Origin of the sequence: Pseudoduganella sp. R-31 (assembly GCF_049913235.1) — a bacterium.
In the GTDB taxonomy this organism is placed as follows: Bacteria; Pseudomonadota; Gammaproteobacteria; order Burkholderiales; family Burkholderiaceae_D; genus Rugamonas.
Genome location: NZ_CP183986.1, coordinates 4,936,291 through 4,991,304 on the forward strand (window position 1 = coordinate 4,936,291; position 55,014 = coordinate 4,991,304).

Genomic DNA, 55,014 nt, shown 5'->3' on the forward strand with positions numbered 1-55,014 from the left:
TGCCGGTGCCGATTGCCCAGACAGGCTCGTACGCCAGCACAATCTTTGCCAGCTGTTCAGCGCCCAGCACCTCCAGCACCGCATCCAGTTGCTCGCCCACCACGTCGGCGGTCTTGCCGGCCTCGCGCTCTTCCAGCGTCTCGCCTACGCAAACCACCGGCACCAGGCCGGCATTCACGGCAGCCAACGCCTTCTGGGCCACCAGGGCACTGCTCTCCTGATGGTAGGAGCGGCGCTCGGAGTGGCCGACGATGGCGAATTTGCTGCCGAAATCCAGCAACATGGCTGCCGAGATTTCACCTGTGTAGGCGCCCGAAGCGTGGGCGGACACATCCTGGGAACCCCAGGCAATCGCGCTGCCCGTGAGTTCAGCCTGACATTGTGCCAGATACGGGGCTGGGACGCAGACCGCGGTATCGGCCTTTGCATCACCCAGGCCAGCCTTGATGCCTGCCAACAGGGTAGTGTTGGCGGCACGGCTGCCGTTCATTTTCCAGTTACCGATGACGAGTTTGCGGCGCATAGTAGCTTAATTTTTAATAACCCGTTATTGTAGCGTGCGCCCCAAAGTCGGGTCAAACGCTAGACTTCGCGCCCCATGAAAAATAATATTCTTGACATCTTTTTCGGGTTCGCGTTGGCGTTACCCACCGCTCTCATCATCGGCAGCGTGCCAACGTTATTCAACAATCAACCTCATGGCGGTTTGACGGCGATGACGTTCTGGATCTTTGTCATCGGCTTTCCTTCCTTGTCCTGGCGCTGCGTCGAGATCCGCAGGCTGCGCAAGCGCGAGCTCGACAACATGTTAATCACCCTCATGTCCCTGCTGCCGCTGGCGGCGATTGCCGCGATCCACGGCCTGGCCGCAGATCGCGGCGGGCTTGTCGGCACTTTTGATGCCATGTTCAGGCAGGTGCTTGGGGCCATGACTGTTGCCTGCGGCTGGCTTGGCGCTACGCTTGCCTTCGCGACCAGAAGCAAGGCGGTCGCGCCATGAAAAAGCTCCTGACTATTATCTGGGGCATCGTGCTGGGCTTCATCCAGGTCACGCTCCTGCTCATCCTGTTCAGGCTCGTATCCAGCAACGACGAGATCAGCGCGCTGATCTTCCTGCTCGGGTGGCCAGCCCTGGCCTGGCGCAACTTGCGTAAGCCACCGGCAGAGACGAAATCGCGCCCTTCCCTGCTGAAACGCTCGGTGTGGGCCCTGGTCGCGCTGCCGATCATCGTCGCGGTCCCACTGTTTGCCTTTCTCGGAAGCCTCAAGGGCCAGGGCTCGGAGATTGTGGTCCTCGTGTTCATCGCCCTACTGCTCGTCGTCACTGCGGTGAGCTGGGGCGCTGCAATGATCACCTATATTGTCGGCCACTACCGCAAGAAACCTTAAAGCACCTGCAGCATGATCTTGCCCACATGGCTGCTGCTCTCCATCAGCGCGTGGGCCTTGGCTGCCTGCTCCAGCGGGAAGCTCTCGTAGATCACGGGCTTGATGTCTCCCGCCTCGATCAGCGGCCATACCTTTTCGCGCAGTTGGCGCGCGATGGCCCCCTTGAACGCGACCGAGCGCGGACGCAGGGTCGAACCCGTGATGGTCAGGCGGCGCTTCAGCACCTGCCCCATGTCCAGCGTACCCTTGGCGCCGCCCAGCAGCGCGATGATGGCGATGCGGCCATCGTCGGCCAGGCAACTGATTTCGCGTGGCAGGTAATCGCCGCCCACCATGTCGAGGATCACGTCGACGCCGGTATCGCCGGTCAGTTCCCGCACCACGGCTGCGAAGTCTTCGGTGCGGTAGTTGATGCCGCGCGCCGCGCCCAAGGCCTCGCAGGCCCGCGCTTTCTCGTCGCTGCCCGCCGTGGCAAACACGCGATGGCCGAGTGCGCGGGCGAGCTGGATCGCCGTCACGCCGATGCCCGAGGTGCCGCCCTGCACCAGCAAGGTCTCGCCCTTGCCCAGCCCTGCGCGGTCGAATACATTGCTCCAGACGGTGAAGAAAGTCTCCGGCAACGAGGCCGCCTCCAGCGGAGACAGGCCGTGCGGCACGGGCAGCACCTGCTGCACCGGCGCCGTCACGTACTCGGCATAGCCGCCCCCCTGCACCAGCGCACATACCATGTCGCCGATCTTGAAGCCGCTGGCTGCCAGGTCGCCATCGACGATCTCGCCTGCCACCTCCAGGCCCGGGATATCGGTGGCGCCCGGCGGCGGCGCGTAGCTGCCCATGCGCTGAAACACGTCCGGCCGGTTGATGCCGGCCGCGTGCACGCGGATGCGCAACTCGCCCTCCTTCGCCACCGGCAGCGGACGCTCGCACAGGCGCAGCACATCGGCGCCACCCGGTTTCTGGATTTCAATCGCACGCATCATGGCATCACCTCTCCTGGAAAGAGGCGATTGTAGCGCTTACAGCCCGAAGCGAGCGCCCATGCCGAGCAAGGTGGCCAGGCCCAGTCCCGCGAACATGGCGGCGGCAATGCCGTGCACCAGCTTGAGCGGGATTTTCGCGACCAGCTTGTCGCCCGCAAAGACGGCAGGCACGTCGGCGATCAGCATGCCGAGGGTGGTGCCGGCCACCACCATCAGCGGGGCCGGATAGTGGGCGGCCATCGCCACGGTGGCGACCTGGGTCTTGTCGCCCATCTCGGCCAGGAAGAAGGTCACCAGGGTGGCGCCGAAGACGCCGAAGCGGCTGGCGATCGTGGTTTCGTCGTCCTCGATCCTGTCCGGCACCAGGGTCCAGGCAGCCATGCCGAGGAAGGACAGGCCCAGCACCCAGCGCAACACTTCCGGCGTGAGCAAGGAGGTGATCCAGGCGCCCAGTGCACCGGCCAGGCCGTGGTTGAAGATGGTGGCGATGAGGATGCCGGCGACGATCGGCAGCGGTTTCTTGAAGCGGGCGGCAAGCAGGAAGGCCAGCAGCTGGGTCTTGTCGCCGATTTCGGCCAGGGCGACGACGCCGGTTGAGACGAGGAGCGATTCCATATTGTGTTTCCAGGCCGGGCACGGACGAATGACCACAGCTCGCCCCCGGCCTACATCGGCGGCGCTGTGGTCAAAGGTCTTGCCAAGTATGGGACCGCATATGCCATGGCCTGTGGGCCAAGTGTGTTGACATATGCCTCCTCCGGGGGCGGAGGAGAGGCTACTCCCCGATGACGGGCGGGATTTTACCTCAAAACCGGTAAACCAGGGTCAGACCCAAGGGTCTGACCCTGAACAGTCTTCGGGCCTGGGGTTGCGGTTGTGCGATGCCCGAACCAACACCGTTGGCCGCGCCGCAGGCGGCTTTTCAGCCGCCGCCAGTCCGCGACGACCTTGGCAACGGCGTATTCCGTTTCCACGCCGACGACAACGCCTGCCCTTCCTCAATCTGCTCCTGCGTCATGCCCCTCGCCACGGCCGCCCGCTGCTCCGCCGCATTGGCCGAACCGCCCGCCGCTGCCAGGTTCCACAGCATATAAGCAATCACATTATCCTGCGGCATCCCGCCAATGTGATACCGGTACATCAGCCCAAGAACCTGCTGCGCATCCGCATGCCCCTGCTCCGCCGCCTTGCGGAACCAGGTCACCGCTTCCTTATGGTCCTGCAACACCGCATTGCCCGTGTAATACATGGCCCCCACCACATACTGCGCATCGGCCTTGCCCTTGAGCGCGGCCTTGCGGTGCCAGGTCAGCGCCAGCTTGTAGTCCTGCGGCACGCCACGGCCCATGTAGTACATCAAGCCAAGCAAATGCTCGGCTTCCGTATTGCCCGCCTTGGCCAACGGCAGGATCTCCTTGTAGGCCAGCGCATAATTCTTGTTGTTATACGCCGTGGCCCCTTCCGCGAACCCGGCATGCGCACTGGCCTGCAGCCCTAGTGCGATGCCGAGCGCGATTAACACGCCTCGTAGTTTTTTCATGGTGCTTTAGATTTATCTCTTTTTATGCACTGCAGAATGTCTCTTACTTCCAGCTCACCTTGCCCAGCCCATCCACGCTGACGTTGCGGGTGGTGGGCTTGCCGTACACGGTCACGGAACCCAGTCCGCTCAGATTCAGGTTGGCGTTGTTGGACGCATTGATGGTTGCATTACCCAGGCCGCTCAAATCCAGGCTCACGTCTTCCGCCTTGAACTGCTGCGCATTCAAGCCGCCCAGGCCGCCCAGCGTCGCCTTCAGGTTCTTGCTGCGGCCACCGATGGTGATGTAGCCCGCGCCCTGCAGGTCGAGATCGACATTCTCGTTCTCCGTCACCCACACATGCATGCTGCCCACGCCGCCCAGGTTGGCCTTCAGCTTCTTGTAGTCGCAAACCACCTTCATGCTGCCCGCCCCATCCAGGGTCAGGTCGATATTGTCGCCACTGAAGCCGCTGACTTCCGTGCTGCCCACGCCCTCCGATACCAGTTCACGCAACTGCGGCAGCACCAGCTCCACCTTCACCGCCGAGGACTTCAGCTTGACGCCGCGGCTCTCGGTATCGAGATAAAGCGTATCGCCGGTCTGCACTGCCGTTACCTTGTTGACGTAACGCTTGTCGGTGGTGATGTTGAGCGCCGGGGTGTCGCCGCGCCGCAGTTTGAGGTCGATTACGCCGTCGAGCTTGACGCGCACCACGCGCGCATCGATGGCCCGCGTTTCCGTCGTCGTATCGTCGGCCCGGGCCAGCCCCAGGAACAGACACAGCGCGGTAAACAGCAAGCCAAACTGGAATGGTTTCTTCATTTTCTATCCTTGGTAAGTCATCAGCGCGCTATCACAGGTTGGCTGCCGCGAGGACAAAAGGCAGTTCGGGGATCGCACTGGTGGCAACGATGGTTGCCATATTAATACCACCAAGGACCAAAAGGGCGGCCAGGAAGATGGCTTCCATGTTTTTAGCGATTTTCATTTTGCGCTCCCCATCATGACTGTTTTTCGATGGTTTCATCATATCGGCGGGCTCGCCCAGCGTCCCGCCATATGCGACGAAATGCAAAAAACAGGGAACAGGCGGATAATCCGGCTGCCATTTCGACATTCCAGAGGGAAATAAGATGATGAAAAAAATCCTGGTCCTGGCCGCCCCTGCCCTGGCCGCTACCCTGCTCTCCTCCCTTGCATCGGCAGCGCCCGACCTGGCCGCCGCCCACAAGCTCTACCAGGCAAACTGCGCCCAATGCCACGGCAAGGACCTGGAAGGCGCCGCCGGCCCCAACCTGGCCGACGCTACCTGGCTGCACGGCCAGCCGACCAGGGCCAACCTGCTGCGCGTGATCGGCAAAGGCGTCGTCGACAAAGGCATGCCGGCCTGGGACAAGCAACTGAACAACGTCCAGCTCAATCAGCTGGCCGAATACCTGCTGCCGGCCAACGCTGCGGCCCGCAAGGCCGCCGCCGGAAAAGGCGCCGCTCCCGCCGCAGCCCCGGCTGCCGTGGCAAACACGAGCCTGGCCGCGCTCAGACTGCCCAAAGGCTTCCAGATCGCGGTCTATGCCGACAATGTGCAGGGCGCACGCGAACTGGCCGTGACCGACAGCGGCCTGGTCTTCGTTGGTTCGAACAAGGCCGGCAAGGTCTACGCCCTGGTCGATGCCAACAGGGATGGAGTGGCCGAGAAAGTGGTCACCGTTGCCGAAGGGCTGGACCATCCCAACGGCGTCGCGCTGCTGAACGGTGCGCTGTATGTCGGTGAGATCTCGCGCATCATCAAATTCGACGACATTGAGAAAAACTACGCCAGCAAGCCGGCCTACAAGGTCATCAAGAATGACCTGCCGAAGGAGACCTGGCACGGCGCCAAATACATCAAGGCTGGACCGGACGGCAAGCTGTACGTCCCGATCGGCGCACCCTGCAATATCTGCGACAAGGAAGACGAGGCCTATTCGAAGATCTGGCGCATGAACCCGGACGGCAGCAACTGGGAGTTGTACGCGCGCGGCGTGCGCAACACGGTCGGCTTCACCTGGCACCCGGTCACGAAGGAATTGTGGTTTACCGATAACGGCCGCGACGAAATGGGCGAGAACATGCCGTCCTGCGAATTGAATGTGGCCCCGAAAGCCGGCATGCATTTCGGCTTCCCTTACTGCCACGGCGGCGTGCTGCCCGATCCGCAGTTCGGCAAAGGCAAAAGCTGCGACGCCTACGTGCCGCCAGTGGCGGCACTGGGCCCGCACGTGGCGCCGCTTGGCCTGGCCTTCTATACCGGCACCCAGTTCCCCGAGCAGTACCGCAACCAGTTGCTGATTGCGGAGCACGGCTCATGGAACCGCGCCAACAAGATCGGCTACCAGGTGCGCCTGGTCACCCTGCATGGCAACAAGCTGGTCAGCGATACCGCCTTCATCGACGGCTTCCTGCAAGACGAAGCAGTGAGCGGCCGTCCGGTCGACATTGCGGTAATGCCGGATGGTTCGATACTGGTTTCCGACGACCATGCGCACAAGGTGTATCGCGTTACCTACCAACGCTGATGGGGCATATGCACAAGGTATCGCCACAGATGGTTTCATCAAAATATTGAACTTCCGTCGGCCACTGCCAAGGCTATAGTGAAAAGTGCCAGACAACAATTGAGACCTGGCACCCTTGGTCCACGAATGGAGGCAGTCATGAAGCGATACTTCGCTGCCGCCGGGCTACTTGTCCTCGCTGCAAGCGCAGCAGCACAAAGCAGCACCGGCGCTGACCAATCGGTGGTTGTGCCCGCGCAGAAGCAAATGCATTTGGAACGCAAGCTCATCTCACCGCAAGAGTTCTACCAATACCAGGGCGCCTACGCCCTGTCCAACGGCCAGACCCTGACCTTGTCGCGTACTGCAATGCATATCTACGCGCAAGTTGGCCAACAGCCGCGGCGGCAAATCCTGTGGCAAGGCGACGGCAAGTTCACTGCCGCCGACGGCAGCATGGATATGAACATCGTCTGGATCAACGACGATACCGCCACCGGTGAACTGAACTTCTCTCCCAGCATGGCCGACCGAAAGCCGGCCCACGCCACCCTCGCTATAGCCTCGCGTTAAACGCGAGCGAAAGCCTGCGCGCCGCGGCCACGAACCAAGACGACGCAGGGATAGCAATCCGCCCAACCGGGCACTATATTGAAAGAGCCAGGCAATTTTAGAGTCCTGGCCACACCAAAAAGATGGAGGCAATCATGAAGCGGTTAGTGGCTACCGGCTGCCTGTTCGCGCTCGCCCTTTCGGCGTACGCACAGAGCACCGAACAAAAAGTTTTGATCCCCGCCTCGAAAGAGGTTAATCGTACCTACATGTCGCCCGACGAATTCGGCAAATACAAGGGCGCATACGATCTTTCCAACGGCAAGACGCTCTACCTGATTCGCAAGGCTAACCGCATGTATGCGCGCGTCGACGAACAGGGCGAACACGAAATCACCCGCTCCGGCAACGGGCAATTCCTGGCGCTCGATGGCAAGATGTGGATGGAGCTGGTGTGGGACAACGGCAATTCCGTCAGCGGCAGCTTGAACTATGTCGACGAATCGCCTTCGGTGGCAGGCATTGAACCCAAGATCATCAGCATCCGGTTTGCATCGCGCTGACGCCATGGGAGGCTATCGTGAAACGCCTATTGCTCGCGTGCGGCCTGGGCTTCTTCGCATTTAGCATTCCAGCCCAGAGCCAGACTTCGGTCGAAACAGTTGTGGTGCCTGCCCAGAAGGACGTGAAGCCGCTTACTTTGTGGCCCGACGAAATCCTTGAATATATTGGCGACTACCAGCTCGCCAACGGCAAGACCTTGTACCTCACCAGGCAAGGCGCCAGGTTGTACGGCCAGATTGGCTCGCTACCGAAGCACGAAATGATCGCCACGGGCTTGCGCAAGTTCAGCGCAGTGGACGGCCAGCTTTCCGTCCACATCAAATACACCTGGGACGGCCAGATCACCGGCAATGTCGCTTATGTCGATAGCAGCCGCGGCGCCGGCCTCTTGCCGGTGCTGGTGGAATTCGCCTCGCGGTAAAAAAGGAGGCGCCATGAAAAGAACGATTGCAATGCTGGGGCTTGCCATGTGCTGTACACAAGTCCCCGCGCAGCAACAAGCCGATGCCGGCCGAGTCATCATCCCGGCCGCCAAACCCCAGCCATATTTTGTATGGCCGGACGACCTGCATGCATACAAGGGCGAATACTATCTGTCAAACGGCAAGAAGATGTATATCAACCGCATAGGCAAGCACTTGTACGCCCAGGTGGGCAAGCAAGCCGAAAGGGAAATCATAGCGACGGGCGAGAACATGTTCGAATCGGTCGACAATTCCATGACCCTCAACATCGTCATCTCGCGCCAGGGCTATGTCAGTGGCAGCATCGCTTATCAAGATGAGGACCTGCCAGATAAACCGCTGGCCTATGCCTCCCTCATGACGCGCTAGCCGCGGGCACGTCCGGGCCGCCAGCAGGAACTGCGCTGGCGGCCTCTTTTTACTGGCGCAATGCGGTCTCGTCTGCGCCGGGCTGGCGCACCAGCAGGCTGTGGACCGTGCCGTCCGCACCACGCTGGAATTCCAGGCTCGCCAGCGATCCCTCCATGAAGAAGCTGTCCGGCGCGTGTGCGAAGATCGGCGCCGCATCGCGCCCTTCCCTCTGCATGACCAGCTTGTCGCCATCGCGGCGTACCACACGCTTGACCCTGTCGGGGCTGACGTAAGTGCCGACGAAGGCGTCCAGCGCGTGCGGCGCCAGCGTGATTGCCTTGAAATCGGTGAAGGGCCGGCCAATCGCGATGCCTGCCGCCTTGTAGGCAATCACTGGCGTGTTCACCGCGCCACCGTTGCCGTTGGTAAGCACCGCCACGAACACCTTGTCGTCAGGCAGCCGCAGCGCCTGCGCGGTAAAGCCCGGGATCGAGCCGCCATGGTGGATCATCCTGTGGCCCGCAAGCGCGCCGATATTCCAGCCGTAGCCATAGTTGCAGGGCGCCTCCTTCGGCAAGCGGCAGGAAGTGAAGGCCTGGCGCCAGGTGGCCGGCTTGAGCAGCTTGCCGCTGCTGACAGCGGCATCCCAGCGCGCCATGTCGTCCACGGTGCTCACCAATGCCCCCGCCGAATAGGCCAGGGTCACGTCGATATCCTTCACCGGCACGATCTGCGTTCCGTTGAGGCGGTGGCCCTTGATGTGGCGCTTGCCGCTGCGCTCGAACCCTTCATGCGCCGTATCTTGCATTCCAAGCGGATCAAAAATGTTTTTCGCAACGAAGTCGTGATACTTCATGCCGGACAGCTTTTCGATAATGAGGCCCAGCAGGAAATAGCCTGAATTGCTGTAGCTGTAGCGATCTCCCGGCGCAAAGTCGAGCGGCTCCCTGGCGAACACATCGAACACCTGCCTGAGAGTCACGCCTTCATCGGGCAAATCGCGGAAGCCTTTCAGCGCGGTGTAGTTCGGAATGCCGGACGTGTGCTGCAGCAGGTGTTCAATCGTGATGGTACTGCCCTTGTCCGGGAAGTCCGGCAGGTACTTGCGCACGTCATCCTTTACTGACAGCTTGCCCTGCTCCTCCAGCATCAGGATGCCGACTGCCGTGAACTGCTTGGTGATGGAGCCGATGCGCAGTTGCATGTCCGGCTGCATCGGCGTGTCTTCAGCCACATTGGCCAGGCCGTAAGCCTTGCGGAAAACCGGCTTGCCGTCGCGCGTGACGATGACCGTGGCGCCCGGCCAGCCAGGCTTGAACATTGGCGCCAGCGCGGCATCAAGACGCTGCTCGAGCGGCGTTGCGGCCATCGCGCAAGTGGCTTGCAGAAGGGAGAGTGATGCAAAGAGAATTGCGGGTAGTTTCGTCACGGCCTGGCCTCCTCAAAAAACTGGATGCTAATGCCGGCCTGTCCCGCACAGTTGGCCGAGCCGACGAATGGTCGATTCCGGGGGATGAACGGTCGCTTCCTGAGCGCGAATCTCAGGCACCCTTGCGTTTCAGCGCCTTATGCTCCCAAGCCTGCTTCACCAGGCGCTTGACTACCGCTGCATCGGCCTTCGCCAGTTCGACCCGCACGCCCAGCACCTTGCTTCCCCACAGCAGCTTCTCGGCGAAAGAGGAATACAGCTCCAGCACCTCATCACGCTTCTCATCGGGAATGAAAATATGGACAAAATCCTCCCCCGGTGGAACGGTGACGAAGATCTTACCTTTCACGCGGAACGAGCCAAAGTTGTGGTGCGGCTCGTCGCTGACATCAGGCAGCGACATGGCGAAAGTACGAACCGTTGAAAATTTCACTTCGCCGCCGGCTTCATGATTTGCGAGTGGACCTGGTTCACCATCATCAGGCCCGCCGAACCGAAGTGCAAGTGATATTCCGCCACCATCTCGCCTTTGATGATTACAGGATCGGTGGCCACCAGCGCCCTGGCCTCGTCGATGCTCTCAACCGCGAAAATAAAGATGCCCCGGGCGCCGTCGACGCCATCCAGCGGGCCGGCATAAGCCAGCTTGCGCTCATTGGCCAGGCGCTGGATATTTGCCATATGGCCGGCGAACATCTCAGTTCGCTCCTGCCCCGCCGGCACCTTGTTTGGGCCCGAGCGCAGCACCACGAACACATACTTGCGCATGCCGTTCTCATTCCCGCCCAATGACTTCGCCAGCTCGGCATCGTATGCAGGCGTCGCCTGCGGATGCGCCTGCGCCGAACTCGCGAACACGGCCAGCAGGATCGTCGCGAGATTCACTTTAATTGCCCTGCCTATACTTCCAGCGTATCCCATCATATCCCTCCATCCGATTTCCGCAAATAATACTCCAGCCGCCAAGCCCGCAGCCGCATGCCCAGCCAGGTCAGCGATTTACTCTTCGATCGCCTCAATGCCTTGCTCCTTGAGTTTCTCAAGGTGGTCGAGCATTTCACGAAGACGCTCTGGTGGATGGCCCGTCCACTCCGCCACTTCACCGACGATGCGCAGCGGTTCTCGAGAACGATATGACTTGGTAGGGTTGCCGGGGAAGCGCTTGTTTGTCAGGTTTGGGTCATCTTCTATCGGACCTGTCGGCTCCACGATGTAGATCCTGCCCCGCCCCTCGCCGACGGCCAATTCCGCGCCCCAGGTTGCCGCTTCCAGGGTCGCAGTGAGATAGACGAAATTGGCCTGCCGCCTGGTTCCATAATTGGAGGAAAAGCCGCGCTCAATGAGGTCGCCAACCTTCAGGTCGGCCTTGGTACCATGATAAAAAGGTCCCTCGATCACAATAACACCTTCAGTTTCCGGCCACCGCTGATTGCAAAGCCCTCGCGCTCATAAAATGCGAGCGTCCTGTCGAACTGGGGCAACGGTGGCGTCGTCACCTCCAGCCGCTTCCAACCGCGCGAACGGCCGAAAGCCTTTGCCTTGGAAAGCAATTGCAAACCCAATGCCTTGGAGCGAAAGGCCGGGCGAACATAGAACTCGGGGATCGTGCCAAAGGCCCCCTCAGCATACAGCGCGTAGCTTTCGTAAAGCGCCACGAATCCGGCTGGGCGATCGCCATCAAAGGCGACGAAGACAAAGTACTTCTCTTGTGAGAGGAAGGCCCCCAGCCGCTCGATCGTAACCGCCAGATCGAAATTGAACGCCTGCTCGCCAATGGCCGCCATGATTTCAGCAAGCAGCTCACCGACCATTTCGGCAATCTGAGGAACGTCTTGAACGGTAGCGGTACGGGTAATCATCATATGGCTCCAGTTATCGACATATTAGTCTTCAAGGCGAGATGCGAGCTGCCTGATTGGTATCCCCCAAAGCGCGCTGGATCGAAAGCTGCGGTAACTTTGGAACGGGGGCCCACGCGCCTGACTAACATTAGCGATCCTCCTCTGATCACAGCTCGTATCGTTCCATGAGCGCTTCGTGGTGGTTGACATCCGAGCCAGCGGCTTCGGCAAGGCCTGTCCAGCACATGGGATGTTCGAAGCCGGCGGTCAGTTCGCGCAGCGTTTCGTCGATGACGGCAGCAGCGGTATTAACGGGAGCGGCAACGAGGAAATACACGCCAGGATGCTCGATTTCGGCTTCAGTGTCGAAGACCGTGTAGTCCTTCTCGCTATGCACGACCCATTTCCAGCCCCGCGCCGAAAACGCCTCGGTGAGGGCATTCAATGCGGACTCGCCTGGATGCACGCCATCGACCAGGTAGCTGGTACCGAAGCTACTTTGCTCAATGACTTTAACGACCTTGTAGAGTTGCACGAACTGGCTGTCCTCTTCTTCGCCTTCCGGCCGCTCCTCCAATGGCTGCGGATGGAATACTACCAGCTGGCCAAAGGTCTGCCGCCGCCTGGAACCCGATAGCGAGACAATGCGCGCCGTGACGGGCCCGGTCCGGTGAGCGTAACGTTCAATCACTTCGCCGTCGTCTTCGTACTGCACCCGCACGACGCCCCACTTCTCCTCGATCAGGCCCTCGCCGGCCTCGAACTCCATGCCAAGTGCCGCGCCCAACGCACGCACCCTATCCCATCGACCCAATACGCTGGCGGCGACGATCGCTTCCCAATATGTGTTGCCGGTGGCGCCATCTGCCTCGATCGATTGTTCGAACAGCGCAAGCGCCTGCTCGTAGTCCCCCATGTGCATGCAAGCATATGACCACAAGGCTCGCGCCCGACCGTTGCCAGGCTCCAGCTCCAGCACCAGCCTGGCGTTGCTGCCGACCTCACTCCAGCGCTCGCCCTTGAACGCAAAACGGGCAAGGCACAAATGGGCCCGGATCGGATCGGATTCGCGCAACATGCCGGCCAGGGCCTGCACGCCGGCTTCGTCGCGAACCTCGACCAGCACCGATTCCAGTTCTTCCACAACGGCATCAGAGCGAGGATTCGCTCGCAGGAAGGACCACAGGTACGCGCGGGCAGCCTCCATTCCGCCGCAGGCACGCATGGCGCACGATGTGAGCACGGCCAGGCCGGCGTCCGACGGCAGGCTGGCGGCACCCGCCAGCAGCAGCTCGATGTCCTGCTCCGCATCCCGGGATTCACTCTGCCGGATGTAATCAGCCAACTCGCTCGCCGGGACTGGCAACTCGCGTACAGCAGGCATGGCGGCCACCATTGACTCCAGTTCAGCAAATGCCTCTGGAGCGCCCAATGGCTGCTTCAGTTTCCCAAGATGGGGGCGCGCCAGCTCGAGCATTTGCATTGCCGGCCAGCGCGCACCGCGGGCGACCGCCAGCCGCACGTGCGGTGCCAGTGCATCCAGCGTGAGGCGATGCGAGCCGGATGCGCTGTAGCGTCGCACGGCGGCCGCAGTACGCCGGCCAACCAGGTAGTCATTGCGCTCCGGGGCTTTCTGCAGCAGGACTTCGAGGCCAACCGACAGGTCCAGGCATTCGCCAAACTCCCGCCCCTTTTCTTCCGGCGGCAGCATCGCCCATGCATCTTCGGATCGCCCGAGCAGCGCAAGCAGCCGGAAACGCATGCAGGAACGGGCGTAGTGCTTGGGCGGGTTATCGCTGTCAAACCCTTGCTCCTCGATGTAGTCCAGGGTCGCCAGCGCCGTTTCGTACTGGCCGGCGGCGAACTGCGCCTGCGCCAGCGGCTCGAACCAGTCGACGCTTTGATCGGCGCCGGTCTCCTGCAGCTGAGGCAACTGCCGTTCTGCAAACGCCAAGGCCTCCTCCGGCTTTGCGGCATCCACCAGCGCATTCATCATCTCGCTGCTGATGCAACGGAAACACCCCCAGCTGCTGTCGATGCGGGCCAGGGTATCCTTGCACACCGCGATGCGGTCATTTGCATAGCCGGCGCCGTCCACATTCGCATAGCAGCAGGCGATGTCCTGCGTGGTGCAGACGCTTTGCGGGCAGTCGGCGGTTTCCGGCCGGTGCGCGAATTCGAATAGCGACACCGTGTCTTTCAGGGCTGCCTCGCCTTCCCTTCGCGTGCAGACGCGTGGATTGATCGTCCAGTGGCGAAAGTACACTTCGAGCCATGGCAGGCGCGCTGCCCGTGCGGCCGCCAGCGCTTCCGGCAGCGCAGCTTGCGCGAGTTCGAGCCTTCCCTCGCTCGCGTTGCTCGGGATCTCGTTAATGAGCTCCGCCAGACGGTAGTTGCCGGCCTCCTCGAGGTCGCGCTGCGTGTCGAAAACCCACTTCCAGATATCCATTTGATTCCTTGCTATTCAGTTGTTGCTTGAGACCGGGTCAATACCTGTACAAGCTGGCTGATGTCATGCAAGGCGCCGGTCAGGCCTTCCGTTGCAGGGAGCTTGCTCGTATCGCCGGCCATCATGACGATCTTCATCGAGCGCAGCAGCTTCAGCGCATGCAGGCAGCCGGCCGTTTCACCCTGTTCGCGATACGCGTTCAGCAGGCTGGTAATGGCCGGGTTTTCGAGGTTGATGTACAGCCGGGCCTTGATCTCGCCGTCAATATTGCTGGTGAACTGGCGCACCAGTTGCAGCGCCGATTGGGCGATGCGCTGGTCTAACTCGTCCGACTCCAGCCTTTCCTTCAATTCGGCATCCCGGTCCGGGACAACAACCAGCGGCAGGTGCGCGGGCATGAAGCGTGCAGGCACCAGCAGTTCGCCGTTGCCCAGGTGCCGTTTCAGCCACTCGGTGTGGTGGTCCGGCAGCTCGGCCTCGGCAAACAGCTGCCGGTTGCCTTTTTCGGTGCCGATTTCAACCAGCTTCCCGCCACACTGCTGCGCCCAGCGGCGCAGGAAGCTGTGTACGGCGTAGCGATCGCCTTTCACCACCGGGATATGCATGGCCCGGCACACCATGTCTTCGAAACCGCCGCTGTCGCCGAGGCTGACGTGGATCGGGCCATGCCCCTGCAGCTCCGACAAGGACAGGTCGCCACGCGACGTTGGAATACGCACTGCGTCCAACAGCAAGGTGAACAGATCATCATTGCACAGTGCCGCCGCCATCAGTGCCTCATTGTGACGGGTCAGTATGCGGCGCCATGCCGCCGGCTGTCCGGCCGCGATTTCGGCCAGCCCCTTCACCAGCGAATCGAGAAGGTCTGCCTGGGCGAATCCGTAATGGGCGTCGCGCTGCAGGTCTTCGCGGCTCGCAGTTGGCGTAAGGTCCTGTGACTCGATGACACCGCCAACAAAGCCCGCCCAGCGCGGCAGCAGGTCGCGGGCATCATCGTCAAGCAGCATGCCGCGCACGAATACCTTCAGGTTGCGGTTGTCGCTGCTGCTGTAAGTCGCGCCGTCCTGGATCCAGAGAATGCCGCGCACATCGCTGGCGGAGGTCTTCACCGGAATCGTGCAAATGGGTTCGAATTGCTGCTCGAACCGGGCCGCAAAGGCCAGGCTGCGCTTGCGCTGCTGCAGCGGGTGCTCCACTACATTGCCCTCCGCCTGGCGCCATGGCGGTGTAATTTCGTTGATGCGGACATCGCCGCAATAGACTGGCTCCGGGAGCAAGGCGCAGTAATGCCCCAGCAAGCGTTCCAGGCTGGACGCGCTGGCCAGGTAACGGTGCGCCGGGCGCAGCTTCAGCTCAATGCAGGTTCCGACAAGGCCGTCGTTCGGTACCGGTTCGACCGTGTAGGATTCTCCATTCTGCGACTGGTAGCGCCAGGCCTGGCCGGGCTCCTGGTAAGAAGTGGTCGTGACCGTGACCTGCTCAGCCACGACGAAAGCAGACAGGAATCCGAGGCCGAACATGCCGATCAGGGCATCGCTTTGCGTGCGCAAGGTGCGCGTGTAGCCCGCGCCGACGGTGGCGAGAAATGCGTGGATTTCATGTTCCGACAAGCCGGAACCGTTGTCGGTGATTCGCAGCACCCCATTGAGCTTGTCGCCGTCGAGCTTCAGCTTCCCGGTCTCCTGCCAATCCGGGCATTCGATGCGTCGGCGCGTGATGGAGTCGTGGGCATTCTGGATCAACTCCCGCACCGCCACCAGGGGCGTGGAATAGAGATGCTTGCCGAGGACCGACAGCAAGCCGCCAAGGTCAACGTTAGTTGCGTGTTGTTCTTTGATCATAGAAGAAAAAAAGGGCCGCCTATGCCAGCCCTTCAATCGTTGAAGCGTTGGCGCCTCGCAGAGGCCAGATCGTGAACATCATAGCTTGCGCAATGCAAGTAAAAACTCTCCAAATATCACGTAAGTATTGCCGTTCAACGCTGCGATTGCGGAATCGGACGTTTCAGCCATTTATTGAAAGCATCCAGGCCGGCCTCGAGTTCGGCCGAATACCGTTCCACCGAAGGCCGCCAGTTGAGTTTTGCTGCGGCGTCCAACATCATTGCGTGACTCTCGTCATGCAGCCATACACTGAGAATGACTCTTTCACGCACTTGGCCTGTGCCAAAGATGCCTTCGTCGTCAAGCTCCTTGATGGCAGCGAAGGCAGCCGCGAAGAAACGCTCACGCGACGCCTCGATCTCGCTTTCGTCACCGTCTGAGTATGGATCGGGCTCCAGAGCGCGAAGTTCATTCGTGAGCGGCATCATGTCGAGGCCCTCATCGAAGAATGGCGAGTCGCCGATGCTCCAACGCAGTGACTCGCGGTGCAGCTCAAAATTCGAGCCATAGTGTTCAGCGTAGTTGTCCGCGGCCGACTCGAGCCCCTGCTCAGAGCAAGCAACCGCGCCACAATAGGAAGCCGTGTCGGTGGTGTACAGCCCGAACGCATAGAAGTCGTCGTCGGGATAGCGGTCGCTTATGTGAGCTGCTCGTGTAATACTTGAACCGCCTTCATACATTCCTTCAATTCCCCTCCTATGCATTTTTTCCAGAGCAAAGCTGCGGCCGAAAGCTTCCGCTCCTGCAGCAAATCCAGGATGTTTTCTTGTTCATCCTCACCGAGTTTCTGGAATTGACGGACCTCAATCGCTCGCGGCTCGCCATGCCGGCCGGAAGGGTCACGACTCATGAGGCAGGAGTGCAGGTCATGGATCGGAAGCGCATTTTCGCCGGATTCCTGAAGACCGACGAACATCGTCAATCCAGACGGCTCTTCAAGCTCGAGTTCGTATGTCGGCCAGTCGATCAGGTTGGCTACACTGTAGATCATGTCTACCTGGGTCTCGCGGACGACATCCATCAAGTCGTCCATGTCGACGCCCTTGTCCAGGAGTCGCCTGACGGCATCGCCGCCAAGCACTGGCAACTTCGAGGGACTTGATTCGTCAATGACCAGGCTCCAGAGCCCGCGTTGCAGCAATTCAGATAGCAAGGTACGGGCGTCGTTCCCGGAGAGATCGTCGGCGATGGATTCAGCCTGCGCTTGTGAGACCCCGATGCGTTGAAGTTCTTCCGAAACTGCTCGATTCATTGTTCAAATGCCTGAATTGTGGGGAGCTTCGCAGCGTGGAGCATTGCGCAGCCCAACTTGAATCGCCGGTCGAGTTGACGATCTTGCAAATTCTATCACGATGCTGCGCACTCCATTTCCGGGCGTGACAGGCAATGGTTTAGCACGTTCGTTCTCGTTTTGATCCAGATCAAGGAAAGATCGCACTTCACTCCCTAAAGTGAAGCGCAATATCCGATCCCGGCCCAAAACGATGGAACCGCCCATGCCAGTTAGCTCCCACGCCCCACGCACAGCCTATGAACAGCTGGACCAGCAGGTGCATGCCAGCCTGGCCAGCGCCAGCTCCTCCTTGTCGATCGCATCCGCCTTGCTGGCGGCAACGGATTGGGCACTGCACCTTGCCGTCTCGCCCGGCAAGTGCGCCGAACTGGGACAGCTTGCCCTGCGCCAGTCCTGCGCCTTGGCGCGCTACACACTGGAAAGCGCGCGCGGTCACGCGCCAGCGCCGTTGGCAAGCGAACGGCGCTTCGCTGCGCCCGAGTGGCAGCAATGGCCGTTCAATACCTGGCACCAGGCCTTCCTGCAAACCGAACAATGGTGGAAGGCTGCCAGCAGCGATGTCTGGGGCGTATCGGAGCATCATCAGTCGCAAGTCGGCTTTGCAGCCCGCAACCTGCTCGATGTGTATTCGCCCGCCAACCAGTTCTGGACCAATCCGGAAGTACTGCGCGCCACCATCGAACAGGGCGGCTGCAACCTGGCGCGTGAGCAAGACCACCGGCTGGCTTCCCTGACCTTGCTGACCGCCCAGACCGACTTCACGGAGCCGGGCGAACTGGGCCTGTTCATCGACGACAGCCAGCTTGGCGTGCTGGAGGCGCAAATGCAGCAGCGCGGCGTGCTGCGTGCGGAACAAATGGCGGGCGCTTTCCAGCTGCTGCGCGCCAACGACTTGCTGTGGTCGCGCATGGTGCGCCGCTACCTGCTCGGCGAGGAAGAATTCCCCAACGACCTGATGGCCTGGAACGCGGACGCCACCCGCATGCCGGCGCGCATGCATTCGCAATACCTGCGCCGCCTGTTCCTCGACAACGACCTGGCCGCCGGCCGCTATTCCGTACAGGGCAAGCCGGTTGCGCTGGGCGACGTCGCGCTGCCGGCATTCATGGTGGCCACCCAGTCCGACCACGTGGCGCCCTGGCGTTCGGTCTACAAATTCCACGCGCTGAGCCGCGGTGAAATCACCTTCGTGCTGTGCAGTGGCGGGCATAACACCGGCATCGTGAGCCCACCCGGTTCGCCGCATCGCCAATACCAGATCCATACCCACGCGGCCAGTGCACACCACCTGTCGCCGGACGAATGGCTGGCCGTGGCGCGCCAGGAGCAAGGCTCGTGGTGGCCCGCCTGGCAAAGCTGGCTGGCCGCGCGTTCGGGGCCGCGCGTGGCGCCGCCGGCGCTGGCTCCGGCTGGAGCCGATGCGCCCGGCAACTACGTGATGGAGAAGTAAGATGCGCCTTTCACTGGACGGAAAAAAAGGACTGGTAGTCGGCATCGCCAACCGCGACAGCATTGCCTGGGGCTGCGCACGCGCATTGCGCGAGGCCGGGGCCACGCTGGCGATCACCTGGCTTAACGACAAGGCACGGCCGCACGTCGAACCGCTGGCGCAGGAACTGGATGCGCCGCTCCGCCTGCCGCTCGACGTGGAACAGCCGCAGCAGATGGAAGCCCTGTTCGATGCCATCGATTCCCAATGGGGCAAGCTCGACTTCGTCCTGCATTCAATCGCCTATGCGCCAGGCGCCGACCTGCAGGGACGCGTGGTGGACAGCTCGGCAGCCGGCTTTGCGCGCGCCATGGACATCTCCTGCCATTCATTCCTGCGCCTGGCGCGCCTGGCCGAACCGCTGATGAAGGACGGCGGCAGCCTGCTGACCATGAGCTACCTGGGGGCGGAGGAAGTGGTCGCCAGCTATGGCGTGATGGGCCCCGTCAAGGCTGCGCTGGAGTCGAGCGTACGCTACCTCGCCTCAGAGCTGGGCCCGCACGGCATCCGCGTCAACGCCGTCTCGCCCGGCCCGTTGGCTACACGTGCCGCTTCCGGCATCCCGGGCTTTGACGCCTTGCTGGCGAACGCGGAGCGCCGCGCGCCGCTACATCACAAGGTCACGGTGGACGACGTCGGTGCGCTATGCGCCTTCCTGGTCAGCGACGCCGCGCGCGCCATCACCGGCGACACGCTGTACGTCGACGCCGGCTACCACATCCTGGACTGAAGCTGCGATGCCACGACTTCCCTTCCGCTCCCTGCCGCTACTGCTGGCAGCCTCGCTCGGCGCCTGCACCAGCCTGGCGCCCGGCTACCAGCAGCCGGCGCTGCCAGTTCCTGCACAGTATCCACCGTTCGCACCAGCCGGCGGCGCGGCGCTGGAAAGCGACTGGCGCAACTTCTTCCGCGACCCGCAACTGCAGGCGCTGATCGCGCAAGCGCTGCAGGACAACCGCGACTTGCGCATCGCCGTCAGCCGCGTGGCGCAGGCGCGTGCCGCCTATGGCATTGAAGCGTCCGCCCAACTGCCGGCAGTGGCGGCCCAAGCCGGCGCCGATCGTTCGCGCGTGCCGGCCGACTTGAACCTCACACGCCGGCCGCTGCATGCCAGCCAATACCAGGCCGGAGTTGGCCTGGCGAGCTGGGAGTTCGATTTCTGGGGCCGCGTGCGCAACCTCAGCGAAGCAGCGCTGCAAGCCTACCTGGCGACCGACGCTGCGCGCAACGCCGCGCGCGCCAGCCTGGTCGGTCAGGTCGCCCTGGCCTACCTGGACCTGTGCGACACCGCGCAGCGCATAGCGCTGGCCGAGCGCACGCTGGCCAGCCGCCAGCAGACCTTCGACATGGTGGCACGCCGCGCGACATTGGGTTCTTCCTCGCAGCTGCAGCTGGCCCAGGTCGAAACCCTGCTGATCCAGGCACGCTCCCTGCTCTTGCAACTGCAACAGGAACGCGACACGCAGCAGCATGCGCTGGACCTGCTGGTCGGCGCCCCGGTCAAGCTGCCTGACGGCGGCGCCGAAATCTCCCTGGCCGCACCGGCCGCCGGCCTGCCATCCGACCTGCTGGCGCAGCGGCCCGACATCATCGCTGCCGAACACCGGCTGCGCGGCGCCAATGCCAGCATCGGCGCCGCCCGCGCCGCCTACTTTCCGCGCATTGCGCTGACCGGATCGCTGGGCAGCGCCAGCGCCGAACTCGACGGCCTGTTCGAGGGCGGCAGCCGCGCCTGGAATTTCGCTCCCGGCATCACCCTGCCCCTGTTCGACGGCAACCGCCGGCGCGACCAACTGAACCTGGCCGAAGCGCGCCGCGACGAAGCACTGGCCGCGTACGACAAGGCCGTGCAAGGCGCCTTCCGCGACGTGGCCGATGCGCTGTCGGCGCTGCACTGGCTGGCCGGCCAGCTGGAAGTGGCCGATGCCGCGGTGCTGGTGCAGCAGCGGCGCGCGCGCCTGTCCCAGCTGCGCTACGACAGCGGCGCCAGCTCCTACCTCGACGTGCTTGACGCGCAGCGCGACCTGCTGACGGTCGAACAGCAGCAGGTGCGCACCCACCATGCGCTGCAGGCGGCCCGCGTCGCCCTTTACCTTGCCCTGGGCGGCGCTGCCGGCGAATCTTCCGCACCGTCATCCGAACATCCAGGTCTTTCATCATGATCAAGTTCAAGAAAAAACAACTGCTGCTGGCTGCGCTGCTGGCCGCCCTGTCCATTGGCGGCGCCTATGCCTGGGTCCAGGCCCGCCAGCGCGGCTACGGCGACCAGGTCCTGAGCGGCAACGGCCGCATCGAAGCCACCGAGATCGACGTCGCCGCCAAGCTGCCGGGCCGCCTGCAGGACATCCTGGTCGACGAGGGCGACTTCGTGCGCACCGGCCAGGTGCTGGCCCATATGCAGGTCAATTCGCTGGAGGCCCAGCGCGACGAGGTGCTGGCGCAGCAACAGCATGCGCGTGCCAACGTCGCCAGCGCCGAGGCTGCCGTCGCCATGCGTCTTGGCGACCAGGCTGCCGCCCAGGCGGTGGTGGCACAGCGCGAAAGCGAGCTGCAGGCCGCGCGCCGCCGCCTGGCCCGCTCCGAGACGCTGGCCGGCGAAGGCGCCGCCTCGGAGCAGGAGCTGGACGACGACCGCGCCCGCGTCGGCACCATCAGCGCCGGCCTGCGCGCAGCCCAGGCGCAGGCGGCAGCAGGTGGCAGTGCGGTGGAAGCGGCCCGCATGCAGCTGCAAGGCGCGCATGCCGCGGTCACGGCGCTGCAGGCGACCCTGGCCCGCATCCAGGTCGATATCGACGACGGCGCCCTGCTGGCAGCGCGCGACGGCCGCGTGCAATACCGCATCGCCCAGCCGGGCGAAGTACTGCCCGGCGGCGGCAAGGTCCTCAGCCTGGTCGACCTGGGCGACGTCTACATGACCTTCTTCGTGCCGGAAGTGGCGGCTGGCCGCCTGGCGCTTGGCAGCGAGGTGCATGTGGTGCTGGACGCCGCGCCGCAATACGTTATCCCGGCACGGGTCTCCTACGTTTCCAGCACCGCCCAGTTCACGCCAAAAACCGTGGAAACCGCCAACGAGCGGCAAAAGCTGATGTTCCGCGTCAAGGCGCGCATTGACCCCGCCCTCCTGCAAAAGCATTTGCCGCTGGTGAAGACCGGCCTGCCCGGCACGGCGTGGATCAAGCTTGACCGCCAGGCGGAGTGGCCGGCGGCGCTGGCCCTGCGGGTGCCACAGTGAACGGTCCGGCGCCGGTCGCCGAACTATCCGGCGTCAGCCTGCGCTATGGCGAGGTCACCGCACTGAGCGACATCACGCTGGCCTTGCCGGCAGCTTGCATGGTGGGCCTGATCGGTCCGGACGGCGTCGGCAAATCGAGCCTGCTCTCGTTGGTGGCCGGCGCGCGCGCAGTGCAGCTGGGTGGCGTGCGGGTGCTTGGCAGCGATATGCGCGACAAGACGCAGCGCGGCCTTTTATGTCCGCGCATCGCCTACATGCCGCAAGGCCTGGGAAAAAACCTGTACCCGACGCTGTCGGTGGAAGAAAACCTGCAGTTCTTTGGCGGCCTGTTCGGCCATGGCGCCGCCGAGCAGCGGCGCCGCATCGCCCACCTGACCGCCAGCACCGGACTGGCGCCCTTCCTCGACCGCCCGGCAGGCAAGCTGTCGGGCGGCATGAAGCAGAAGCTGGGCCTTTGCTGTGCGCTGATCCACGATCCCGACCTGCTGATCCTCGATGAACCGACCACCGGCGTCGATCCGCTGTCGCGCGCCCAGTTCTGGGACCTGATCGCGGGCATCCGTGCGCAACGGCCGCAAATGAGCGTGATCGTGGCCACCGCCTACATGGATGAAGCCAATCGCTTCGACTGGCTGGTGGCGATGGACGGCGGCCAGGTCCTGGCGACTGGCGCGCCGCAGGAACTGCAGCAACGCACCGGCAGCGCTTCGCTGGAGGAAGCGTTTATCGCCCTGCTGCCGGAAGCCCGGCGCAGCCAGCACCGGCCGGTGCGGATTCCGCCGCTGGAACAAGGCGGCAGCCAGGCCGTCGCCATCGAGGCCAGCGGCCTGACCATGCGCTTTGGCGACTTCGTGGCGGTGGACAATGTGGACTTCCGCATTTGCCGCGGCGAGATCTTCGGCTTCCTCGGCTCCAACGGCTGCGGCAAATCGACCACCATGAAGATGCTGACCGGCCTGCTGCCCGCCAGCGCCGGCAGCGCAAAGCTGTTCGGCCAGGTGGTCGACCCGCGCGACCTGGCCACCCGGCGCCGGGTCGGCTATATGTCGCAGGCATTTTCGCTGTATGGCGAACTGACGGTGCTGCAAAACCTGGTGCTGCATGCACGCCTGTTCAGCGTGCCGGAGCCGGAGATTGCCGGCCGAGTGCAGGAATTGGCGCAGCGCTTCGGCTTGGGGGATGTGCTGGACACCCTGCCCGAGCAACTGCCGCTTGGCATCCGCCAGCGCCTGTCGCTGGCCGTGGCCATGGTGCACCGCCCGGAATTGCTGATCCTCGACGAGCCCACTTCAGGCGTCGATCCGGTGGCGCGCGATATGTTCTGGCAGTTGATGATCGACCTGGCGCGCCGCGACCAGGTCACGATCTTCATCTCCACCCACTTCATGAATGAAGCCGAGCGCTGCGACCGCATCTCGCTGATGCATGCCGGGCGCGTTCTGGTCAGCGCGGCGCCTGCCGAACTGGTTCGCCAACGCCGCGCCGCCACGCTGGAACAGGCCTTCATCGCCTACCTGGAAGATGCCGCCGGGGCCAGGAACGCAGCCGACGCCGACGATCCCGGCGCCGGCGTGCCGGGCTCGGTGCCTGCGGCGACGCCGCCCGTTGCAGCCCGTCCCTGGCAACAAAGCCTGCGCCGCGCCCTCAGCTACACGCGCCGCGAGACGCTGGAGCTGCGGCGCGACCCGGTGCGCGCCACGCTCGCCCTGCTGGGCACGCTGATCCTGATGTGCATCATCGGCTACGGCATCAACCTCGATGTCGACCACCTGAACTTCGCCGTGCTGGACCGCGACCAGAGCGCCCTGAGCCAGAGCTACGCGCAAAACCTGGCCGGCTCACGCTACTTCATTGAACGTCCGGCGCTGGCCGACTATGCTGAACTGGACCGCCGCATGCGCAGCGGCGAACTGGCGCTGGCAATCGAACTTCCACCCGGCTTTGGCCGCTCCCTGCAGCGCGGCGCCCCGGTCGCGGTCGGGGCGTGGGTCGACGGCGCCATGCCGCTGCGGGCGGAAACCACGCGCGGCTACGTGCAGGCCGCCCACCTGGGCTGGCTGCAGGACATGGCCACGCGGCGGCTGGGCGCCCGCTTCGCCGCTCCCGGCGCCATCGAAACGCGCTACCGCTACAACCCCGACGTACGCAGCCTGCCCGCCATGATCCCCGCCGTGATCCCGCTGCTGCTGCTGATGATCCCGGCCATGCTGGCGGCGCTGTCCGTGGTGCGCGAGAAAGAGCTGGGGTCCATCCTCAACCTGTACGTCACGCCGGTCAGCCGCGCCGAATTCCTGATCGGGAAACAGCTGCCCTATATCGCGCTCGGCATGCTCAACTTCGTGCTGCTCACGCTGGTGGCCCAGTCCGTGTTCGGCGTGCCGCTTAAAGGCAGTTTCGCCGCCCTGAGCCTGGCCGCGCTGTTCTACGTCGTCTGCGCCACCGGTTTTGGCCTGCTGGTCTCGACCTTCACGCGCAGCCAGATCGCAGCCCTGTTCTTCACCATGATCGGCACCCTGATCCCTTGCGTGCAGTTTGCAGGCCTGATCAACCCCGTGTCGGCGCTGGAAGGCATCGGCGCGCTGATCGGCCGCGTGTATCCGGCCACGCATTTCCTGGCCATCAGCCGCGGCGTGTTCAACAAGGCACTGGGCCTGGGCGACCTGCAGCAAGCCTTTGCCATGCTGGCACTGGCGCTGCCGCTGATCCTGCTGTCGGCGATTGCCCTGCTCAGGAAACAGGAGGCCTGAGCATGCGCGCCCGTCTTTCAAACATCTACCGGCTCGGCATCAAGGAACTCTGGAGCCTGGTGCGCGACCCGATCATGCTGGTGCTGATCGCCTACACCTTCTCGGTATCGATCTACGTCGCCGCCACCGCCATGCCGGAAAGCCTGCACCATGTGGCACTGGCCGTGGTGGACCAGGATGCCTCGCCGCTGTCGGCCCGCATCGTCTCGGCCTTCTACCCGCCGCAGTTCGTCACGCCGGTGCTGCTCACGCCACAGCAGGCCGACGCCGGCATGGACCGCGGCGACTACACCTTCGTGCTCACCATTCCGCCCGGCTACCAGCGCGACCTGCTGGCAGGCCAGTCGCCGCCGCTGCAGCTGAACGTCGACGCCACCCGCATGAGCCAGGCCTTCACCGGCAACGCCAGCATCAGCCGCATGGTATCGGCCGAGGTGAGCGACTTCCTGCGCCGCGGCCGCCCCGACCCCGGCCTGCCTGTCGGGCTGGACCTGCGCCTGCGCTTCAACCCCAACCTGGAACAAGCCTGGTTCGGCGCACTGATGGAGATCATCAACAACGTCACCATGCTGTCGATCATCCTGAGCGGCGCGGCGCTGATCCGCGAACGCGAACACGGCACCGTCGAACATTTGCTGGTGATGCCGGTATCGCCGGCCCAGATCATGCTGGCCAAGGTGTGGTCCATGGGGCTGGTGGTGCTGCTCGCGGCGCTGGGCGCCCTGCTGTTCGTGGTGCAGGGCGCACTGCGCGTGCCGGTGCAGGGTTCGATCGCTCTGTTCACGCTGGTGGCCGCGCTGCACCTGTTCGCCACCACGGCGATGGGCATCTTCATGGCCACGCTGGCGCGCAGCATGCCGCAGTTCGGCATGCTGCTGGTACTGGTGCTGCTGCCCCTGCAGCTGTTGTCGGGCGGCGTGACGCCGCGCGAAAGCATGCCGGCGCTGGTGCAGCACCTGATGCTGGCGGCGCCCACCACCCATTTCGTGGCTGCCGGCCAAGCCATCCTGTACCGCAACGCCGGCATCGACGTGGTCTGGCCGCAACTGCTGGCCATCGCCGCCATCGGCGCCACGCTGTTTGCCATCTCCTTGCGGCGCTTCCGCGCTACCATTGCGCAGATGGCCTGAACCTTTTCGAAGACCTGGGAATCCACCATGCTACAAGACGATTTAAGCACCATCCGCAACCGCGTTTTCGACGACATTGCCGTGGGCGACACCGAAACGCTGGTGCGCACGCTCACGAGCGCCGACATCCAGCTCTTTGCCGTGCTGTCGGGCGACGCCAACCCGCAGCACCTGGACGAGGATTTCGCCGCCAACACGCGCTTTCACAGCGTGATCGCACACGGCATGTTCGGCGGCGCCCTGATCTCGGCCGTGCTGGGCACCCGCCTGCCGGGCCCTGGCACCATCTACCTCGGGCAGACCCTGAAATTTACCGCTCCGGTGCGCGTTGGCGACACGCTAACCACCAGCGTCACCGTCACCGCCCGCGACGAAGCGCGCAAGCGCCTCAAGCTGGCCTGCCAGTGCATCAACCAGGATGGCGTGGCCGTAATCACGGGGGAAGCCGATGTGATCGCGCCCACTGAAGCAATCGCCCGTCCCCGCGCCACGCTGCCGGAGGTGCGCCTCATGCCCGGCGGCGGCGAAATCCAGGCCCTGCTGGCGCATGCACGCGGCTTCGGCCCGCTGGCTACCGCGGTGGTCCATCCCTGCGACGAGTCCAGCCTGGGCGCTGCGCTCGACGCGAAGGCCGCCGGCCTGATCACGCCGATCCTGGTGGCGCCGCAAGCAAAACTGCAGGCCGTGGCCAGGCAGGCCGGCCTGGACCTGGGCGGCTGCCGCATCGAGGATGTGCCGCACAGCCATGCGGCCGCTGCACGCGCAGTCGAACTTGCCGTGCAGGGAGATGCGGCGCTGCTGATGAAAGGCAGCCTGCACACCGATGAACTGATGGGCGCCGTGGTCGGCTGCCCGGCCCTGCGCACCAAGCGCCGTATCAGCCACTGCTTCCTGATGCAGACCCCGGCCTATCCTCGTCCCTTTATCGTGACCGACGCCGCCATCAATATCGCGCCGACGCTGGAAGAAAAAGCCGACATCATCCGCAATGCCATCGACCTGGCGCACGCCATCGGCGTCGCCACGCCGCGCGTGGCCATCCTGGCCGCAGTGGAGACCGTCAACCCCCATATGCCGGCCACCCTCGACGCCGCGATCCTGTGCAAGATGGCCGACCGCGGCCAGATCAGCGGCGCCCTGCTGGACGGGCCCCTGGCCTTCGACAATGCCGTATCGCCGGCAGCGGCGCGCATCAAGGGCATCGTGTCGAAAGTAGCCGGGCAAGCCGACGTGCTGGTCGCTCCCGACCTGGAAAGCGGCAATATGCTGGCCAAGCAGCTGGAATACCTGGGCGGTGCCAACAGCGCCGGCGTGGTGCTCGGCGCGCGCCTGCCGATCGTGCTGACCAGCCGCGCCGACAGCTGCGAAAGCCGGCTCGCTTCCTGTGCCGTGGCCCTGCTGCTGGCCCGCCAGTATGAGGCGACCCCGCCATGACACCACGCATCCTGGTACTGAACTGCGGATCGTCGAGCATCAAGTTCGCCCTCTTTGACGCCGGGGAAACCGGATTGGACGCGAAGGCACTATGGCATGGCAAAGTCGACGGCGTGACCGGTCCCCGGCCAACGCTGGACCTGCCGGGCGCCACGTCCCGTGCGCTGCCGGCCGGCGGCGAACAACCCTACCACGCAGCACTGGACGCCATCCTGGCGCAGCTGGCGCAACGCCTGCAGGGCGCTGGTGAAACGCTGACAGCCATTGCACACCGGGTGGTGCACGGAGGCCTCAAGTACAGTGCGCCGGTGTTGCTGGACGCGCAGGTGCTGGCCGACCTGCGCAGCTACATCCCGCTGGCGCCGCTGCACCAGCCCTTTGCGCTGGAAGCGATCGAGACCCTGCTCGCCAGCCACCCCAGCCTGCCGCAAGTCGCCTGCTTCGATACCGCCTTCCACCATACCCTGCCGGTGGTCGAACAAATGCTGCCCCTGCCCTACGCGGCGTGGGAGCGCGGCTTGCGGCGCTACGGCTTCCATGGCCTGTCCTACGAATACCTGTCGCTCGCGCTGGCAGCGCGGCACGGCGGCGCAGCGCAGGGCCGCACCATCGCCGCCCACCTGGGCAGCGGCGCCAGCCTGTGCGCGATGCAGGGCCTGGCCAGCGTCGCCACCACCATGGGCTTTTCCGCCCTGGACGGCTTGATGATGGGCACGCGCTGCGGCGCACTGGACCCCGGCGCCTTGCTCTACCTGATGGATATCGAAGGCCTGAGCACGCACGAAGTCGGCCATTTGCTGTACCACGAGTCAGGCCTGCTGGGCGTATCGGGCATCGCCGCCGATCCACGCCTGCTGCTGGAGCAAGAGGCGGAGTCTCCGCGTGCACGCGACGCGCTGGCCTTGTACGTGCGCCGCATCGTGCGCGAAATCGGCGCCCTGTGCGCGGTACTGGGTGGCCTGGACATGCTGGTCTTCACAGCGGGCATTGGCGAGCACAATGCCGAGATCCGCCGCCGCATTTGCGCCGCGCTGGGCTTCCTCGGCGTGCAGATCGATGACGCGGCCAACCGCAGCAACGCCCCGCTGATCAGCTGCGGCGCCGGACCACTGGTGGCAGTCGAACCTACCGATGAAGAATGGATCGCCGCGCGCCACGGCCGCGCCATCCTCGGGCTTAATCGCGCTGGTACAGGGCCTCGATAGTGCTCGCTCCGAGCGAGTGCGCCCTGACCATATAACCGGTCAGTGCGCCCGATGCGTCCTCGGGAAGGTCGAGTTTTTGCGACAGCGCATGCACCGTGAACCGATAGTGATGCACGCCGTGCCCCGATGGCGGGCATGCGCCGCCGAACCCCTTCGCGCCGTAGTCGTTGCGCATCTGCTGGCTGCCCGCAGGAGCCAGCGCGCCCGCCGGCAGCGAAGTCACATCCTTCGGAATATTGACAAGCTGCCAGTGCCACCAGCCGCTGCCAGTCGGCGCATCGGCATCATGGACCAGGATGGCGAAAGCCGCCGTGCCTTGCGGCGCTCCGGACCAGGATAGTTGCGGGGACTGGTTTCCACCGCTACAGCCGAAGCCCTGGAATTCCTGGGCCTTGGCCATGAACTTGCCGTCGGCGATGTCGGTGCTGGCCAGGGTCAGCGATCCCGCCAGCGCGGAGTTGGATACCAGCAGTGCTGCAAAAATAAGGTGTCGCATATGTGCTCCCGTGTTGAAGAACGCACATGGTAAGCAGCAACCGAAAAGCGGTTTAGTCCGAAACCAGCCAGAGTTTCGCCTTAATCAGTCATTCGTGGGAAGACGACGCAGTAACGCTCGGTCTTCGTCGCGCATCCTTGTTTTGCGTAGTTCGGACGGCGTGATGCCGAAGAATTGCTTGAACTTGTCGGTAAAGCGCGACTGGGACTGGTAACCGCACCTTTCCGCAACCCGTCCGATTGGCTCAAATGTTGTTTGCACCAGGTGCAGGCCATGGCCCAGCCTTGCCCGATCCTTGATCGCCTGCAAAGTAGTGCCTTCCGCTGCCAGCTTGCGACGCAGGGTGGACTCGCTGAGCGCGAGACGGGATGCAAGAACGTCGGCACCCATCTCAATGCCGAATTCCACGCAAATCATGCTGTGCAGGCGATGGCTAAGGCTGGGCGGTTCCATGACAGCGCTGACCTGGACATGGCCCAGGTGGTAAATCAGCTGAAGAATCTCACGCCGGCGCGCAGCCCATATCGCCTGCGGCGCGAAGGCGGCCCATTCAACGAACTGCTGCAAGGTCTTTTCAAATACCGGGCCTATCTCGCCCTGCACAAACGGCACGGTCCTGGCGGCCTTCGGCGGCAGGCAATCGAAATCATCGTGTTCGAACTCCACGATCAGCGCCAGGTATTCCCCATCCCCGGGGATATTGCGCATATTGATGCTGGGGTGGTTCGACAGCACGATAAAGCTGCCGCGCGGACAAACAATCTCGCCCTTGCTGCCCAAGCGCTTGCTGCCGTCGAGCACGCAGATCAGCATCGGCCTGATGATCGGCACATTGACGATCTTCTGCTCCTTGACCGACGAATACACCGAGAACGGCAGAACCCGCCCTGCCCCTTGCAGCGTCCTCGCTGCATGGATTAGCGCTTGCTGGTTCCATTCATGGCTGAGGCGCTGACGGCCTTTCATTCGCACCGTTGATCCTGTTCTCGCTGCGCCAGAAGATAGCTTCTTTGGACTGGCGTCTTCAGCGCAAGTTGATGCTCGTCCAGGAATGCAGCGAGGCGCTGCTCGTTTGCCACACTCCCAATGAACCTTGAGCGCGCACTGTCAACGGCGACAGGTTCCCGGCATGCCGAACATACAAGGTAGGACTTGGACAGGAATGGAATCGTCTTGATCGTAAAGAACGACACCCACTCCGTCTCTTTCCAATGCTCCCACATACGCGTGCGCTGGCAGCGATAGCAATGACAGGTAAGCGCCTGGCCGACCTCTTTTCGTTCCTTGACCCAGCCAAACATGATGAACACTACTTCTTCCTTTGTAATTCTGCGAAGGCGGAAGAATGCCATTGCCGATGACGGCCAAATCTATTCAATAGTCACCATCCAACAAATTACCCAACGAAACCAAGACCTGGCCTACTTGATCAGGTACCTGGTCTGGCTGGCAATCAGCGTGGCGCCGCAGGCAGTGGTATCGCCGTCGCGGGCAGTTGGCTTGCCGTCGGTGATGTAGGTTTCGCTGCCGCTGTTGATGGTGGTTTCGCTTGGATGCAACGGGCAACTCACCGTATCGCCCAGCCGCGCCACCCCCTTGCCGTCGACGACAAAGTTGGAGCTGCCGGTCTTGACCTCCCCGCCATGCGACGTCTTATCTCCAATGCGAATCACTGGACGACTCATCCTGCTACCCTTCCTGATAATCTATTTTTTTCCAACGAGCTTGACGCAGTATTGCGCAGCCTTGCGCGCCTCCGCTGAAGGCAACGCAGCGATGGCCTCATCGAATTGCTGACGGACGGGCACCTTGGTGCCCACGCTCATGAAAATGGCCAGCTCCCCGCCAAACTCCGGGTCAAAGTAAGTCGAGCAGGACGATTGGTCCATCAAGGCCCCGCAGGCCGAAACTGCCGCAATCTCCTCTATGGCCTTGGGGTCGATGCGCTTGGAGGAAATCGGCTTGCCGATCCATTTATCCTTGCCCCAGACAGTGTCGAAGCGCTGACGCAGGATTTCCCCGACCTTGTTGACATCCTCTTCCGCAGGCACGCCGTTCGGCCCGGCCACGCAACGCAGCCCACCATTGGAATACCCCTCGCCCGCGAATGCCTGTGCAACCCCGCAGCCGAGCAAAATCGCCAGGCCAGCCTGTGTCAATACCGTCTTGTGCACTATTTTTTTCCGACAAGCTTGACGCAGTACTGGGCGGCTTTTCGTGCTTCGACCGATGGCAATGCCGCGATAGCTTCATCAAACTGTTTGCGGATCGGTGCTTTGCTGCCCAAAGCGGTAAACACCGTAAGGTTGCCACCGAATTCGGGATCAAAGAAGTTCGAGCATGCAGAACGGTCCAACATGGCAGCGCAACCTGCGATGCTTGCAATCTCTTCCATCGCCTTCGGGTCAATACGCTTGGTTGGAAGCGTCTGATACACCCAATCCTTGCCCCAGATGGCGCTGAAACGCTGGTCCAGGCTTGCGCTGACCTTTTTCACCTCTTCGCCAGGCTCGCCGCCGCGTGTACAGCTCAAGCCAAACGGCGAATAGTTCTCTCCTGCAAATGCTGGCGCAAACTGGAACGCGGCCAACAGCGTCAAGCCGGCCTTCAGAACTATTTTCATATTTCGCATCTCTTACTCCAAATACCAAATTCCCGTTACCTTGAACCGGACCTTGTAACTGCCGCTCACAGGCGAAACCATCGTGATGTAATCCGTACGATAGCATGGGTCAATTTCATTAAAGTCGCTGACGAAACCTCCCGCATGCTTGATCTCGATATGCCCGGAGATTACTTTGCCAGCGCTGGTAACCTGCTTCTCAATTGGGGCGTATATGACGATCGAGCCGTACGGCGCGGTTTTAAGATTGATTCCCGGCGTCGTTTCCAACAGATTCTTGAAGCCATTCTTTGCTAGAACCGGCCCAAAGTCCTTGGCATGCTCGCAACTTGGGTACTTGAAGTACCCTGCGGCCACCAGAGCTCTTTTTACATACATCAAGCAGTAGTGGATGGATTTAGGATGCTTATGTTTCATTGCATGAGCAATTGCAATCTCAATCCTGCTCGATGCTGCCGGTTTGATGACGGTCGCTTCCGGATGCTTTGATTCAGCGCTACGATCTTCTTTCACGACCGGCTTGGTTGCAGCCGGCGACGCCGCGGCCGGAGGGGTAGCGGGCTTATTGGAAGCCGCTGCTTGCGCACCGCCCGTTGCACCGGCAGAGCCGGCCGGCTTCGTCGGTGCAGATGCCGCCGCTGCTGGCGCTGCCGGTTGTGCTGGCTTGGCATGCTGCTGCGCCGGCTTGCCTTTAGTATCAGGTACTTTCAGCATCTGGTGAGGATGCAGCAGGTATGGCTTGTCGATGTTGTTCATCTTGGCCAGGACCTGGTAGGTCGTGCCGTAAAGGCGCGCGATGGACGAAAGCGTCTGGCCCTTTTTCACCTCGTGCATGCCTGGGGTCTTGGGCGCTGCAGCCTTGTCCTCGTGCAGGTGAGTCTTCACCGGTACGCGCTCTTTCGGCGCGACGATCGTCCAGCTGGAGTTCAGTTTGTCGATCGCAAGCTGGCCGAGTTCCTTGAACTCATCGGTCGTTTTCTGGATGAAGACGGTCAGCGGCCCGAAGTCAGGCGACGCAAGGAAGGTCGGCAGCAAGCCATGCTCGTTGGACTTCATGATCTTCGACTTGCCGTTCTGCTCCACCCGAATGGTCGCATCGGCAATCGGACTGCCGGCTGCGTCGACAATGCTCAGCGCATGGCCGACGTCGAGCGCCTTTTCGTAGAGATCGGCCAGCTTGGCAAATTTTCCGGTAGCCAGGCCCTCTCCGCCATAATTGCCGCTCGGGCCATCATGGTGGTATTTGTAGCACCAGACATCAGGCTTCTTCCGCTTCTTGGCCAGCGCCTCGTTGTCAAGGAAATGCTCCAACAAGGCCTTGACGTTGGCATTCGTGTCAAATCGATTGCTATTGTCCAGGCCATAGAAGTTGCCGGTTTTGTTGACGAACTGGCCCAGGCTGCTGGCCGAGGTGGTGCCGGCAGCGGCATCGGGATTGAAGCCCGATTCGATTTTAGCCGTCGCCAGCAGCAAAGCCGTGCGGCGCACGTTCAGGCCTTTGGCCTTGGCAGCGGCGATCAGCTTGTCAATCACCTGCTTTTGCACGGCAAGCGATGCATCGCCCCAGATGCGGGAATTACCGGCCAGCCTGCCCGGGCTGTGGTCGACCGGCTCCTTGTAATGCGAGTACGACTTCACTTGCTCGTCTTTGTACGCCGCGCCCTTCTTCTGGGTGTAAAAGACGTTGTAATCAATGGCCATTCAACGCACTCTCGATATAAACGTCGAACAGGCTGCCCTGCCCTATCTTCTTCACTTTCTTGTCGAAGGCGGTTTTCACCGCTTCGCCCACCGCGGGGTTCTTTTTCTTGTCGCGATTGGAGCCGATCAGGTTGCCGTCCCAGCTATACACGTCGGCCCATTCGCATTGCGCGCAATTGCCGCCGTTCGACATCGAAACCACGATGACTTTCTCTTTGGCGGGCGTTTCGGCACAGACGACATCACCGACCTTGTCAGCGATGATTGGATAGGAATCGCCAGTCTGCAACGGCTCCGCCTTGAATGACTGGCCGCCGAGCTCACGCCCGCTGGCGCCGTCGCTAATGCTCAGGCGCTGGCTGGTGCAGGACAAGCCAGGATAGCCCACTTCCTTGTAGCAGCTTGCTTTCAGCTCGATCTTGCGGTCAACGCACTGCAGCGCCGCGACGCGCTGGCGCAACGCCGGCTTGGATTCGGCCAGCGCGGCCTGTACCAGGCAGGCGGACAACAACAAACCCAGGATCAAATTGTTTTTCATTATGAGGCCTCACGAACAGGTGGAATTGAATTTGGTGCGTCTTCTTCCGGACGCAAATCGGCTGGCGGCGCGTCCAGCTCAATCAGGTCAAGGTCGGACAGCGACAACGCATCGAGGTCGTCGTCAATGCCGAAGCAGCCGGACGTGGCGCGCTCCATCACTTTGGCCATGTCGCGCACGCGCTTGGCGGCGGCTTCTTCGAAGATCGACGACACGTCGCGCGGCAGTTCGCCATCGCCGCGCCAGTCGCGCGTGACCATGGCCACCAGCCTCGCGGCTGAATGGTTGACCTTGCGTTCGACCAGGTCGACCAAGCCTTCCTGCGCCGCCTGCACCATGCGCTCCGTGCCGAGTCCAATAACCGCATCCTTCATATTGTCGCTGCGCTTCAGGATGTGCACGATGGTCGAAGGCGGCATGCCGATCTTCTGGCCCAGCAGCGCCAGCGCTTCGGCGCGGATATCGATTTCGCCGTCAGGCATGAACAGCTTTTTCGCATGTTCCACCGAAATCTGCGTCTTCGACGCCAGCACGCCAACACCAACCGGCGTCTTTACCTTCTCGGTCAACGCATCATCTACTTCCTCGTCCATCTCAGGGTCGTGCTTGACGTCTTCCAGGAATTCCCACTTACCGTTATTGCGGTCGATCTCGACCTGCAGTTCCTCCATGTCCTCGGTGAACACGCGCGCCGTCTTGCCTTCCTCATCCAGCTTGCCGGACTGCAGCACGGAGCCATCCTTCGCCAGGATCTTGTAGGCGTAGCCGGCCGCCGCCCCCGCCGCCAGGTACAGCGCATCGCGCAGCACCACCTGCTGGCTGAACTTGCCGACGTTCATCTTGCCCCAGAATTCGGTCACCGGCGCCGACTTCACCGAGCCCTGGTTCACCACCTTGGCTGCGCCCAGTTCAAGAGTGCCGGCGATTTCGTGGGTTTCCTTGGCGCCCTTGATCAGGATCTCGCCGCTTTCGGTCAGGACGATGCTGCCGCCCTTGGTCTTCAGCACGATATCGCCGGTCTTGGCCTCGAAGACCATGCCTTTTTGCGACACGGTTTCGACCTTCCCGTCCTGCACGTGCAGGTAATGGTTGCCGTGGCTGATGGCGGTCACCATGCTGCCGCGCTCGACGTGCTGCTGGATGCCCTTGGCCGAGCTGAACGACATCTGTTCGCCGGACGTCATGTCGACATTGCCCGCGGCGTAGCAGCCCAGGTCTTCACCGGCTGCATGCACGATGCTCTTCGGCGTACTGGCGGCCACGCCGTCCGGCGCGGAAATGAAGACCAGCGGCTTGGTCAGCGACCAGGCGTTTTCGTTCAGCGCCTTCTGGTTCTTCAGGCCACGGTGCGAGTTTTTCTGCTCGCCGCGCTGCTCGGTCGCCATCTCGGCCGCCTGGCTGCGCATGGTTGCGCTGTCCAGCACGGCGCGCAAGGTGTCGGCGCCCTCGGTATTGTCCTGCTGGGTAGTACCGCTATCCTGCACCGGCTGGCCCCAGGCCGTGACCAGCACGCCCTTGGCGGCGCGCACTGCGCCCCAGCCATCGGTACGCAGCTCGAAGCCTTCACCGCGGTGGTCCTTGCGGCCGGAGGTGTCGAGCACGCGCGTCAGGTAGCCCAGGTTAAGCTGGCTGCGGTGATGGTCGGAGGACAGCACGGCCTGGATCTGGCCAGCCGTATCGTCCATCAGCAGGTGGTTGTTGCGGCCGCCGGCGCCGCCGGCGCCCTTCAGCTCCCGGCTGCGGATGCCGGACAGCGCATGCTGGTGCGGCAGTTCCCAGGGCGACATGTTCTCGCCGTTATAGACGCGGCCCGTGATGATGGGACGGTCCGGATTCGAGTCCAGCCACTGTACGATGACTTCCTGTCCGATGCGCGGCAAGGAAATGCCGCCAAAATTGCCGCCCGCCCAGCTCGAGGCAACCCGCACCCAGGCCGAACTCTGCTCGTCATGCGTGCCAACGCGGTCCCAATGGAACTGCACGCGCACGCGGCCATGTTCGTCGGTATGGACTTCCTGCCCGGAAGGGCCGACCACGATGGCGGTCTGCGGGCCATGGATCCTGGCCTGTTCGCTGTTAAAACCGCGCCCCGGACGCCAGTGCACCGTCTTGCGTATGCAGGTCAGCTGGTTGCTGTATTCGGAAATCCCTTCGGACTGCTGAAGATAGTTGTTAGTGGCGGAATGGTGCACGCTGATCACCACGAATTCGAGCTTGTCGTCCGAAGCGCCGTGCGCATCCGCGGAAAAATGCTCGGAAAGGCGGAACCAGCGGCCCGGCATCAGGTAGCGGCTGTTGCCCTTGGCCTCGATATGCTTGCCGCGGCTTTCAATTTCCTCCATCCGCAGCAAGGCCAGCGCTTCCGCATCCTTGCGGTTCCGCACGCCGTACGCGCCGGCATACTCATAGCTCTCCATCGACAGCACATCGCCCTGCTGGTTCAGCGTGGGCAGGTCGACATGGCTTGGTACCGGCTGTTTGAAGTCGAACGCCGACAGCGCCACCTTGCTGGAAACGATGCTGCGCACCGGCGACCAGTCGCCGATGCCGTCTTCTTCGGCCGCGCCTCCGTGGCGCTGGAAACGCACGCCAGGATTGCCGCCGTCAATCGGTGCGGCCTGGCTGGAATCGTCCGACAGCACCAGCGTGTGGCCGCGTTCACTATGTTCGTACCAATAATGCCAGCCCGCCGCTTCCCAGCGCCGGTGCAGGTAGTTGTAATCGGTCTCATCGAACTGGCAGGCCATGGTCATGGCCTCGTCAGCGCCCTGCACGCGGCAGCTCCAATCGGGATGCGTGCCGTAGTCGGCAAACACCTCTTCCGACTGCTGGCGCAGGGTCTTGCCGTGGAAAAGGTAATTGTCGCGCCGCAGCTTCAGGTAGGCCAGCCAGGGCCGCAGGACCATCGAATAGAAGGCGATGGCGCCATCGGTCTTCACCAGGCGGAATTCGAATACGTAGCCGTTGAAGTAGCGCATGCTGCCATCGCCGCGCACCAGCGAAATGGTGACGAGCTTGCCTTGCACGTCCTTCAGCGCAATGCTGGCATCTTCGGCCAGCACCTCCACGGTATATTCGAAATCGCGCGACAGGCCCTCGTCCGCTTCCAGCCGGTTTGCCAGCAGCAGGGAATGCGGGCCGTCGTTATTGGGGAACGACAGGCGCAGGATACGATTGTTTTGCCGTCCAAACGGCAGCTCGGATAAGATTTGCGACAGGCTACGCATGCGGAATTTCCTCGGACTGCTCTCGGCAATCCCTCACTAGTTACAAATAATGCAAGTTTCCGCGTGGAATTATAGCAGCGCTCGACCTGCGCACGATTGAATCTTTGTAATATTTTTTGACAACTTCCAAGTTTCCACAGCGGACTAGCCCAGCCGAAAGTCGGCAGGTGATGCTTGATAGAGGCTGTCAACCTTCGCCATCCATCTGCGGGCAAGCTCCGGCGGAGCATAAGCATCATAGGCATCGGCGATCGCATAAAGTTCAGCCGGATCGTCGCCCAGCATACGCACCAATACCAGGATCAGCGCGAGCCTCCATCGAGATACGTAGACGTACCTGTACGCCGGTTGCTTCCGGCGCAAGGCATCGAACACAAAATCAGCGCCTCAAGCTTGGTGAAGTGGACGAAAGAGCCTGCAGTAACTGTCAGCAATCCAGCTCGGGCATCAAAGTCGAGAGGGAATTCAATTATGCCATGCGCGAAAGGCCTTCGGAACCGGTGCCCCGTTTTCGCGTATTTGTAGCCGAGCTCCGTCATACGTGGCACAAGCAGGTCCAGCACGCGCTTTGAAGGTGGTGTCGATGCGATCATAATATTTGCCCTGTCAGACCGCTGGATCATAACTTGCCAGATGCAAGCAAAGTCTCACCAAAGGTAACAAAAAAGCCGCCGGGCTTTCGCACCGGCGGCTTTTCTTGTCAGCTTGGCTGATTACTGTGCAGCGGCAGCAGCTTCTTCAGCGGCAGCTTTCATCGACAGTTTCAGGCGGCCACGCTCGTCGGTCTCGAGGACCTTCACGCGCACTTGCTGGCCTTCTTTCAGGTAGTCGGCCACGGCGTTCACACGCTCGTTGGCGATCTGCGAGATGTGCAGCAGGCCGTCCTTGCCAGGCATGACCTGGACGATGGCGCCGAAGTCCAGCAGCTTCAGCACGGTACCGTCGTAGCACTTGCCCACTTCCACGGAAGCGGTCAGTTCTTCGATACGGCGCTTGGCTTCCTGGCCGGCAGCTGCGTCGACCGAAGCGATGGTGACGATGCCGTCGTCGCTGATGTCGATCTGGGTGCCGGTTTCTTCGGTCAGCGCGCGGATCACGGCGCCGCCCTTGCCGATCACGTCACGGATCTTCTCAGGGTTGATCTTGATGGTGATCAGGCGCGGAGCGAAGTCGGACAGTTCGGTCTTCACAGTCGGCATGGCCTTCTGCATTTCGCCCAGGATGTGCTGGCGGCCTTCTTTGGCCTGTGCCAGTGCAACCTGCATGATTTCCTTGGTGATGCCCTGGATCTTGATGTCCATCTGCAGCGCGGTAATGCCGTTGGCAGTACCAGCTACCTTGAAGTCCATGTCGCCCAGGTGGTCTTCATCGCCCAGGATGTCGGACAGCACGGCAAAGCGGCCGCCTTCCTTGATCAGGCCCATGGCGATACCGGCCACGTGCGCTTTCATCGGCACGCCGGCGTCCATCAGTGCCAGGCAGCCGCCGCAGACGGAAGCCATCGAAGAGGAACCATTGGATTCGGTGATTTCCGACACCAGGCGCACGGAGTACGAGAAGTCTTCCGGTGCCGGCAAAGCAGCAACCAGTGCACGCTTGGCCAAGCGGCCGTGGCCGATTTCGCGGCGCTTAGGCGTACCAACACGGCCGGTTTCGCCGGTGGCGAACGGAGGCATGTTGTAGTGCAGCATGAAGTCGTCCGTGTACTCGCCCATCAGCGCATCGATCTTCTGCGAATCGCGGGCGGTGCCCAGGGTCGCTACGACCAGTGCCTGGGTTTCGCCGCGGGTGAACAGGGCGGAACCGTGAGTGCGCGGCAGGACCGAGGTGCGGATCGAGATCGGACGCACGGTCTTGGTGTCGCGGCCGTCGATACGTGGCTCGCCTTGCAGGATCTGGGAACGAACAACCTTCGCTTCCATTTCGAACAGGATGTTGCCGACTTCGACCGAGTCAGGAGCGTCAGCACCGTGTGCGGCAGCTTCGGCAGCCAGGTCGGCCATCACTTCGGCCGACATGGCGCGCAGCTTGTCGGTACGGGCTTGCTTGTCCTTGGTCTGGTAAGCGGCGTTGATCTTCGCTTCGGCGAAGTGGGCAACGCGGCCGATCAGGGCTTCGTTCTTGGCAGGTGGAGTCCACACTTGCTCAGGCTTGCCGCCGTCGCGCACCAGTTCATGGATTGCGTCGATCACGGCCTTCATCTGCTCGTGGCCGTAGACGACGGCGCCCAGCATGATTTCTTCGGACAGCTGCTGCGCTTCCGATTCCACCATCAGCACGGCGGATTCGGTACCGGCGACCACCAGGTCCATCTGGGAGTCTTTGAGCTGGGAAGCGGTCGGGTTCAGGATGTACTGGCCGTTTTTGTAGCCGACGCGCGCAGCGCCGATCGGGCCGTTGAATGGCACACCGGAGACGCACAGGGCGGCGGACGCGCCAATCATGGAAGCGATGTCCGGATCGATCTCAGGATTCACGGACAGCACGTGTACGATCACCTGGACTTCGTTCATGTAGCCCTCTGGGAACAGAGGACGGATCGGACGGTCGATCAGGCGGGAAGTCAGGGTTTCTTTTTCAGAAGGACGGCCTTCGCGCTTGAAGAAGCCACCAGGGATCTTGCCCGCTGCGTAGGTCTTTTCCAGGTAGTCGACGGTCAGTGGGAAGAAGTCCTGGCCTGGTTTTGCGTCTTTACGCGCCACCACGGTTGCCAGTACGACGGTGTCATCCATCGATACCATTACCGCGCCGGATGCCTGGCGAGCGATTTCGCCGGTTTCCAGCGTCACGGTGTGTTGGCCGTACTGGAAGGTCTTCGTTACTTTGTTAAACATGGGTTTATCCCTCTTTCTCTTTAGCCGACAGATTTTCAGGAGCTGTCGTAGCACCTCACCACGGACGGCCAGGAGGCCGCCATACTGCTTTACTGCAATAAAACTAAGGGTTTAAAAAACCAAAATGCCTGCGGCAGCGAACTGGCGCAGGCATTTCTCGTTTAAACCTGGTAACGCAAGAATTACTTACGCAGGCCGAGTTTAGCGATCAGGTCGCGGTAACGGTTTGCGTCTTTGTTCTTCAGGTAGGACAGCAGGGACTTACGACGGTTAACCATCTTGATCAGGCCACGACGGGAGTGGTGATCCTTGGTGTGCTCTTTGAAGTGGGTGTTCAGTTCGTTGATGCGAGCGGTCAGCAGAGCAACTTGCACTTCTGGGGAGCCGGTGTCGTTTTGGCCACGAGCGTTGTCGGCGATGATGGCCGACTTGTTGATGTTTTCAACGGTCATTTTCTTACCTTTCACATGCGATGCACGGAGTCTTGGGAACCCTGCACATCGTGAATTACGTTTAATATAAAAATCCGGCCGGATGGCCAGACACGGGAGTATAACCGGAATAAGGGTCGAAAGCTACCGCCACACACGATCAGCCATGAAAACACCTCTTCGCGTTGCATTTTTGTCATTATTATTAAGCGCCTGCGCCGTCGCCCCACCCACTTGGCAACGCGGCAACGACAGCTTCAAGCCGATACAGCTCGGCGTGACCACCCAGGCCGACCTGCTGCGCCTGTACGGCCCGCCAGACGAGCGTACCTACCTGCAGCTGCGCGACCTGAATGTATGGAGCTACCGCTACAAGGAATCGGGCGTATGGGATTCGATGATGCACATCATGATGGACCGCCAGGGCGTGGTGCGCGAAACCATGAGCGGCCCCGACCTCGAAAAAGAAGAGCGCGGCTTCTTCCGTTAATCAGAACAAAAGCTGTTCGGGGAAGATGCCAAGTGCAGCCGCGACGCGTTCACGGGTAGCTTTGCGTGGCCGCGCAGAGGATTCCTGCTGTGCGAATGCAGGCTGTGAAATGCCGAGCCGTTCAGCCATCTCCTGCTGCGTCACCCCGAGATGCTCGCGCCAGGCGCGAATTGGACTCCAGCCATTCAGGACAATCATGCCGACGACTTCGTGCGGCATTGCCACCTCTTCTTCGTCCTTGCGCGAACGCAAGTAAGCTTCGTAAGGGATCACTGCGAACGCAGGGCGACCATCCGGGCCGTTTATGATCTGCACGTTAGTAGGCTTGTTCATCGCGCTTCTTCACTTCTTCAATGCTGACCACTCGCAGCCTGCCGTCAAAATCGAACAATATGCGGTAGCGCCCTGCCCGCAATCGAAATCCATACTGATGCGTTTTCAGGACAATCACATTCGCGCCCCACGGCAACGTCGCCAAAGCCCCGACTTCGCGCCAAATAAACACCTGGTCAGTCTTACCCAACTTTGAAAGCTGGCGTTTCGCCCTGGCTTGCCAGACTATCGCAATTGGGGTTGAGATCATTATAGGCTTTCGTTCAAAAAAACCTTATATCGTTGAACAAAAGCTTATATTGCAGACGACATTCCCTATTGCGCCGACTCAAGCCCCCCTCCGTTTGGTCGTGCCAGATACCGTATTTGTCGCCCTGCCACAAAATGAGATGAAACAAGTAGGCATTCGCGAGCATGATCAGGCCGCCAACCAGTCCTGCAGGGCTATAAAGGCCAACCAGACAGCCAAGGTAGCCGCTGAGATGGCTTGCAATGAGGGCGCGGCGCGCCGCCTGCCGTGCTGGCTGCTCCAGCATCAAGTTGAACCAGAAGAAGCACTTCAAATGGATTGGCAGGTCCCGCCAGTGATCCGAGCTTTTGTCGATCATAAATTTCTCCTGTTTTAAGGTGGAAACATCAACTTCGAACACGGCGGCAAGACATTTCAATGATTCCAGGCTGGCGTTTTGCCCGTTTTCGATCCGCTGAGTCGTGCGCACGTTGAGCCCGGACATTTGGGCCAATTGTTCCTGCGACAGGTTTCGGCTGATTCGGATTTGTTTCAGGATCACCCAGCCGACCACGACAAAAACCCGACATTCGCCCGAAAACAAACGGGCCACCCTTGGGCGGCCCGTTCAAGGATGGCGTTTCGCGCGATCTCAGTCCTTGATCTCCAGCGCGCGGTTCAGGCTGAGGGCGGCGAGCGAGCCGGCGGCACCGGACAGCAGGTACAGGCTGACATAGGCCAGGCCGAAGTGCGCCGACAGGCCCAGCGCGACCAGCGGGGCGAAGGCGGCGCCGACCAGCCAGGCCAGGTCCGACGTCAGCGCTGCGCCGCTATAGCGGAAGCGGGACTCGAAATTGGCGGTCACGGCGCCGGCTGCCTGGCCATACGACAGGCCCAGCAGCGCGAAGCCGAGCAGGATGAAGATGGTCTGCCCTGCGTCACCGCCCTGCATCAGCAGCGGAACAAAGCCGCTGAACACGCCGATCAGCACAGCCAGCGAGCCGAGCGTGCGGCGGCGGCCGATACGGTCAGCGATCCATCCCGATGCGACGATACAGGCTGCTGCGAGGAATGCGCCGCCAATCTGGATCACCAGGAACTCGCTGACCGAGCGCTCTGAATACAGCGTAATCCAGGACAGCGGGAATACGGTCACCAGGTGGAACAGCGCGTAGCTGGCCAGCGCTGCCAGGGCGCCAATCACCACGTTGCGGCCTTGCGTTTTGAACAACTCGCCAATATCGGTCGGCTGCAACTCACGCTCTTCCAGCAGGCGCGCGTATTCATTGGTGGATACCAGGCGCAGGCGGGCAAACAGCGCCACCACGTTGATCGCGAAAGCGACGTAGAACGGATAGCGCCACCCCCAGTCGAGGAAGTCTTCCGACGACAGGCTCGACAACAGGAAGGAGAACAGGCCCGCCGCGATGATGAAGCCGGTCGGCGCGCCGAGCTGGCCCAGCATCGCGTACCAGCCGCGCTTCTCTTTCGGTGCATTCAGGGCCAGCAGCGACGGCAGGCCGTCCCAGGAGCCGCCCAGGGCAATGCCCTGCCCGAAACGCAGCATGGCCAGCAAGGCCAGCGCGCCCAGGCCGCTTTGCCCGTAGGTCGGCAGGAAGGCCATGCCCGCTGTCGAGGCGCCCAGCAGGAACAGCGCCGCCGTCAGCTTGGTTTCGCGCCCGAACCGCAGCTGGATCGCCATGAAGGTCGCCGTCCCCAGCGGCCTTGCCAAAAATGCAAATGAGAAGATCACGAAGGAATACAGCATCCCGTCCAGCTTGGAGGCGAACGGGAAAAACACCGCCGGGAAGACCAGGACGGAGGCAATGGCATAAACAAAAAAGTCGAAATATTCGGAAGCCCGGCCAATCACCACGCCCACGGCAATTTCGCCGGGGGCAATGTGCTGGTCGCTCGAATCGGATGGCCGCATCGGAATACCGTGGGCTGGTGCGGACATACTCTGCATGGTTCAGTCTCCTGTTTCTCACCGGTTGAGAGATATCACCGGTGTTTATTACTGTTATCTAACCTGCTGGTAGGACAATATGTCCAATTTCGCGCCTTGTCCAGACCCCTCAAAATAGAAAGATTCTTGACTTAGGACATTGTTTCTTGCGCATGCCTATATTACTTCTCCTCCTCGCAGCCGTCTGCCTTTCAGGCTGCAATACCATCGTTATGAACCCCGCCGGTGACGTTGCCTCGCAACAGGCTCACCTGGTGACCATCTCGACCCTGCTCATGTTGCTGATCATCGTACCGGTGATCGCGCTGACTGTGCTGTTCGCTTGGCGTTACCGAAAAGGCAACACCAACGCCAAGTACACCCCGGACTGGGACCACTCGACCCAGCTCGAACTGGTGATCTGGGGCGCCCCGCTGATGATCATCATCGTCCTCGGCCTGCTGACCTGGATCAGCACCCACCTGCTGGATCCTTACCGTCCACTGAGCCGCATCGACGAAAAGCGTCCGCTGGCAGCCGACCACAAGCCGCTGGTGGTGCAAGTGGTGGCCATGGACTGGAAATGGCTGTTCATCTACCCGGAACAGGGCATCGCCACCGTCAACGAACTGGTGACCCCGATCGACACCCCGATCCGCTTCAAGATCACCGCGTCGACTGTGATGAACTCGTTCTACATCCCGGCGCTGGCCGGCCAGATCTACGCCATGCCGGGCATGGACACCACCCTGAATGCGGTGCTGAACAAGCCGGGCACCTATGAAGGCTTCTCCGCCAACTACAGCGGCGCGGGCTTCTCGCACATGCGCTTCAAGTACCACGGCGTGTCGACCGCCGACTTCGACGCCTGGGTCGCCAAGACCAAGGCTGGTGGCGGCAACCTGAACCGCGCCGACTACCTGGCCCTCGAAAAGCCAAGCGAGCGCGAACCTGTGCGCCGTTATGGCGCGGTTGAAGACGCGCTCTACACCGCGATCATCAACCGCTGCGTCGAACCTGGTTCGACCTGCGCCAGCCAGACCATGGCTGACGATGCCGCCCGTGTACGCGCCGTGGCCGCCAAGAAGGAAATGGAAGCGCGCATCTGCACGCCAAGCGATACCTACGCTGAAGCCAAGCAGGTCGCCCTCGTATCTACTCCTCGCAAGAACTGAATATGGAAAACCAAACCACCCTCCACCCGCTGCTGGGCCGGCTGAGCTTGGACGCGATCCCGTACCATGAGCCGATCCTGGTCGCCACCTTCACCATGGTGGTCCTGGGCGGCCTGGCCGTCATGGGCGCCATGACCAAATACCGCCTGTGGGGCCCGCTGTGGCGCGACTGGGTCACCAGCATCGACCACAAGAAAATCGGCATCATGTACATGATCCTGGGCCTGGTCATGCTGCTGCGCGGCTTCGCCGACGCGCTGATGATGCGCCTGCAGCAGGCCATCGCTTTCGGCGACCAGATGGGCTACCTGCCTCCGCACCACTACGACCAGATCTTCACCGCCCACGGCGTGATCATGATCTTCTTCGTGGCGATGCCTTTCGTGACCGGCTTGATGAACTACGTGGTGCCGCTGCAGATCGGCGCGCGCGACGTGGCCTTCCCGTTCCTGAACAACTTCTCCTTCTGGATGACCGCATTCGGCGGCGGCCTGACCATGGTCTCGCTGTTCGTCGGCGAATACGCGAAAACCGGCTGGCTGGCTTACCCGCCGCTGTCCGGCATCCTGGCCAGCCCTGACGTCGGGGTGGATTACTACATCTGGTCCCTGCAGGTGGCGGGGGTCGGGACATTGCTCTCAGGGGTCAACCTGATCGCGACCATCGTCAAGATGCGCGCGCCAGGCATGAAGCTGATGAAGATGCCTGTCTTCACCTGGACTTCGCTGTGCACCAACGTGCTGATCGTGGTGACCTTCCCTGTACTGACCGCCGTGCTGGCCATGCTGTCGCTGGACCGCACCTTCGGTACCCACTTCTTCACCAGCGATTTCGGCGGCGATTCCATGCTGTACGTGAACCTGATCTGGATCTGGGGCCACCCTGAGGTGTACATCCTGGTGCTGCCGGTGTTCGGCGTGTTCTCGGAAATCGTGTCGACCTTCTCCGGCAAGCGCCTGTTCGGCTACGCCTCGATGGTGTACGCGACCGTGGTGATCACCATCCTGTCCTACCTGGTATGGCTGCACCACTTCTTCACCATGGGCTCCGGCGCCAGCGTGAACTCCTTCTTCGGCATCACGACGATGATCATTTCGATCCCGACCGGCGCCAAGATCTTCAACTGGCTGTTCACCATGTACCGCGGCCGCATCCGCTTCGAACTGCCGATGATGTGGACCATCGCCTTCATGATCACCTTCGTGATCGGTGGCATGACCGGCGTGCTGCTGGCTGTTCCTCCTGCGGACTTCGTGCTGCACAACTCGCTGTTCCTGATCGCCCACTTCCACAACGTGATCATCGGCGGCGTAGTGTTCGGCGTGTTCGCTGCGATTAACTACTGGTTCCCGAAGGCCTTCGGCTACAAGCTGGACGTGTTCTGGGGCAAAGTCTCCTTCTGGTGCTGGGTGGTCGGCTTCTACCTCGCCTTCATGCCGCTGTACGTGCTGGGCCTGATGGGCGTGACCCGCCGCATGAGCCACTTCGAAGATCCTTCGCTGCAGATCTGGTTCCAGGTGGCTGCCGTGGGCGCCGTCCTGATCGCCGGCGGTATCGGCTCCATGCTGATCCAGTTCTACGTGTCGTTCCGCCGCCGCGCTGCCCTGCGCGACGTGACCGGCGATCCGTGGGATGGCCGTACCCTGGAGTGGTCGACCTCGTCCCCTCCACCGGACTACAACTTCGCGTTCACCCCGCGCGTGTATGACAACGACACCTGGACCGACATGAAGCGCAAGAACTACCTGCGCCCGGTGAAAGACTTCGTGGCGATCCACATGCCGAAGAACACCGCTGCCGGCTTCGTCATCGCCGGCCTGAGCGCCGCGACCGGCTTCGCCCTGGTCTGGCAGATGTGGATCTTCGCTGTGCTCGGCCTGGTGGCCACCGTGGGCGCCGCGATCATCCATACCTTTAACTACAAGCGCGATTACTACATCCCGGCCGAAGAAGTCGTTGTGACCGAAGCCGAGCGCACCCGTACCCTGGAGGCCGCCAATGTCTGAAATGGTTCTTGATCCTGCCAAGGCAGGTGCGCACGGCGCGCAGGACGACATGCCGTTCCACGTCCGTGAACACCACCCGGAGAACGGCACCCTGCTGGGCTTCTGGATTTACCTGATGAGCGATTGCCTGATCTTCGCCGTCCTGTTCATCGCTTACGCTGTCCTGGGCCGCAACTTTGCGGGCGGCCCGTCCGGCGCCGAGCTGTTCGACCTGCCGCTGGTGGCCCTGAACACCGGCTTCCTGCTGCTGTCGTCGATCACTTACGGCTTCGCCATGCTGGCGTCCCAGCGCGCCAAGCTGGGCACCACCCTGGCGTGGCTGGCGGTCACCGGCCTGTTCGGCCTGGGCTTCCTCAGCCTGGAAATGTTCGAGTTCGTTCACCTGATCCATGAAGGCGCCGGCCCGCAGCGCAGCGCGTTCCTGACCTCGTTCTTCGCGCTGGTCGGCACCCACGGCCTGCACGTGACCTTCGGCGTGATCTGGCTCGTTACCCTGATGGTCCAGCTGAACCGCCACGGCCTGACCGAAGCCAACACCCGCCGCCTGATGTGCCTGTCGATGTTCTGGCACTTCCTGGACGTGATCTGGATCGGCGTCTTCACCTTTGTCTACCTGATGGGAGTCCTGCCATGAGCGCACACCACGACCACGAACACGGCCATGGCCACGGCGCGCACGGCGACGGCCATGACCACGGCAGCCTGAAAAGCTATGCGATCGGCTTCATCCTGTCGGTGATCCTGACCGCGATTCCGTTCTGGCTCGTCATGGGCCACGTGATCAAGGATTCGAGCACCACCGCCTTCGTCATCCTCGGCTTCGCAGCAGTGCAGATCGTGGTTCACATGATCTACTTCCTGCACATGAACTCGCGTTCGGAAGGCGGCTGGAGCTTGCTGGCACTGATCTTCACCATCGTCCTGGTCGTCATCGTGCTGACCGGCTCGATCTGGGTCATGTACCACCTGAACCACAACATGATGCCGTCCATGGGTCCGGCCGGCAGCTCCTCCGTGCAGCAAATGCACGACATGCCTTGAGCCAAGCGCGCACCGCCTCCCCGCGGGCGCGCCTGTTCTGGGCCGCCGGGATCTCGCTCGCCTGTGCGGTATTCCTGGCGCTCGGGACCTGGCAGCTGTTTCGCATGCAGTGGAAGCACGAGCTGATCGCCCGCGTCAACCAGCGGGCGCACGCGGCTCCTGTTGCAGCTCCCTCCCCTTCCGAATGGCCGTCCCTCACGGCCGACAATGCCGAATACCGGCACGTGCAAGTTTCCGGCACCCTGCTGCTCGATCGCAGCACCCTGGTGCAGGCATCCACCCAGCTCGGCCCCGGTTTCTGGGTCATGACGCCGCTGCAAACCGCCGCTGGCGACATCGTATTCGTCAACCGCGGCTATGTCGCCGACCGCAAGACGGGCGTCGGCTCCGGCACTGCTGCTGCCGAAGTCACCGGCCTGCTGCGCATGAGCCAGGCCGACGGCGACCTGCTGCGCAAGAACGATCCTGCCGGCCAGCGCTGGTATTCGCGCGACGTGCAAGCCATGGCCGCGGCCAGCGGCCTGTCCCAGGTCGCCCCCTACTTCATCGATGCCGACGCCAGCCCCGCCCCACAGGCCGCGCAGCCCGTCGGCGGCCTCACCGTGATCACTTTCCGTGATAATCATCTGGTATACGCATTAACTTGGTATGCTCTAGCGTTGATGATCATCGGGCGAACATGGCAAATCACTCGGAAAACACGGCGGAACCTGGCGGAATGATGTCCTTGTCCCTCGCGGCGGGCGTCGGCGATACTACTGGCCACAAAAACATGCTGTACCTGATCCGGCTGCGCTGGATTGCGGTACTGGGCCAGATCACGACCATCGCTGGCGTTACCCTTGGCCTTGGCCTCAACCTGCCGATGCCGCAGATGCTGACGGTGCTGGCCTGCCTGATCGCCTTCAACATCGGCAGCCATTTGCGCTGGCACGAAAACCCGATCGTCACCAATAACGAAATGCTCCTGGCGCTACTGGTCGACGTGGCCAGCCTGACGGCGCAGCTGCATTTCAGCGGCGGCACCACCAATCCCTTCGCCTTCCTCTACCTGCTGCAGGTGATCCTGTCGGCCGTGCTGCTCGACGCCTGGGCTGCCTGGACCATTGTCGGCATCACCGGCGCCTGCCTGGGCGGCCTGGCCCTGTTCTCCAAGCCCCTGCCCCTGCTGCTGGAGGATGAAAGCGCGTTTGCCCACCTGTATGTGGTGGGCATGATTATCTGCTTCCTGCTGAACGCCGGCCTGCTGGTTATTCTGATCAAGCGCATCACCGGCAACCTGCGCGAACGCGACGCGCACCTGGCCGACCTGCGCCAGCGCGCTGCGGAGGAAGACCATATCGTGCGCATGGGCCTTCTGGCGTCGGGCGCAGCCCATGAACTGGGCACGCCAATGGCAACCATGTCGGTCCTGCTGGGCGACTGGAAGCGCATGCCCGAATTTACCGGGAATGCAATCCTGCAGGAAGAAATCGAAGAGATGCAAACCCAGCTCCAGCGCTGCAAGACCATCGTCACCGGCATCCTCCTGTCGGCCGGCGAGCTGCGTGGCGAATCGTCTGCCAAGACCACGCTGCGCGCCTTCCTTGGCGAGCTGCTGGACGAATGGCGCAGCAACCGCCCGGTGATGGCATTCGAGTTCGATGACCGCTTGCCGAGCGACCTGCCGGTTGTCTTTGAATCGGCACTCAAGCAGACGATTTTCAATTTGCTCGATAACGCGCTGGAAGCCTCGCCGCGATGGGTCAAGCTGGAGGCTTCGGCCGATGACGACGTACTGAAACTGGCCGTAAGCGACCGCGGTCCCGGTTTCGCGCCGGCGATGCTGGCGCAATTCGGCAAGCCCTACCAGTCGAGCAAGGGCCGGCCCGGCAGCGGGCTGGGACTGTTCCTGGTCGTGAATGTCATTCGCACGCTGGGCGGCACCGTCGAAGCGCGCAATCTCGAACAAGGCGCGCTGGTCGAGCTGCGCCTGCCGCTGTCGGCAATCGCCCTGGAATAGGAGAAGCAGGATGACTACAGAGCGCTTGTTGCTGATCGTGGAAGACGACCCCGCTTTCGCGCGCACCCTTTCCCGTTCGTTCGAACGGCGCGGCTACACCGTGCTGAAAGCATCCAACCTGGAAGAAGTCGGCGCCCTGCTGCAAAAGCACACGCCGACGCACGCCGTGGTCGACCTCAAGCTGGAAGGCAACACCTCCGGCCTCGCCTGCGTGCAGGCGCTTCACACCCACTCGCCTGAGATGCTGATCGTGGTGCTGACCGGCTTCGCCAGCATCGTTACCGCTGTCGAAGCGGTCAAGCTGGGCGCCTGCCAATACCTGGCCAAGCCTTCCAATACAGACGATATCGAAGCCGCCTTCTCGCATGTTGCCGGCGTGGCCGAGGTCGAGCTGACCAACCGCTCCACCTCCATCAAGACGCTGGAGTGGGAACACATTCACCAGGTGCTGGCGGAAACCGGTTTCAACATCTCGGAAGCCGCCCGCCGGCTCGGCATGCATCGCCGCACGCTGGCGCGCAAACTCGAAAAGCAACGGGTGAAATAGCTCATGGGTCTCCGCGACTTCTTGCACTCCTTCTTCATCGGGTCAAACCTGAGTGATGGCCCGGTCGCTCCGCTGACCCGGGTCGAGATGATGCAGCCAGAGGGCCCGCGCCATTACCTGAAAGCCGCACCGCTCCCGCGCCCCGGCGAAAAGCGTCCATTGGTCGTAGTCCTGCATGGCAGCGGTGCTTCTGCCGAACAGGTCATGGGCCAGGCATTTCCTTTTTCGCCACTGTCGGTCTGACTGGAAATCGCCGAACGAGAGCAAGTTGTCGTTGTGGCGCCTGACGGAATCAAGCGCCGCGGCCAACGCGCATGGAACGACGGTTTTGCCGACGTGGCGAGCAATCCCAAGTGCGACGACGTCGCCTTCATCGGCGCTGTCATCGATCACGCCATCGCCGAGGATGGCGCCGATCCGGAACGGGTCTACGTGATCGGCGTTTCCAAGGGCGGCATGATGGCCTACCGGATTGCCGCCGAACTGCCGCAAAAACTGGCCGCGTTCGCGACCGTGCTGGCAGCGATGCCGCAGCGAGCGGCTTACGCCATGCCGGAGACGGCCCTCCCCGCCCTGATCGTCGCCGGCGAAAGAGACCCGTTCATTCCGTACTCGGGCGGCAAGTCATTCGTTACGCTGTGGTACACGGCACCGTCATTGGGCATGGAAGCCACAGCCGCCGTCTGGCGAAAATTGGCCCGGCTCGCGGGCGAGCCTGCCGTCGAGCACCTGGCAGCCACGAAGGGCGATTCGACCCGAGCAATCCGTTACACATGGGGCAATCAAGCCGAAGAGGTTCAGGTCAGCCTCCTGAAGATCGTCGGCGGCGGCCACGCGGAACCAAGCCGGAAGAAGCGCTATCCCGGCTTGTTCAGCCGTTTCCCCGGCCGCCAGAACGCAAGCATCGAGATCGCGGAAGAAGCCTGGACCTTCTTCAAGGACAAGCGGCGCAAGCCGCCTTCAGAGGCTGGTCTCGAGCGCAATACGTTCGCCGAGACGCTGTAGCAGCAGGTGGACGTGGTAGCCGTCCACGAAACCATGATGCGCCTGGACACAGAATGGCACCGTCATCATGTCGCCACCCAGCTCACTGTAGCGCCCCCATGCAATTAACGGAATATCGGCCGATGTGTACTCATAGATCGGGTGTTCGATGGCGCGCATGTCGAGCCATGGCATGCAGGTGGTGTAGACGTTGTTCTTCTGCTCGCGCGGCGTCAGGTCGCGGCCAGTGTTAATGAATTCACGCGTCGCACGCGCCTCAACGCCTGCCGCCAGGCTACGGGTGATGAACTCGGCACGGTCGGTCGACATGTCGAATCGCGCGTAATTCAGGTTGTTGTCAAGATTGATGACCGTGTAACCACCGTAAAAATCATCGATCTTGATCACCTCTCCTTCGAACTCGCGGTACAGGAAGTTGTCGACATCCTTCACGCTCATATACAGGCAATACAGGAGAAAATGGAACGGCGGCAGTTGCCGCTCCTTGCAATAATGGCGAAACTCCGGCAACCGGGCGACGACGCTCAGGTTCAGCAGCGGGTTGGCATATTGGCGAAACGACTCATAGCGATCGCGGCGAAATTCAAATTTATCCATTTTCAGAGCTCACTCAGCGAGTCGGTCATCATATGGAGGACTCAACGGCCTGTCCTTAACATTTGCCAAGCATATTCCATTGCGATTGATGCCTTAAGGTTCCGTTCTGGAATAAGCGAGAAAGAAAGCTCATAGGGTCAGATAGCTTGCGGGTTGAGTCGTTCGATTTTGGAATGGAGCTTGTTCAGGCCCGCCAGGTACGCTTTGGCGGAAGCAACCACGATATCCGGGTCGGCGCCGACGCCGTTGACGATGCGGCCCGAATGCGCCAGCCGCATGGTCACCTCCCCCTGCGACTGGGTTCCGGGGCTGATGCCGCTGATCGCGAACAGCACGAGTTCCGCGCCGCTTTGGGCCTTGCTTTCAATGGCGTTGACCATGGCGTCGACCGGGCCGTCGCCCGTGCCTTCGGCGGCATGCTCGATGCCGTCAATCGAAAACACGACGCGCGCAAACGGCAGTTCGCCGGTTTCCGAACGCTGCGACAGGGAAACGAAGCGGTAATGCTCGCCGCCGGACGCAGCCTCTTCATCGCTCACCAGCGCCATGATGTCTTCGTCAAAGATTTCAGCTTTGCGGTCTGCCAGCTCCTTGAAGCGCGTGAAGGCGGCGTTCACTTCGGCTTCGGAATCGAGTTCGATGCCTAGCTCCTGCAAGCGCTGCTTGAAAGCGTTGCGGCCGGAGAGCTTGCCCAGCACGATCTTGTTGGCAGTCCAGCCCACATCCTCGGCGCGCATGATTTCATAGGTCTCGCGCGCCTTGAGGATGCCGTCCTGGTGGATGCCGGAAGCATGGGCAAACGCATTGGCGCCAACGACCGCCTTGTTCGGCTGCACGGCAAAGCCGGTAATCTGCGACACCATCTTCGATGCCGGCACGATCTGCGTCGTATCGATGCCGCAGTCCAGGTTGAAGTAGCCGGCCCGCGTGCGCAGCGCCATCACCACCTCTTCCAGCGCCGTATTGCCGGCCCGTTCGCCCAGGCCGTTGATGGTGCATTCAACCTGCCTGGCACCGCCAATCATCACGCCTGCCAGCGAGTTTGCCACGGCCAGGCCAAGGTCGTTATGGCAATGCACCGACCACACAGCCTTGTCCGAATTGGGAATGCGCTCGCGCAGCCGGCGGATCGTCTCGCCGTACAGCTCCGGCACGGCATAGCCCACGGTATCAGGGAAGTTGATGGTGGTGGCGCCTTCAGCGATCACGTTTTCCAGCACGCGGCACAGGAAATCCTCTTCCGAACGGCTGCCATCCTCCGGGCTGAATTCAATATCGTCGGTGAATTTGCGGGCGAAGCGGATCGCAAGCTTGGCCTGCTCCAGCACCTGCTCCGGCTCCATGCGCAGTTTCATCTGCATATGCAGCGGCGAGGTCGCGATGAAGGTGTGGATGCGTTTGCGCTCCGCCGGCTCAAGTGCTTCCGCAGCGCGGGCCAGGTCGCGGTCATTGGCGCGCGCCAGGGAGCAGACGATCGGCTCGCGAACGGCTGTGGCAATGGCACGGATGGATTCAAAGTCGCCCTGCGAAGCAGCGGCGAAACCAGCCTCGATCACATCGACCCGCAGCTTTTCAAGCTGGCGGGCGATGCGCACTTTCTCTTCGCGGGTCATGGACGCGCCCGGCGATTGCTCGCCGTCGCGCAAAGTGGTATCGAAGATGATGAGGCGGTTATTCATGGAGTCGCTCCTTCTGAATTGCCGCCCCAGCGGCGTTACGATTTATCTTCTGGCGAGGTTTTCTCGATCAGCTTGACCGGGTTGCCCTTGAACAGGCGGGTCAGGTAAATCACGTAGCCTGACAGTCCATATGCCACGAACAGGACGAACAGCACCTTCGGCGGATCGATCGAGATCAGGGCGAAGAACATCGCGATCAGGAACACGGCCAGGAACGGTACCGACTTGCGGAAGTTGATGTCCTTGAAGCTGTAGAACGGCACGTTGGACACCATGCTCAGGCCAGCGAACACCGCCAGCACCCAGCCCTGCCACGGATACAGCACGCCATCGACTTCCAGGTCGGTCAGCAGCATGACGAAACCGGCGATCAGGGAAGCGGCGGCCGGCGACGGCAGGCCCTGGAAGTAGCGCTTGTCGACCACTTCGATATTGGTATTGAAGCGTGCCAGGCGCAGCGCAGCGCCAGCACAATAGACAAAGGCTGCGATCCAGCCCAGCTTGCCAAGGCCGCGCAACGCGAATTCGTAGATCACCAGCGCCGGCGCAGCGCCGAAGGACACCATGTCCGACAGGGAGTCGTACTGGGCGCCGAACTCACTCTGGGTGTTGGTCAGGCGTGCCACACGGCCATCCAGGCCGTCCAGCAGCATGGCGACGAAAATCGCCCAGGCTGCGTGTTCGAAGCGCTGGTTCATGGCCATGACGATGGCAAAGAAGCCGCAGAACAGCGCACCGGTGGTGAACGCGTTCGGCAGCAGGTAGATGCCGCGCGAGCGCGGCCTGTCGAGGCCATCGGCTCCCTTGCGGCGGGCGAAGCGGCTGAACAGCGATTGCTTGCCGGCGGCATTCTTAGGCCGGCGGCGGGGGAATTTGGCCATACTCTTCCATTTTTTATACTAGGGTGACCCCTATTATAGAGGACACCCAGTATGGAAGTGGCAACTTTGGCTTACTTGAACTTGACCTTGCCGACCACGCGCATTTCCAGCGTGGTTTCGCCTGGCTCGAAGCTTGGCTCGGCCACGGACTGGTCCATCTCTGCCTTGGCGGCCATACGGGCCATCATGGGCGCCGGGGCACCTGCAGGGCCGCTGCCGTAATTGCCGGAACCCTCGTAGTCGATGGTATCGAGCACCGCATCGCTTACCGGACGGCCCATGGCGGAGGCAATGGAAGCAATGCGCTCGTTCAGGTTCTTGTAAGTGGCCGCGATGCGGGCGTCATCGAGCTTGCGGGTAGCGGCAGGGCTCAGGCCGAAGGACAGGCCGTTCAGGGTCAGCACTTTCTGCGCAGCGGCAACGGTCTTCGGCAGCACGCCGATATTGGTGGTGGTCATCTGCACGTACTGGCCAACGCGCCATGCGGTCGGCTGGCGCGGCTTGGCGGCGGCGCCCGGCGGCAGCGGACGGTCTTCCGGATAGACCGGATAGGTGTAGTAGCCCTGGGTTTTCAGCTTGGCCTGCGGGTCTTCCTTCTTCAGGATTTCCAGGCCTTGCTTGATCTTCTGGTTGACGCGCGAGGCTGCGGCAGCCTTGTCCTTGTCCTGCTCTTCGATCGCCAGCGTGGCCACAGCCTGGTCGTTCGGCGCAGTGACTTCACCATAGGCAGGCACGATGACG

General features: G+C 62.1%; 60 protein-coding genes and 1 riboswitch (2 of these 61 cut by a window edge). Of the genes, 25 read left to right on the forward strand and 35 right to left on the reverse strand.

Annotated features, from left to right (window positions below):
* A protein-coding gene (gene tpiA, locus ACN9MY_RS22345; RefSeq protein WP_426162779.1) for a triose-phosphate isomerase crosses the window boundary here: on the reverse strand, nucleotides 1-523 show its 5' portion. The gene continues 224 nt to the left of window position 1, outside the view; 523 of the gene's 747 nt are visible here — the first part of the coding sequence; it begins with the start codon at nucleotides 521-523; its stop codon lies off the left edge, out of view.
* Between the two features lie 75 nt (nucleotides 524-598).
* Between tpiA and ACN9MY_RS22350 the strand changes: the two genes are divergently transcribed.
* Together ACN9MY_RS22350 and ACN9MY_RS22355 are read left to right on the forward strand one after the other, a co-directional pair.
* A complete protein-coding gene (locus ACN9MY_RS22350; protein ID WP_426162781.1) occupies nucleotides 599-1,000 on the forward strand; it encodes a hypothetical protein in 402 nt (133 codons plus the stop codon).
* Entirely contained in the window at nucleotides 997-1,389 is a 393-nt protein-coding gene (locus tag ACN9MY_RS22355; RefSeq protein WP_426336177.1) for a hypothetical protein, read from the forward strand. Before ACN9MY_RS22350 ends, ACN9MY_RS22355 begins: the two co-directional genes overlap by 4 nt.
* On the opposite strand, the gene ACN9MY_RS22360 is transcribed toward ACN9MY_RS22355, so the two are convergent.
* The 5 genes from ACN9MY_RS22360 to ACN9MY_RS22380 all read right to left on the reverse strand — a co-directional run bounded on the left by ACN9MY_RS22360 (nucleotide 1,386) and on the right by ACN9MY_RS22380 (nucleotide 5,009).
* On the reverse strand, nucleotides 1,386-2,366 hold the full coding sequence (locus ACN9MY_RS22360; protein WP_426337654.1) for an NAD(P)H-quinone oxidoreductase: 981 nt from the start codon (nucleotides 2,364-2,366) through the stop codon (nucleotides 1,386-1,388). The genes ACN9MY_RS22355 and ACN9MY_RS22360 overlap by 4 nt on opposite strands.
* 39 nt (nucleotides 2,367-2,405) lie before the next feature.
* On the reverse strand, nucleotides 2,406-2,984 hold the full coding sequence (locus ACN9MY_RS22365; protein ID WP_426336178.1) for a TMEM165/GDT1 family protein: 579 nt from the start codon (nucleotides 2,982-2,984) through the stop codon (nucleotides 2,406-2,408).
* 5 nt (nucleotides 2,985-2,989) lie between these two features.
* Nucleotides 2,990-3,165, reverse strand: a riboswitch (yybP-ykoY riboswitch).
* A 126-nt stretch (nucleotides 3,166-3,291) separates the two neighbouring features.
* Nucleotides 3,292-3,909, reverse strand: coding sequence for a tetratricopeptide repeat protein (locus ACN9MY_RS22370; protein ID WP_426162788.1), 618 nt, complete (start codon nucleotides 3,907-3,909; stop codon nucleotides 3,292-3,294).
* A 43-nt stretch (nucleotides 3,910-3,952) separates the two neighbouring features.
* Nucleotides 3,953-4,714, reverse strand: coding sequence for a GIN domain-containing protein (locus tag ACN9MY_RS22375; protein ID WP_426318656.1), 762 nt, complete (start codon nucleotides 4,712-4,714; stop codon nucleotides 3,953-3,955).
* A gap of 31 nt (nucleotides 4,715-4,745) precedes the next feature.
* Nucleotides 4,746-5,009 carry a hypothetical protein gene (locus ACN9MY_RS22380; RefSeq protein ID WP_426318657.1) on the reverse strand — a complete coding sequence of 88 codons (264 nt, stop codon included), beginning with the start codon at nucleotides 5,007-5,009 and terminating at the stop codon, nucleotides 4,746-4,748.
* Between the two features lie 16 nt (nucleotides 5,010-5,025).
* Between ACN9MY_RS22380 and ACN9MY_RS22385 the strand changes: the two genes are divergently transcribed.
* The 5 genes from ACN9MY_RS22385 to ACN9MY_RS22405 all read left to right on the forward strand — a co-directional run bounded on the left by ACN9MY_RS22385 (nucleotide 5,026) and on the right by ACN9MY_RS22405 (nucleotide 8,375).
* Nucleotides 5,026-6,447 carry a DUF7133 domain-containing protein gene (locus ACN9MY_RS22385; RefSeq protein WP_426336179.1) on the forward strand — a complete coding sequence of 474 codons (1,422 nt, stop codon included), beginning with the start codon at nucleotides 5,026-5,028 and terminating at the stop codon, nucleotides 6,445-6,447.
* Nucleotides 6,448-6,585: 138 nt separating this feature from the next.
* Nucleotides 6,586-6,999, forward strand: a complete 414-nt coding sequence (locus ACN9MY_RS22390; RefSeq protein ID WP_426318659.1) for a hypothetical protein — start codon at nucleotides 6,586-6,588, stop codon at nucleotides 6,997-6,999.
* 134 nt (nucleotides 7,000-7,133) lie between these two features.
* On the forward strand, nucleotides 7,134-7,541 hold the full coding sequence (locus ACN9MY_RS22395) for a hypothetical protein (RefSeq protein WP_426162799.1): 408 nt from the start codon (nucleotides 7,134-7,136) through the stop codon (nucleotides 7,539-7,541).
* A 17-nt stretch (nucleotides 7,542-7,558) separates the two neighbouring features.
* The gene (locus ACN9MY_RS22400) at nucleotides 7,559-7,963 is read left to right on the forward strand and encodes a hypothetical protein (protein WP_426162802.1); all 405 of its coding nucleotides are present in this window, start codon (nucleotides 7,559-7,561) and stop codon (nucleotides 7,961-7,963) included.
* 13 nt (nucleotides 7,964-7,976) lie between these two features.
* Entirely contained in the window at nucleotides 7,977-8,375 is a 399-nt protein-coding gene (locus ACN9MY_RS22405; RefSeq protein WP_426318660.1) for a hypothetical protein, read from the forward strand.
* Between the two features lie 49 nt (nucleotides 8,376-8,424).
* Here ACN9MY_RS22405 and ACN9MY_RS22410 read toward each other — a convergent pair whose 3' ends face one another.
* The 9 genes from ACN9MY_RS22410 to ACN9MY_RS22450 form a co-directional block, all read right to left on the reverse strand.
* Nucleotides 8,425-9,786 (reverse strand): serine hydrolase, encoded by a 1,362-nt coding sequence (locus tag ACN9MY_RS22410; protein ID WP_426318661.1) that lies wholly within the window; start codon nucleotides 9,784-9,786, stop codon nucleotides 8,425-8,427.
* A gap of 112 nt (nucleotides 9,787-9,898) precedes the next feature.
* Nucleotides 9,899-10,219: an MmcQ/YjbR family DNA-binding protein gene (locus tag ACN9MY_RS22415; RefSeq protein ID WP_426162808.1), complete on the reverse strand. Its 321-nt coding sequence runs from the start codon at nucleotides 10,217-10,219 to the stop codon at nucleotides 9,899-9,901.
* Nucleotides 10,216-10,671 carry a YciI family protein gene (locus ACN9MY_RS22420; protein WP_426162810.1) on the reverse strand — a complete coding sequence of 152 codons (456 nt, stop codon included), beginning with the start codon at nucleotides 10,669-10,671 and terminating at the stop codon, nucleotides 10,216-10,218. The genes ACN9MY_RS22415 and ACN9MY_RS22420 overlap by 4 nt, the downstream gene beginning before the upstream one ends.
* 114 nt (nucleotides 10,672-10,785) lie before the next feature.
* Entirely contained in the window at nucleotides 10,786-11,184 is a 399-nt protein-coding gene (gene arr, locus ACN9MY_RS22425; RefSeq protein WP_426162812.1) for an NAD(+)--rifampin ADP-ribosyltransferase, read from the reverse strand.
* Nucleotides 11,181-11,648: a GNAT family N-acetyltransferase gene (locus ACN9MY_RS22430; protein ID WP_426318662.1), complete on the reverse strand. Its 468-nt coding sequence runs from the start codon at nucleotides 11,646-11,648 to the stop codon at nucleotides 11,181-11,183. The genes arr and ACN9MY_RS22430 overlap by 4 nt, the downstream gene beginning before the upstream one ends.
* 145 nt (nucleotides 11,649-11,793) lie before the next feature.
* Nucleotides 11,794-14,076 (reverse strand): hypothetical protein, encoded by a 2,283-nt coding sequence (locus ACN9MY_RS22435; protein ID WP_426318663.1) that lies wholly within the window; start codon nucleotides 14,074-14,076, stop codon nucleotides 11,794-11,796.
* 11 nt (nucleotides 14,077-14,087) lie between these two features.
* On the reverse strand, nucleotides 14,088-15,917 hold the full coding sequence (locus ACN9MY_RS22440) for an ATP-binding protein (protein WP_426318664.1): 1,830 nt from the start codon (nucleotides 15,915-15,917) through the stop codon (nucleotides 14,088-14,090).
* A gap of 134 nt (nucleotides 15,918-16,051) precedes the next feature.
* The gene (locus ACN9MY_RS22445; RefSeq protein WP_426318665.1) at nucleotides 16,052-16,639 is read right to left on the reverse strand and encodes a DUF4303 domain-containing protein; all 588 of its coding nucleotides are present in this window, start codon (nucleotides 16,637-16,639) and stop codon (nucleotides 16,052-16,054) included.
* On the reverse strand, nucleotides 16,597-17,211 hold the full coding sequence (locus ACN9MY_RS22450) for a hypothetical protein (protein WP_426318666.1): 615 nt from the start codon (nucleotides 17,209-17,211) through the stop codon (nucleotides 16,597-16,599). The genes ACN9MY_RS22445 and ACN9MY_RS22450 overlap by 43 nt, the downstream gene beginning before the upstream one ends.
* A gap of 244 nt (nucleotides 17,212-17,455) precedes the next feature.
* Between ACN9MY_RS22450 and ACN9MY_RS22455 the strand changes: the two genes are divergently transcribed.
* From ACN9MY_RS22455 to ACN9MY_RS22490, 8 genes are read left to right on the forward strand one after another with little or no spacing between them, the layout of a single operon-like run.
* Complete coding sequence (locus ACN9MY_RS22455) at nucleotides 17,456-18,703, forward strand: PHA/PHB synthase family protein (protein WP_426318667.1); 1,248 nt, start codon at nucleotides 17,456-17,458, stop codon at nucleotides 18,701-18,703.
* Between the two features lies 1 nt (nucleotide 18,704).
* Nucleotides 18,705-19,472, forward strand: coding sequence for an enoyl-ACP reductase FabI (fabI, locus tag ACN9MY_RS22460; protein WP_426318668.1), 768 nt, complete (start codon nucleotides 18,705-18,707; stop codon nucleotides 19,470-19,472).
* Between the two features lie 7 nt (nucleotides 19,473-19,479).
* Entirely contained in the window at nucleotides 19,480-20,904 is a 1,425-nt protein-coding gene (locus ACN9MY_RS22465) for an efflux transporter outer membrane subunit (RefSeq protein WP_426318669.1), read from the forward strand.
* Nucleotides 20,901-21,974, forward strand: coding sequence for an HlyD family secretion protein (locus ACN9MY_RS22470; protein ID WP_426318670.1), 1,074 nt, complete (start codon nucleotides 20,901-20,903; stop codon nucleotides 21,972-21,974). Before ACN9MY_RS22465 ends, ACN9MY_RS22470 begins: the two co-directional genes overlap by 4 nt.
* Nucleotides 21,971-24,721: a ribosome-associated ATPase/putative transporter RbbA gene (rbbA, locus tag ACN9MY_RS22475; protein WP_426318671.1), complete on the forward strand. Its 2,751-nt coding sequence runs from the start codon at nucleotides 21,971-21,973 to the stop codon at nucleotides 24,719-24,721. Before ACN9MY_RS22470 ends, rbbA begins: the two co-directional genes overlap by 4 nt.
* Before the next feature lie 2 nt (nucleotides 24,722-24,723).
* The gene (locus ACN9MY_RS22480; protein ID WP_426318672.1) at nucleotides 24,724-25,851 is read left to right on the forward strand and encodes an ABC transporter permease; all 1,128 of its coding nucleotides are present in this window, start codon (nucleotides 24,724-24,726) and stop codon (nucleotides 25,849-25,851) included.
* A 27-nt stretch (nucleotides 25,852-25,878) separates the two neighbouring features.
* Nucleotides 25,879-27,285 (forward strand): bifunctional enoyl-CoA hydratase/phosphate acetyltransferase, encoded by a 1,407-nt coding sequence (locus ACN9MY_RS22485; protein ID WP_426318673.1) that lies wholly within the window; start codon nucleotides 25,879-25,881, stop codon nucleotides 27,283-27,285.
* On the forward strand, nucleotides 27,282-28,490 hold the full coding sequence (locus ACN9MY_RS22490) for an acetate/propionate family kinase (RefSeq protein ID WP_426318674.1): 1,209 nt from the start codon (nucleotides 27,282-27,284) through the stop codon (nucleotides 28,488-28,490). Before ACN9MY_RS22485 ends, ACN9MY_RS22490 begins: the two co-directional genes overlap by 4 nt.
* On the opposite strand, the gene ACN9MY_RS22495 is transcribed toward ACN9MY_RS22490, so the two are convergent.
* The 12 genes from ACN9MY_RS22495 to rpsO all read right to left on the reverse strand — a co-directional run bounded on the left by ACN9MY_RS22495 (nucleotide 28,462) and on the right by rpsO (nucleotide 40,361).
* On the reverse strand, nucleotides 28,462-28,986 hold the full coding sequence (locus tag ACN9MY_RS22495; RefSeq protein ID WP_426318675.1) for a YbhB/YbcL family Raf kinase inhibitor-like protein: 525 nt from the start codon (nucleotides 28,984-28,986) through the stop codon (nucleotides 28,462-28,464). The genes ACN9MY_RS22490 and ACN9MY_RS22495 overlap by 29 nt on opposite strands.
* A gap of 84 nt (nucleotides 28,987-29,070) precedes the next feature.
* Nucleotides 29,071-29,952: a helix-turn-helix transcriptional regulator gene (locus ACN9MY_RS22500; RefSeq protein WP_426162844.1), complete on the reverse strand. Its 882-nt coding sequence runs from the start codon at nucleotides 29,950-29,952 to the stop codon at nucleotides 29,071-29,073.
* The gene (locus ACN9MY_RS22505) at nucleotides 29,949-30,296 is read right to left on the reverse strand and encodes a hypothetical protein (RefSeq protein WP_426336180.1); all 348 of its coding nucleotides are present in this window, start codon (nucleotides 30,294-30,296) and stop codon (nucleotides 29,949-29,951) included. Before ACN9MY_RS22505 ends, ACN9MY_RS22500 begins: the two co-directional genes overlap by 4 nt.
* Nucleotides 30,297-30,407: 111 nt before the next feature.
* On the reverse strand, nucleotides 30,408-30,671 hold the full coding sequence (locus ACN9MY_RS22510; RefSeq protein ID WP_426162848.1) for a PAAR domain-containing protein: 264 nt from the start codon (nucleotides 30,669-30,671) through the stop codon (nucleotides 30,408-30,410).
* Nucleotides 30,672-30,692: 21 nt separating this feature from the next.
* On the reverse strand, nucleotides 30,693-31,160 hold the full coding sequence (locus ACN9MY_RS22515) for a hypothetical protein (RefSeq protein WP_426318677.1): 468 nt from the start codon (nucleotides 31,158-31,160) through the stop codon (nucleotides 30,693-30,695).
* On the reverse strand, nucleotides 31,160-31,618 hold the full coding sequence (locus ACN9MY_RS22520) for a hypothetical protein (RefSeq protein WP_426162852.1): 459 nt from the start codon (nucleotides 31,616-31,618) through the stop codon (nucleotides 31,160-31,162). Before ACN9MY_RS22520 ends, ACN9MY_RS22515 begins: the two co-directional genes overlap by 1 nt.
* 3 nt (nucleotides 31,619-31,621) lie before the next feature.
* Nucleotides 31,622-33,310, reverse strand: a complete 1,689-nt coding sequence (locus ACN9MY_RS22525) for a LysM peptidoglycan-binding domain-containing protein (RefSeq protein WP_426318678.1) — start codon at nucleotides 33,308-33,310, stop codon at nucleotides 31,622-31,624.
* Nucleotides 33,300-33,848, reverse strand: a complete 549-nt coding sequence (locus ACN9MY_RS22530) for a hypothetical protein (RefSeq protein ID WP_426162856.1) — start codon at nucleotides 33,846-33,848, stop codon at nucleotides 33,300-33,302. Before ACN9MY_RS22530 ends, ACN9MY_RS22525 begins: the two co-directional genes overlap by 11 nt.
* The gene (locus ACN9MY_RS22535; protein WP_426318679.1) at nucleotides 33,848-37,075 is read right to left on the reverse strand and encodes a type VI secretion system Vgr family protein; all 3,228 of its coding nucleotides are present in this window, start codon (nucleotides 37,073-37,075) and stop codon (nucleotides 33,848-33,850) included. Before ACN9MY_RS22535 ends, ACN9MY_RS22530 begins: the two co-directional genes overlap by 1 nt.
* Nucleotides 37,076-37,219: 144 nt before the next feature.
* Entirely contained in the window at nucleotides 37,220-37,450 is a 231-nt protein-coding gene (locus ACN9MY_RS22540) for a hypothetical protein (protein ID WP_426318680.1), read from the reverse strand.
* 338 nt (nucleotides 37,451-37,788) lie between these two features.
* Nucleotides 37,789-39,909 (reverse strand): polyribonucleotide nucleotidyltransferase, encoded by a 2,121-nt coding sequence (gene pnp / locus ACN9MY_RS22545; protein WP_426162862.1) that lies wholly within the window; start codon nucleotides 39,907-39,909, stop codon nucleotides 37,789-37,791.
* Nucleotides 39,910-40,091: 182 nt separating this feature from the next.
* Nucleotides 40,092-40,361 carry a 30S ribosomal protein S15 gene (gene rpsO / locus ACN9MY_RS22550; protein ID WP_130311226.1) on the reverse strand — a complete coding sequence of 90 codons (270 nt, stop codon included), beginning with the start codon at nucleotides 40,359-40,361 and terminating at the stop codon, nucleotides 40,092-40,094.
* Nucleotides 40,362-40,533: 172 nt separating this feature from the next.
* On the opposite strand from rpsO, the gene ACN9MY_RS22555 reads away from it, so the two are divergent.
* Nucleotides 40,534-40,830 (forward strand): hypothetical protein, encoded by a 297-nt coding sequence (locus ACN9MY_RS22555; protein WP_426318681.1) that lies wholly within the window; start codon nucleotides 40,534-40,536, stop codon nucleotides 40,828-40,830.
* On the opposite strand, the gene ACN9MY_RS22560 is transcribed toward ACN9MY_RS22555, so the two are convergent.
* From ACN9MY_RS22560 to ACN9MY_RS22575, 4 genes are read right to left on the reverse strand one after another with little or no spacing between them, the layout of a single operon-like run.
* Complete coding sequence (locus tag ACN9MY_RS22560) at nucleotides 40,831-41,163, reverse strand: helix-turn-helix domain-containing protein (RefSeq protein WP_426318682.1); 333 nt, start codon at nucleotides 41,161-41,163, stop codon at nucleotides 40,831-40,833.
* The gene (locus ACN9MY_RS22565) at nucleotides 41,147-41,413 is read right to left on the reverse strand and encodes a type II toxin-antitoxin system RelE family toxin (protein ID WP_426318683.1); all 267 of its coding nucleotides are present in this window, start codon (nucleotides 41,411-41,413) and stop codon (nucleotides 41,147-41,149) included. The genes ACN9MY_RS22560 and ACN9MY_RS22565 overlap by 17 nt, the downstream gene beginning before the upstream one ends.
* 13 nt (nucleotides 41,414-41,426) lie before the next feature.
* Entirely contained in the window at nucleotides 41,427-42,005 is a 579-nt protein-coding gene (locus ACN9MY_RS22570; protein ID WP_426318684.1) for a helix-turn-helix domain-containing protein, read from the reverse strand.
* A gap of 39 nt (nucleotides 42,006-42,044) precedes the next feature.
* Nucleotides 42,045-43,352, reverse strand: a complete 1,308-nt coding sequence (locus ACN9MY_RS22575; protein ID WP_426323828.1) for an MFS transporter — start codon at nucleotides 43,350-43,352, stop codon at nucleotides 42,045-42,047.
* Nucleotides 43,353-43,573: 221 nt separating this feature from the next.
* On the opposite strand from ACN9MY_RS22575, the gene cyoA reads away from it, so the two are divergent.
* Genes cyoA through ACN9MY_RS22620 form a run of 9 tightly spaced genes read left to right on the forward strand, consistent with a single transcriptional unit; the run spans nucleotide 43,574 to nucleotide 51,116 of the window.
* Entirely contained in the window at nucleotides 43,574-44,515 is a 942-nt protein-coding gene (gene cyoA, locus ACN9MY_RS22580) for a ubiquinol oxidase subunit II (RefSeq protein ID WP_426162872.1), read from the forward strand.
* A 2-nt stretch (nucleotides 44,516-44,517) separates the two neighbouring features.
* On the forward strand, nucleotides 44,518-46,521 hold the full coding sequence (gene cyoB / locus ACN9MY_RS22585; protein WP_426318685.1) for a cytochrome o ubiquinol oxidase subunit I: 2,004 nt from the start codon (nucleotides 44,518-44,520) through the stop codon (nucleotides 46,519-46,521).
* A gap of 49 nt (nucleotides 46,522-46,570) precedes the next feature.
* Entirely contained in the window at nucleotides 46,571-47,155 is a 585-nt protein-coding gene (gene cyoC / locus ACN9MY_RS22590) for a cytochrome o ubiquinol oxidase subunit III (protein ID WP_426172271.1), read from the forward strand.
* Entirely contained in the window at nucleotides 47,152-47,562 is a 411-nt protein-coding gene (gene cyoD, locus ACN9MY_RS22595; protein ID WP_130311219.1) for a cytochrome o ubiquinol oxidase subunit IV, read from the forward strand. Before cyoC ends, cyoD begins: the two co-directional genes overlap by 4 nt.
* A complete protein-coding gene (locus tag ACN9MY_RS22600) occupies nucleotides 47,559-48,284 on the forward strand; it encodes an SURF1 family protein (protein ID WP_426318686.1) in 726 nt (241 codons plus the stop codon). Before cyoD ends, ACN9MY_RS22600 begins: the two co-directional genes overlap by 4 nt.
* Complete coding sequence (locus ACN9MY_RS22605; RefSeq protein WP_426162880.1) at nucleotides 48,281-49,564, forward strand: ATP-binding protein; 1,284 nt, start codon at nucleotides 48,281-48,283, stop codon at nucleotides 49,562-49,564. The genes ACN9MY_RS22600 and ACN9MY_RS22605 overlap by 4 nt, the downstream gene beginning before the upstream one ends.
* 10 nt (nucleotides 49,565-49,574) lie before the next feature.
* On the forward strand, nucleotides 49,575-50,111 hold the full coding sequence (locus ACN9MY_RS22610) for a response regulator transcription factor (protein WP_426336181.1): 537 nt from the start codon (nucleotides 49,575-49,577) through the stop codon (nucleotides 50,109-50,111).
* Between the two features lie 3 nt (nucleotides 50,112-50,114).
* Nucleotides 50,115-50,354 carry a hypothetical protein gene (locus ACN9MY_RS22615; protein WP_426336182.1) on the forward strand — a complete coding sequence of 80 codons (240 nt, stop codon included), beginning with the start codon at nucleotides 50,115-50,117 and terminating at the stop codon, nucleotides 50,352-50,354.
* Between the two features lie 33 nt (nucleotides 50,355-50,387).
* The gene (locus tag ACN9MY_RS22620) at nucleotides 50,388-51,116 is read left to right on the forward strand and encodes an alpha/beta hydrolase family esterase (RefSeq protein WP_426336183.1); all 729 of its coding nucleotides are present in this window, start codon (nucleotides 50,388-50,390) and stop codon (nucleotides 51,114-51,116) included.
* On the opposite strand, the gene ACN9MY_RS22625 is transcribed toward ACN9MY_RS22620, so the two are convergent.
* From ACN9MY_RS22625 to ACN9MY_RS22640, 4 genes are all read right to left on the reverse strand, one after another.
* Nucleotides 51,072-51,713 (reverse strand): CatA-like O-acetyltransferase, encoded by a 642-nt coding sequence (locus tag ACN9MY_RS22625; RefSeq protein ID WP_426318691.1) that lies wholly within the window; start codon nucleotides 51,711-51,713, stop codon nucleotides 51,072-51,074. The two genes, ACN9MY_RS22620 and ACN9MY_RS22625, sit on opposite strands and share 45 nt — an antisense overlap.
* A 137-nt stretch (nucleotides 51,714-51,850) precedes the next feature.
* On the reverse strand, nucleotides 51,851-53,392 hold the full coding sequence (locus ACN9MY_RS22630) for a 2-isopropylmalate synthase (RefSeq protein WP_426336184.1): 1,542 nt from the start codon (nucleotides 53,390-53,392) through the stop codon (nucleotides 51,851-51,853).
* Nucleotides 53,393-53,427: 35 nt separating this feature from the next.
* Nucleotides 53,428-54,273 carry a CDP-diacylglycerol--serine O-phosphatidyltransferase gene (gene pssA / locus ACN9MY_RS22635; RefSeq protein ID WP_426162895.1) on the reverse strand — a complete coding sequence of 282 codons (846 nt, stop codon included), beginning with the start codon at nucleotides 54,271-54,273 and terminating at the stop codon, nucleotides 53,428-53,430.
* A gap of 71 nt (nucleotides 54,274-54,344) precedes the next feature.
* Nucleotides 54,345-55,014 carry the 3' portion of an SIMPL domain-containing protein gene (locus tag ACN9MY_RS22640; protein WP_426336185.1) on the reverse strand. 89 nt of this gene lie beyond the right edge of the window, so 670 of the gene's 759 nt are visible here — the last part of the coding sequence; its start codon lies off the right edge, out of view — the gene reads right to left on this strand; its stop codon occupies nucleotides 54,345-54,347.

Bases quoted from the DNA above. Each gene is read 5' to 3' on its own strand.
- ACN9MY_RS22500 (WP_426162844.1), bottom strand. From the start codon at position 29,952: ATGAAAGGCCGTCAGCGCCTCAGCCATGAATGGAACCAGCAAGCGCTA.
- ACN9MY_RS22455 (WP_426318667.1), top strand. From the start codon at position 17,456: ATGCCAGTTAGCTCCCACGCCCCACGCACAGCCTATGAACAGCTGGAC.
- ACN9MY_RS22465 (WP_426318669.1), top strand. From the start codon at position 19,480: ATGCCACGACTTCCCTTCCGCTCCCTGCCGCTACTGCTGGCAGCCTCG.
- ACN9MY_RS22445 (WP_426318665.1), bottom strand. From the start codon at position 16,639: ATGTATGAAGGCGGTTCAAGTATTACACGAGCAGCTCACATAAGCGAC.
- ACN9MY_RS22520 (WP_426162852.1), bottom strand. From the start codon at position 31,618: ATGCGAAATATGAAAATAGTTCTGAAGGCCGGCTTGACGCTGTTGGCC.
- ACN9MY_RS22380 (WP_426318657.1), bottom strand. From the start codon at position 5,009: ATGTCGAAATGGCAGCCGGATTATCCGCCTGTTCCCTGTTTTTTGCAT.
- ACN9MY_RS22525 (WP_426318678.1), bottom strand. From the start codon at position 33,310: ATGGCCATTGATTACAACGTCTTTTACACCCAGAAGAAGGGCGCGGCG.
- ACN9MY_RS22490 (WP_426318674.1), top strand. From the start codon at position 27,282: ATGACACCACGCATCCTGGTACTGAACTGCGGATCGTCGAGCATCAAG.
- ACN9MY_RS22575 (WP_426323828.1), bottom strand. From the start codon at position 43,352: ATGTCCGCACCAGCCCACGGTATTCCGATGCGGCCATCCGATTCGAGC.
- ACN9MY_RS22350 (WP_426162781.1), top strand. From the start codon at position 599: ATGAAAAATAATATTCTTGACATCTTTTTCGGGTTCGCGTTGGCGTTA.
- ACN9MY_RS22450 (WP_426318666.1), bottom strand. From the start codon at position 17,211: ATGAATCGAGCAGTTTCGGAAGAACTTCAACGCATCGGGGTCTCACAA.
- ACN9MY_RS22365 (WP_426336178.1), bottom strand. From the start codon at position 2,984: ATGGAATCGCTCCTCGTCTCAACCGGCGTCGTCGCCCTGGCCGAAATC.
- ACN9MY_RS22495 (WP_426318675.1), bottom strand. From the start codon at position 28,986: ATGCGACACCTTATTTTTGCAGCACTGCTGGTATCCAACTCCGCGCTG.
- ACN9MY_RS22560 (WP_426318682.1), bottom strand. From the start codon at position 41,163: ATGAACAAGCCTACTAACGTGCAGATCATAAACGGCCCGGATGGTCGC.
- ACN9MY_RS22625 (WP_426318691.1), bottom strand. From the start codon at position 51,713: ATGGATAAATTTGAATTTCGCCGCGATCGCTATGAGTCGTTTCGCCAA.
- ACN9MY_RS22355 (WP_426336177.1), top strand. From the start codon at position 997: ATGAAAAAGCTCCTGACTATTATCTGGGGCATCGTGCTGGGCTTCATC.
- pnp (WP_426162862.1), bottom strand. From the start codon at position 39,909: ATGTTTAACAAAGTAACGAAGACCTTCCAGTACGGCCAACACACCGTG.
- ACN9MY_RS22615 (WP_426336182.1), top strand. From the start codon at position 50,115: ATGGGTCTCCGCGACTTCTTGCACTCCTTCTTCATCGGGTCAAACCTG.
- pssA (WP_426162895.1), bottom strand. From the start codon at position 54,273: ATGGCCAAATTCCCCCGCCGCCGGCCTAAGAATGCCGCCGGCAAGCAA.
- ACN9MY_RS22360 (WP_426337654.1), bottom strand. From the start codon at position 2,366: ATGCGTGCGATTGAAATCCAGAAACCGGGTGGCGCCGATGTGCTGCGC.
- ACN9MY_RS22395 (WP_426162799.1), top strand. From the start codon at position 7,134: ATGAAGCGGTTAGTGGCTACCGGCTGCCTGTTCGCGCTCGCCCTTTCG.
- ACN9MY_RS22430 (WP_426318662.1), bottom strand. From the start codon at position 11,648: ATGATGATTACCCGTACCGCTACCGTTCAAGACGTTCCTCAGATTGCC.
- cyoC (WP_426172271.1), top strand. From the start codon at position 46,571: ATGCCGTTCCACGTCCGTGAACACCACCCGGAGAACGGCACCCTGCTG.
- ACN9MY_RS22390 (WP_426318659.1), top strand. From the start codon at position 6,586: ATGAAGCGATACTTCGCTGCCGCCGGGCTACTTGTCCTCGCTGCAAGC.
- ACN9MY_RS22565 (WP_426318683.1), bottom strand. From the start codon at position 41,413: ATGATCTCAACCCCAATTGCGATAGTCTGGCAAGCCAGGGCGAAACGC.
- ACN9MY_RS22370 (WP_426162788.1), bottom strand. From the start codon at position 3,909: ATGAAAAAACTACGAGGCGTGTTAATCGCGCTCGGCATCGCACTAGGG.
- ACN9MY_RS22610 (WP_426336181.1), top strand. From the start codon at position 49,575: ATGACTACAGAGCGCTTGTTGCTGATCGTGGAAGACGACCCCGCTTTC.
- cyoA (WP_426162872.1), top strand. From the start codon at position 43,574: ATGAACCCCGCCGGTGACGTTGCCTCGCAACAGGCTCACCTGGTGACC.
- ACN9MY_RS22405 (WP_426318660.1), top strand. From the start codon at position 7,977: ATGAAAAGAACGATTGCAATGCTGGGGCTTGCCATGTGCTGTACACAA.
- ACN9MY_RS22630 (WP_426336184.1), bottom strand. From the start codon at position 53,392: ATGAATAACCGCCTCATCATCTTCGATACCACTTTGCGCGACGGCGAG.
- ACN9MY_RS22510 (WP_426162848.1), bottom strand. From the start codon at position 30,671: ATGAGTCGTCCAGTGATTCGCATTGGAGATAAGACGTCGCATGGCGGG.
- cyoB (WP_426318685.1), top strand. From the start codon at position 44,518: ATGGAAAACCAAACCACCCTCCACCCGCTGCTGGGCCGGCTGAGCTTG.
- ACN9MY_RS22435 (WP_426318663.1), bottom strand. From the start codon at position 14,076: ATGGATATCTGGAAGTGGGTTTTCGACACGCAGCGCGACCTCGAGGAG.
- fabI (WP_426318668.1), top strand. From the start codon at position 18,705: ATGCGCCTTTCACTGGACGGAAAAAAAGGACTGGTAGTCGGCATCGCC.
- ACN9MY_RS22470 (WP_426318670.1), top strand. From the start codon at position 20,901: ATGATCAAGTTCAAGAAAAAACAACTGCTGCTGGCTGCGCTGCTGGCC.
- ACN9MY_RS22440 (WP_426318664.1), bottom strand. From the start codon at position 15,917: ATGATCAAAGAACAACACGCAACTAACGTTGACCTTGGCGGCTTGCTG.
- ACN9MY_RS22375 (WP_426318656.1), bottom strand. From the start codon at position 4,714: ATGAAGAAACCATTCCAGTTTGGCTTGCTGTTTACCGCGCTGTGTCTG.
- ACN9MY_RS22530 (WP_426162856.1), bottom strand. From the start codon at position 33,848: ATGAAAAACAATTTGATCCTGGGTTTGTTGTTGTCCGCCTGCCTGGTA.
- ACN9MY_RS22535 (WP_426318679.1), bottom strand. From the start codon at position 37,075: ATGCGTAGCCTGTCGCAAATCTTATCCGAGCTGCCGTTTGGACGGCAA.
- ACN9MY_RS22605 (WP_426162880.1), top strand. From the start codon at position 48,281: ATGATGTCCTTGTCCCTCGCGGCGGGCGTCGGCGATACTACTGGCCAC.
- cyoD (WP_130311219.1), top strand. From the start codon at position 47,152: ATGAGCGCACACCACGACCACGAACACGGCCATGGCCACGGCGCGCAC.
- ACN9MY_RS22485 (WP_426318673.1), top strand. From the start codon at position 25,879: ATGCTACAAGACGATTTAAGCACCATCCGCAACCGCGTTTTCGACGAC.
- rpsO (WP_130311226.1), bottom strand. From the start codon at position 40,361: ATGACCGTTGAAAACATCAACAAGTCGGCCATCATCGCCGACAACGCT.
- ACN9MY_RS22480 (WP_426318672.1), top strand. From the start codon at position 24,724: ATGCGCGCCCGTCTTTCAAACATCTACCGGCTCGGCATCAAGGAACTC.
- ACN9MY_RS22385 (WP_426336179.1), top strand. From the start codon at position 5,026: ATGATGAAAAAAATCCTGGTCCTGGCCGCCCCTGCCCTGGCCGCTACC.